We start from the raw sequence: 57,671 nt of genomic DNA, 5'->3' as shown, positions 1-57,671 counted from the left end.
GGCCGGCTGCGCTTACAATCACGGCTTACTTTTTATCGCTGGTAGTAAGTCATGACAAAACAAGTTGATGTTGCCGTAATCGGCGCTGGTGCCGCAGGCATGATGTGTGCTGCAGTCGCCGGGCAACGTGGCAAAAGCGTGGTGCTGATTGATCACGCGGCCAAGCTCGCCGAAAAAATCCGCATCTCCGGCGGCGGTCGCTGTAATTTCACCAACATCGATGCGACACCGCAAAACTTCCTGTCGCAAAATCCGCATTTCTGCAAAAGTGCGTTGTCGCGCTACACGCCGCAGGATTTTCTCGCGCTGATGAAGCGCTATCGCATCGCTTATCACGAGAAGCACAAGGGGCAGTTGTTCTGCGACGATACGGCCGAAGACGTCATCAATATGCTGAAGGCAGAATGCGCGCTCGGCAATGTTGAGTGGCGTATGCCGTGTAACGTCAAGACGATCACTAAAGAAGGCGAGCTGTTCCGGATTGAAACAGATGCCGGAGATATCCTTGCCGGCAGTCTGGTGATTGCGACCGGCGGTTTGTCGATTCCTAAAATCGGCGCCACCGATTTTGCCTATCGCATAGCCAAACAGTTCGACTTGAAAATGGTCGAGCCGCGTCCTGCACTGGTGCCGCTTACCTTCGATGCCGATAGTTGGCAGCCTTTTGTGGCGCTGGCCGGCATTGCCTTGCCGGTAGAAGTGGAAACCGGCACCAAGAAGGCACGCGGCTATTTCAAGGAAGATTTGCTGTTTACACATCGCGGCCTGTCCGGTCCGGCGATTCTGCAGATTTCCAGCTTTTGGCAACCGGGTACGCCATTGATCATCAATCTGGCGCCGGATACCGACATCGCCGAAGTGCTGATAGAAGGCAAATCCAGCAGTAAGAAAAATCTCGGCAATCAATTGGCGCAATGGCTGCCGTCGCGCCTGGCTGACGAGTGGTTGGTCGTGAATGGCTTTAAAGGCGATGCGCGCGTCGCCGACATGCAGGACAAGCAGCTGCGCCAGTTGGGTGCTTCCATTAACCACTGGAGCATTATCCCCAATGGCTCGGAAGGCTATCGCAAGGCTGAAGTAACGCTGGGCGGCATCGATACGCGTGAGTTATCGCAACAGACGATGATGGTAAACAAGGTGCCGGGCTTGCATTTCATTGGCGAATCCGTTGATGTCACCGGCTGGCTGGGCGGTTATAACTTCCAGTGGGCCTGGGCGTCCGGTGTTGCGGCGGGGCAAGCGATTTGATGTGCGGGCGCCGGCAGCTATTTGCGTGACGCTTTTCTTCAATCTGAATGCAGGCGAATAAAGAGACTTCCATTTGCCGAACAAGACTGCTATACTCTTCGACTCACTACCCAACATTGGTTTACATTTAAATGACCACTATCCGCCTTAAAGAAAACGAGCCGTTCGAAGTCGCTATGCGTCGCTTCAAGCGCACCATTGAAAAAACTGGTTTGCTGACCGATTTGCGCGCGCGCGAGTTTTACGAGAAGCCAACTGCTGAGCGTAAGCGCAAGCTCGCTGCTGCTGTGAAACGCCATTACAAGCGTATCCGTAGCCAGCAATTGCCTAAAAAGCTGTACTAATTCCTGCAAGCTGCGCGCCATTGTGCGTGCAGTTCCAGAAATTGGTTGCAAACCCGCTCCGGTGTTGGTCCGCAGCGGGTTTTGGCGTTTTTAATAATCCCATTATTTACCAGATAGCGGAGTGCGTATGAGCCTGAAAGAACAGATCACTGAAGATATGAAATCGGCAATGCGCGCCAAGGAAGCAGGCAAGCTCGGTACGATTCGTCTGATTACCTCTGCGATCAAGCAAAAAGAGGTCGATGAGCGCATTGAGCTGAGCGATACGCAAGTGCTGGCAATCATTGAAAAAATGATCAAGCAGCGCAAGGATTCGATTTCGCAATTCCAGGCTGGCGGACGTCAGGATCTGGTCGATATTGAAGAGGCTGAACTTGCTGTCTTGACGACTTATATGCCTAGCGCATTGTCCGATGCTGAAGTGCAGGGCGAGGTTGCCGCTGCCGTGGCCGCATCCGGTGCCGCTGGCCCGCAGGATATGGGCAAAGTCATGGCAATCTTGAAGGCGAAGCTCGCCGGCCGTGCCGATATGACGGCTGTATCCGGCCTGGTTAAAGCTGCATTGACCAAAGGCTAAGTGCCTTTTTGTCGCCCATATTCAAACTCGCGATTAACTTGATACCGACGTGATTCCACAGTCGTTTATCCAGGATCTGCTCAACCGCGTCGATATCGTCGATGTGGTGGGCCGTTACGTGCAGTTGAAGAAGGGCGGCGCCAATTTCATGGGCTTGTGCCCGTTTCACAACGAAAAATCCCCCAGCTTTACGGTTAGTCCGACCAAGCAGTTTTATCACTGCTTTGGCTGCGGTGCGCATGGCACGGCGATCGGATTTTTGATCGAATATTCCGGCATGGGCTTCGTTGAAGCGGTCAAGGATCTGGCGCAAAACGTTGGCATGATCGTGCCGGAAGCCGAAGACCGTTTGCCGCCTGCACAACGTGCCGAGCAGCAGGCGAAGAGCATGGCATTGTCGGAAGCGATGAATCGCGCATGCGATTTTTATCGCCAGCAATTGCGGCATGCCGAAGGGGCAAAAAATTATTTGATTGGGCGTGGCCTGACGGGTGAAGTCGCCGCGCGTTACGGCATGGGCTATGCGCCTGACGGCTGGGACGGTTTGCGTGCAGTATTCCCCGATTACGAGCTGGATGCGCTGGTCGAATGCGGTCTGGTGATCGACAAGGCTGAAGAAGAAGGCGCGGATCATCGCCAGCGCAAACGCTACGACCGATTCCGTGATCGCATCATGTTCCCGATCCGTAATTCCAAGGGCCAGGTTATCGGTTTTGGTGGCCGCGTGATGGGCGACGGTGAGCCCAAATACTTGAATTCGCCGGAAACGCCCTTATTTCAGAAGGGTAGCGAACTGTATGGCTTGTTTGAAGCGCGGCAGGCGATACGCGAGGCCGGTTACGCTTTGGTAACAGAAGGTTATATGGATGTGGTCGCGCTGGCGCAACTTGGTTTTCCGCAAGCGGTGGCCACGCTGGGAACCGCCTGTACATCGATACACGTGCAAAAGCTGCTGCGCCAAACCGATCAGGTAATTTTCAGTTTCGATGGCGACAAAGCTGGCCGACGTGCAGCGAGACGCGCGCTGGAAGCCAGTTTGCCGTATGCAGGTGACAACAAGGTAATCAAATTCCTGTTCTTGCCTAGCGAGCATGACCCGGATAGTTATATCCGTGCAATGGGTACAGAGTCGTTCGAAAAGCAGGTGCAGGATGCAATGCCCTTGTCGCAATTCCTGTTGAAGGAAGCAGTAGGCGATAACGATCTCGGCACGCCGGAAGGCAGGGCGCGCACGCAATTCGATGCCAAACCCTTGTTGCAGGCATTGCCGCCATCGTCATTGCGTTTGCAGATCGTGCGTGGCCTGGCGCAGATTACGGAAAGTACGCCGGCAGAAATCGAAGCCCTGTTTGAATTGGTGCAACCGATTTCACGCGTGCGTGCGGCCCCGCCCAAAGGCAAGCGTACGGCGCCGGTCGGACTGGAACGCCAGATCATGCGTCTGTTGGTGGCGCACCCGGTTCTGGCAGCGGAACTCGATCAGGCCGCGCTGGATGTGGCGGCGCACTTTGCACCCGAGAGAGCCGATATGCTGGTGCAACTGGTAACGATGAGTCGCGAAATGGGTGTGCATGCGAATTTTGCAACGCTGGCTGAATTGTTGCGTTCTACCGGTTCGGATTTCGATACTCTGATTGCGGAGATCGCGGCAGAATCCGAATCGGATGTCGATGCCGCCCGCCTGGAGCTGGCCGGTGCGATCCGGCAGACCAAAATGAAGATGCTGGCGACTGAAATGGAAACGCTGATCGCCAGCGGTTTGAGCGGCGAGCAGGCGCAGGCGCGCTATCGCGAATTGACCTTGCAGCAGGAGCAATTACGACGCCAGGCGCAGGCAGAAATGGCGCAAAGGGGCTGATTTTGCTCTTGTGTGGGGAGGGAGTGCTCCCCCATATGCTATAATTAAAGGCTTTCGATTCAACGCCTTAGAGTTGTAGGTAATGTAGTGATCGAAAAGAAAATCAATTAACTTGCGCGGGCGGAAGCCGGAAGTGAATGCGCACATCTGCTCATTGAGCGCGGCTTCAGCTGCGTTTCAGAGCATAACCCAGTTGGTAGTTGATCCAATGGCGAATGCAATGAAGAAACCCGCGAAAAATCAGATACTTGCTGCGAGCAAAGCCAAAACGGCTGCGGCGAAATCGACTAAACCTGTGGCAAAAAAAGTGGCCAGTCAGTCTGCTGGCAAAGCTGTATCGTCCTCCAATGTAAAGGCAGTAAAGTCGCCAACCAAGGCACCAACGAAAACCGCTACTCCGGTAGCGAAATCTGCGGCGGCCAAACCTTCATCCAAAGTTGCTGCAAAGCCGGTATCAGTGCAATCGAAAGCCCCTGTGACAAATAAGAAATCTGAAGTGAAGTCCACTAGCAAATCAGCTAAAGTCGAACCAAAAGTCGAGTCGCGTCCTGGCATCAATGTCATGATCACACCGACCGTCAGTCAAACTACTGATGCGGCCACACTAGCTGCAATTGATACGTCCGGCTATATCCTGCCGTCGATCAAGGTACCTGGTCGTCGCGGTCGCAAGCCAAAAGAATTCCAGCCTGAGAACGACGAAGTTGCAGCATTGAATGCCGTCGAACGCGCAGAATTGAAAGCTGTCGACAAGGCCAAGGCCAAAGACCGCAAAGCCAAAGAAAAAGCATTGCTGAAAGATGCGTTCTCGAACGACACCGAAGCCAGCGAAGAAGAACTCGAAGCGCGCCGTCAAAAGCTGAAAACGCTGATCAAGTTCGGCAAGGAACGCGGCTTCCTCACGTACGCAGAAATCAACGATCATCTGCCGGAAAACATCATCGATCCGGAAGCGATCGAAGGCATCATCGGTACCTTCAATGACATGGGTATCGCCGTCTACGAACAGGCACCGGATGCCGAGACATTGCTGTTGTCCGACAACGTGGCAACGGTTGCCAGTGACGATGAGGCTGAAGCTGCGGCTGAAGCTGCACTGTCTACCGTCGATTCCGATTTCGGTCGCACCACCGATCCGGTCCGCATGTACATGCGTGAAATGGGTTCGGTTGAGCTGCTGACACGCGAAGGCGAAATCGATATTGCGAAGCGTATCGAAGACGGCTTGTGCGACATGATCCAGGCCATCTCGGCGTGTCCGACCACGATTGCTGAAATCATGGCTGCCGCCGAACGCATTTCCAAAGATGAAGCCAAGATTGACGAAATCGTTGACGGCTTGGTCGATATGAATGCATCCGAGCCGGTCATTGCACCGCCTGCACCTGCTGCCGCTTCCGATGAGGAAGAAGAGGAAGAGGAAGAGCAAGAGGAAGAAGCAGAGGAAGAAGAAACGCCAGCAGCTTCGGGTGCGGCCGGCTTCTCCTCCGAGCAACTGGAACAACTGAAGCGTGATTCGCTCGCCAAGTTCTCCACGATCGCCATGCAATTCGACAAGATGCGCAAGGCTTTCGAGAAGGAAGGCTACAACTCCAAGCCTTACGTGAAGGCGCAGGAAATTATTTCCAACGAGTTGCTGGGCATACGCTTTACCGCAAAAGTTGTTGAAAAACTGTGCGATACCTTGCGTGGCCAGGTAGATGAAGTGCGCCAAATCGAAAAACAGATTCTCGACATTACCGTGAATCGTTGTGAAATGCCTCGCAATCATTTCATCAAGGTTTTTCCAGGCAATGAAACCAATCTGGACTGGGTTGATGGCGAGGTCGAAGGCAATCATCCGTACAGCGTCGTACTTGCGCGTAACGTGCCGGCCGTCAAAGAGCTGCAGCAAAAACTAATCGATTTGCAGGCACGAGTCGTATTGCCATTGCCAGACTTGCGTGCGATTAACCGCAAGATGGCTGCCGGTGAAATGAAGGCACGCAAAGCAAAACGCGAAATGACCGAGGCTAACTTGCGTCTGGTGATTTCGATCGCAAAAAAATACACCAACCGCGGTTTGCAATTCCTGGATTTGATCCAGGAAGGCAATATCGGTTTGATGAAGGCAGTCGACAAGTTTGAATATCGTCGCGGCTTTAAATTCTCGACCTACGCAACATGGTGGATTCGTCAGGCTATTACCCGCTCGATCGCCGATCAGGCGCGCACGATTCGTATTCCTGTGCACATGATCGAAACGATCAACAAGATGAACCGTATCTCGCGTCAGATTTTGCAGGAAACTGGTGCGGAACCGGATCCGGCAACCTTGGCGATCAAGATGGAAATGCCGGAAGACAAAATCCGCAAGATCATGAAGATCGCGAAAGAACCGATTTCGATGGAAACACCGATCGGCGACGACGACGATTCGCATCTGGGCGATTTCATCGAAGACAACAACACATTGGCGCCGGCCGATGCAGCGTTGCACGCTTCGATGCGCGGCGTGGTCAAGGATGTACTCGATTCCCTGACGCCACGCGAAGCCAAGGTCTTGCGCATGCGTTTCGGTATTGAAATGTCGACGGACCACACGCTGGAAGAAGTTGGTAAGCAGTTCGACGTAACACGCGAACGCATCCGCCAAATTGAAGCAAAAGCGTTGCGGAAATTGCGTCATCCTTCACGTTCGGATAAACTGAAAAGCTTCCTGGAAGGTAATTAATTTCTGATCAGGTTACGGGCCTCTAGCTCATGCTTGGTTAGAGCAGCGGACTCATAATCCGTTGGTGCCGTGTTCGACTCACGGGAGGCCCACCATTAAAATCAAGGGGTTACGAGAAATCGTAGCCCCTTTGTCATTTCCGGACGTGACAGATGTCCGCTTTCCCCGACTTTCAGCCTCCGTGATTTCTATGGGAATGTTTATTCAGGGTATTTTTTTGACGAATCGGGTTAATATCATCCACTCGATGAAGCCGTCGAAATAGGCAAACCTGCAACGTCAATTAATCAGCCAGCATCAATTGAATGACCGGACAACAATAACGCGAGCACGCATATGTTGAAACAAATCAATGTGGAACAGCTCCGTATTGGCATGTTTATTCAAAAATTCTGCAGCACCTGGGATGAATCGCCGTTTTGGCGGACCTCACTATTGCTCGACAATCTCAAGGATTTGTACGCGATTCAAGCCAGTGATGTGGCCGAAGTGTGGATCGATACTTCCAAAGGGCTGGATGTCGAGAAACCTGTCGTTGAAAATGAAGTCGCGACACAAAAAATTGCACCACCCCCAACAATAGTGCCGCGTCGCGCATTCTTCGACGACGAGATGACACGCGCCAAAAAAATATGCGCTGATGGCAAGATCGCTGTCACCACCATGTTTCAGGAAGCCAGGATGGGCAATGCCTTGAACACGGCGCAGGCACATACGCTGGTAGAAGAAATTTCCTCTTCCGTCATGCGCAATCCCGATGCCCTCATCAGTCTGGCTCGTCTAAAAAACAAGGACGATTACACTTACATGCATTCAGTCGCGGTGTGCGCGCTGATGATTGCACTCGCCAGAAAAATGAAACTGGACGACAGGAAAATCCGGGATGCAGGGTTGGCGGGACTGTTGCACGATGTAGGGAAAATGATGGTTTCGCAGTCGATACTGGATAAACCGGGCCAGTTGACGGACGAGGAGTTCGTCGCAGTCAAGGAGCATCCGGTCGAAGGTCACAAAATTTTGTCAGTGTCACCTGATGTGAGCGAAGCGGCTCTCGATGTATGTTTGCATCATCACGAACGCTTTGATGGCACTGGTTATCCGCATCGTCTGGCAGGTGAAGACATCAGCCTGTTCGCACGCATGGGCGCTGTCTGCGATGTGTACGACGCCATCACATCGAACCGCGCCTATAAAGCCGGTTGGGAACCGTCAGAGTCCTTGCGGCGTATGGCAGAGTGGAAAGGCCATTTTGATCCTGCTGTTTTCCAGGCATTTGTGAAATGCATAGGTATTTATCCTACCGGCGCACTGGTCAAATTAAAGACAGGGCGTATAGGCGTAGTGGTAGAGCAGTCCGAAAATTCCTTGCTAACTCCCAAAGTCAAAGTTTTCTTTTCGGTCAAATCGAATGCATACATTCCACCCGAGCTCGTCGATCTGGCGAAACTGGAGGGGTACGACAGGATCATCGGCCTGGAAGATGCACAAAAACTGGGACTCAAGAATGTTCATGTGATCTGGGAAGGGGCGGCATAGCTTTAAAATCGCTCGTGTTTTTTACGATCGTATTGAGCTGGCCAGACTATGCGCCTTTATCCATCGGCCATGGCGGCATATGAGGTGTGATGACATACTGCGAGCAGTCGTCCGCAGCCAAGGCCGGGGTTCTGTTACAAGGGAAAAGGGCTTGCGTTTGTGACGCAAGCCCTTTTCTTTGTGCACAGCCATTGTTCAATCCAATACATTGAATTGAACGTCCGTTTATAACGTCAGCTGCCTAACTCAAAACTCATCAAATCCGTTCGCGGTGATACCCGTCGGGTACTCCTTCCTTGGATAGCACCCATTGCCACAACTGAATATCGCGTGCGCGGAAGGCGCCGGCGCAGGACAACAGGTAATAGCGCCACATGCGATAAAAGCGTGTGCCTAATTGATTTTCAAAACGCGGCCATGCCGCATCGAAATTCCTGAACCAGGCCATCAGCGTCTTGTCGTAATCGGCACCGAAGTTGTGCATGTCTTCAATGATAAATAAATTGTCTGCCGCGTCGCCGATTTGACCTGCCGACGGCAGGTCGCCGTTGGGGAAAATGTATTTATCTATCCATGGATCGGGTGCGGATTTGCGCATGTTCTTGCCTATGGTGTGCAGCAGAAACACACCGTTCTTTTTCAGGCATTGATGCGCGACTTTCATGTAGGTCCGGTAATTCTTTCGGCCTACATGTTCAAACATGCCAATGCTGGCGATCGCATCGAACTCTTCATTCAGTTCACGGTAATCCTGCAGGCGGAATTCCAGCGGCAGATGCGCATAGCGTTGCTGCGCCCATGCAACCTGTTCCTTTGAAATACTCACGCCTACGCATTCCACGCCATAGTTTTCAGCAGCGTACGCCATGAAGCTGCCCCAGCCACAACCGATATCCAGTACACGCATGCCGGGTTTGAGTCGCAGTTTGCGGCAGACCATGTCCAATTTGGCTTGCTGCGCCTGTTCCAGACTGGTGGCATTTTCCCAGTAGCCGCAGGTATAGGTCATGCGGGCATCGAGCATTGCGGCATAAAAATCATTGCCCAGGTCATAGTGCACTTCGCCTACCTGTCTGGCGCGTTTCATGTCTTGCCGGTTCAGCAATTTTGCAGATAGCGCATGCCCCAGCAGGCGTAAGGGTTGAATCTGATCGGTCAGTCTGGTGCCTAAAAGACGCGCAAAAAATTCATCCAATTCTTCTGCATCCCATGCGCCATCCATATATGCTTCACCTAATCCCAGGTTGCCCTGGGAAAACGCGCGCTCTGGAACGCCGGCTGATTTGAGTTGCATGTCCCACGGACTGGAGCCGTTGATCTGGATGGACGCCTTGCCAAGGAGCTCTACCGTTGCACGATGCAGGCGAGAATTCTTGGGAGTGAACGACGTTGTACCCCGGGGTAAGAATTGAGCGGACATTCAGGAAACTCCTTTCGATTTGAGGACCAAAGGTTTGTTGTGTAAATACGCTTGTTTTTTTGTAATGCATGCGCCGAGCAGATTATTCGATCGCGTGGATCTCTTGGCGTTAAAATATGCACAGATTATGCATATTTATGGCGTCATGTAAAAATGAAATTTCCCCACATTTATTATCAGGAATGTTGCACTAAAGGATAAACATGGATATTGAGCTCGCCCGGACCTTTCTTTATATCGTACGTTCAGGCAGTTTTATTGCCGCCGCGACACGCCTTCATGTCACGCAAACCACCGTGACGGCAAGGGTGCAAAATCTGGAGTCGCAATTGGGTTGTTCGCTGTTTGTGCGCAATCGGGCCGGTGCGCGTTTAACCGACGATGGTGAGCGTTTCGTAGGATATGCCAGCCAGTTGGTGCAAACTTGGGACGCGGCGCGGCGTGATTTGCCTTTGCCGGACGGTTATGGCGATTCGCTTGCACTGGGTAGCGAGGTGAGCTTGTGCAATCCATTGATGTTGCAATGGACGATGCAACTCCGACGCGCCTTGCCCTCGCACGCGATCCGTGTGGAGGTTGGCGATGGCAGCAGCTTGCAGTCCAAGCTTGAGCATGGTTTGCTGGATGCTGCGCTGGTTTATCGGCCGGAATACTGGACCGGCATGCAGGTAGAGCAGATATTAGAAGAAAAATTGGTGCAGATTGCATCGACCAAAAATCCTGAGCCCTATGTGTATGTTGATTGGGGGCTGGATTTCAGAAAGCAGCACGACGCTGCCTTGCCGGACAAGGCAAAAAATGTCCTGTCTTTCAACCTGGGGCCGTTGGCCCTGCAATATATCTTGCAATGCGGCGGCAGCGGCTATTTTCGTACGCGCGTTGTGCGGCGTGCACTGGCCATGGGTCTGCTGGAAAAAGTGAAAAGTACGCCCGAGTTTTCGTATCCGGTTTACCTGGTTTATTCGCGCGAAAAAGAATCCGAGGTGATGCAAAAAGCCTTTGAGCTTTTACGCACTGTAGCGACGGAGGAAGTGGACTGGTCCGAGCACTGGGAGTTCACGCCGTGATGTCTGTATGGCAACTATAATTCTGGCGAAACAGGCAAGATGGTCTAGTCATTCTGGGGAATTGATTTCTCACAAAAATTGATCTATCGCAATACTCTGATTCCCCAATGGCAATATGGTATACACATGTATCCATACCGGCAACTGCAATAAGCTTGCCTTTCAAACCATAGCAGGGGACGTTAGATGCGCACCAATTTACCGGTTACGAATGCCGAATTCATCTTGCGGGATGACATGTCTTTGGTATCAAAAACCGATACCAAAGGCCGAATTTCCTATGTAAATCCAGCCTTTATCGAAGCCAGTGGCTTTACGGAAGAAGAGTTGCTCGGCAAGCCGCATAACCTGATTCGCCATCCTGACATGCCTGAGCAGGCATTCGCAGATATGTGGCAGACCTTGCAGCAGGGTTTACCGTGGACTGGCATGGTCAAAAATCGACGTAAAAACGGCGATTTTTACTGGGTCAACGCGAATGTCACGCCAGTACGGGAAGAGCAGAAAATCGTCGCATACATGTCGGTGCGCAGCAAACCGAGTCGGGCACAGGTAGATGCCGCGGCAAAAATTTATGAGCGTTTCAAGGCTGGTACGGCCAAGGGCTTGATGATCAAGCGTGGCGAAGTCGTGGCGTCGGGATTATTCGGCAAGCTGGCATCGTTGAAAAATATCGGCTTGGGTTCGCGCATAGGCATCAGTATGAGCGCGCTGACAGCGCTGATTCTGACGCTGGGATTTGCCGCTGCCACGGCAGTTGAAAATGCCGCCTGGACGTACTGGTATGGCGCGGCAACGATAGTCGGCGCCGCGATTGCCATCCTTACCTGGGTGGGCCTGTATTTCTCCATCATGCGGCCGCTGAACAGCTTGATCAGCAAGACGCGTGTGATAGCTGGCGGCGATTTCACGGCGAATTTCGATGTCGATCGTCATGATGACATGGGGCAATTGCAGCAAGCTCTGCAGCAGATGAATGTGAATTTGCGTTCCGTGATGGGCGATATCCGTCAGAACGTCGATTCGATCACGATTGCAACGCACGAAATTGCCGAAGGCAATATGGATTTGTCGCGCCGCACTGAATCGCAGGCGTCCAGTCTGGAAGAAACCGCCTCCAGCATGCAGCAATTCGCTTCCACCGTGAAGCAGAATGCAGACAATGCGCAGCAGGCGAATCGTCTGGTGCTGTCGGCATCCGAGGTGGCTGGCAAAGGAGGCGCGGTGGTGGAAAAAGTGGGGGCGACGATGAATGAAATCAGCGCTTCTGCCAAACGGATTGTCGATATCATCAGTTTGATCGACGGCATTGCGTTTCAGACGAATATTCTGGCATTGAATGCTGCCGTGGAAGCGGCGCGTGCCGGCGAACAGGGCAAGGGTTTCGCGGTGGTAGCGGGAGAGGTGCGTAGCCTGGCGCAACGCTCTGCCAACGCAGCCAGGGAAATCAAGCACTTGATCGACGACTCGGTGGACAAGGTGGGTGTCGGCAATCGTCTGGTCGGCGATGCGATGGCAACCATGGAAGGCATAGTCAATTCAGTGAAAAGCGTGACCGACATCATGAATGAAATCACGCAGGCGAGCCGCGAACAAAGTGACGGGATTGAGCAAGTCAATCTGGCCATTTCGCACATGGATCAGGTGACGCAGCAAAATGCCGCGCTGGTTGAGGAAGCAGCAGCTGCAGCCGCGAGTCTGGAAGAACAGACCGAGCATTTATCGCAATCGATTTCGATTTTTAAAACTACCGGTGGTGCAACCATGGTGCCGGGCGTAGTCCGCAAGCAGCCGGGCTCCTCTGCACAACTAGCCATCGGACATAGAACCATGGCATCGATGTCGTAATGTGTCATTAATGAGGACATGCGCTGCAATATCGTCATTCTGCAGCGCATGCGCGTAAAACGCGATCCTTCCTCCCTTTATGCTGGCCGACGCCCTTCGGCAGCGTTCATCCCGCCAGTCTTGCCATTTATTTACTACAAGCCATTGATAAATCACGTGTTTCTGCCTTACGGCGTATAATGCATCTGGTTTTGTCAAGGCGGTGACGGTAGTCGAGAAGGTCCAGAATTTCTACAGCGCTTCGCGCCTGCTCATTTCAGCCTTGTTTCATCAAGTAATCATTCAATTATCGAAAGAGTCAGGTCTTTTCCGGATTCGTCACGGGTTTGCATTATTTGCATGCTCTAATTGCATTAACGTCCCAGGAACCTGCTGCACACAATGTCTGACAATCAGTCTGCTTTGCCTACCGAAACGCCCATCGTGATCCCTGATGCCGCGCCTGCCATTCGTTTTCAGGATTTCGGCCTCGCGCCGGAAATTCTCAAGGCGCTGAACGATCAGGGTTATGTCCACCCGACGCCTATCCAGGCCGAGGCGATCCCGGTTGTGCTCAAAGGCATGGACGTTATGGGGGCTGCGCAAACCGGTACCGGTAAAACGGCGGGTTTCTCATTACCTATCATCCAGTTGCTGATGGCGCATGCCAATTCCAGCGCCTCGCCTGCACGTCATCCAGTGCGCGCATTGATCCTGACGCCGACGCGTGAGCTGGCCGATCAGGTCGCCGCCAACGTCAAAGCCTATTCGCGTCACACGCCTTTGCGTTCGCTGGTTGTCTTCGGCGGTATGGATATGACGCCGCAAACCGCTGCCTTGCGCGGCGGGGTGGAAATCGTTATTGCGACGCCGGGTCGTCTGCTCGATCACGTACAGCAAAAAACCATCAACCTGTCGCAAACGCAAATCCTGGTCATGGATGAAGCGGATCGTATGCTGGACATGGGCTTCCTGCCTGACCTGCAGCGCATTATCAATTTGTTGCCAAAACAGCGGCAGAATCTGATGTTCTCGGCGACGTTTTCGCCGGAGATCAAGAAACTTGCAGCAACTTTCCTGAAAGATCCGGTCACGATCGAAGTCGCGCGCAGCAATGCAACGGCAGAAAACGTCACGCAGATCATCTACAAAGTGGAAGAAGAAGCCAAGCGCGACGCGGTGTCCTTCATCATCCGCGAGCGCGGCCTGAAGCAGGTCATCGTTTTCTCGAATACAAAAATCGGCGCATCGCGCCTGGCACGCCAACTGGAAAGCGAAGGCGTCAAGGCTTCCGCGATTCACGGCGACAAATCGCAGTCGGAGCGCATGCAGGCACTGGAGCAATTCAAAAACGGCACGATAGAAGTGCTGGTGGCGACCGACGTCGCCGCGCGTGGCCTCGATATTGCCGAACTGCCTTGTGTGATCAACTTCGACTTGCCGTACAACGCAGAAGATTATGTGCATCGTATCGGCCGTACCGGCCGTGCAGGTGCATCGGGCGATGCGATTTCACTGTTCTCGGACAAGGATGCGCGTTTGCTGGTTGATATCGAGAAGATGATCAAGCACAAGTTTGTGCCGGCCGAGCTGATCGGGTTTACACCTTCATCCGGGCGCACTGCCGAACGCAGTCATGACCGCCGCGCACACGAGCGCAGTCCGCGCAACAAAGATGAGTCTTCCCCTCGCCCGTCGCGTGCACCGGAACGCAGTGCCGGCGTGCCATCGAATGGCAGTCGCAGTGCGTATGCTGCCGCGCCACGCAAGGAAAAAATCGACCCGTTCTTTACCAAGCCGTATGAGCCTGAGCCATCGACGATGATCAGTGACGACAAGCTGGCGGATCAGGTGCCAGCCAAACCGCAGAAACACAGGATGGCGGCTTTGCTGGGCGGCGCGCCCAAGCGTTGAGTTTCAGCAGCACAATAAAAAGGGACGCCCAGGCGTCCTTTTTTATTGTGCGCCAAATCGATGTGCCCATTCGGCAATTGCGCTTTGCCAGAATGATTCAATCGAATCGATACGGCCAGGCTGTAATTCCAGAAAGCGTGCTGCATGCAGTAATTCATTTAATGGATGTGCCAGATCGAGTGCTCGCGCGCCGGTTTGTTTTGACAGCTTTTCTCCCGCGTCATTGAGCACGACCGGCACGTGCATATAAGAGGGCGTAGCTAATCCGAGTATGTGCTGCAGATAGATTTGTCTTGCGGTGGATTCCAGCAAATCTGCGCCGCGCACGATGTGGGTGACACCTTGTTCTGCATCATCGACAACCACCCCCAGTTGATAGGCCCAGTATCCATCGGCGCGTTTTAACACGAAGTCGCCGACTTCAGTCGCCAGATGTTGCGTCAGCGGGCCGAGCCAGCGATCGTTGAAGGTGATGGATTCATCTTCCTGACCAATGTCGGGTACGCGTAGGCGCAAGGTGCGCGAGACTTTTCCTGCAGTCAAACCGTTGCGACAGGTGCCTGGATAAATCGCTGCGCCATCGGGTGCAATGCCGAGTCGCGAGTCGGCAATTTCCTTGCGTGTGCAGCCGCATGGATAGGCATGCGCAGCCAGCTTGTCGAATGCGGCTTGATATACATCCTTGCGCTGACTTTGCACCAGTACTTCGCCATCGTGCTGCATGCCAAAAATTGCCAGCGCCTGCATGATCGCCGCAGTCGCGCCGGGGACGGTGCGTGTTTCGTCTATGTCTTCTATGCGCAGCAGCCACAGTCCCTGATGGGCCTTGGCATCCAGGTAGCTGGCCATCGCTGCGACCAGCGAGCCGGCATGCAGGGGGCCGCTGGGTGAAGGGGCAAAGCGCCCTGTGTAAGAGTTGATTGGATTGCTCATATTCATTTGCTCAGCAACATGTCTTGCACGACGGGATCGGCCAGTTTGGCCAGAAACCATTTCAGGCATTTGCCACGCCCATCTGTGCGCCAAGCATATTGTGGTATGCCGGCAGATTTTTTTTCGCTGGTCTGTTTTTCGATCAATGCGCCGGACGCCAGATGCGGCTCGGCCCATTTGCGCGGCAGGTAGCCGCAACCCAATCCAGCCAGTTGCGCCGCCAGTTTGTCATGCACGGTCGGCACTGTCAGCGTTGCCTGTCCGGTCAGCAATCCTGCGGTGACGCTGGGCAGCATGCGACCGCTGTCGCCGGTTACCACTGCGCGATAGCGCTGTATATCTGTGACTGAAAGCGGTTCTTCCATTATCGCCAGTGGGTGATGGGGAGCGATCGCAAACACCCAATCGAGATCGCCCAGAGGCTTGACGCGAAAACCGCCTGAGCCGCGTATCAGATCCGGTCCTTCGTAAGCTACACCGATTGCCAGGTCCGCATCGCCGCTGATCAATCTTTCCCAGGTGCCGGATAATACTTCGGTGGAAAAGCGTAGGCGCGTACCGGAATCCTGCAGGTCGAATTCGCGGATCAGCGGCAGCATTTTTTCAAATGGAATAATGGCGTCGAGCACGATACGCAATTCGACTTCCCAGCCGGTCGCCGTCCGTTTGACGCGCTGCTCCAGTTCGGCAGCCGCGCGCAGCAGATGACGGCCTTCGGTCAGCAATTCCTGGCCGGCCGGTGTCAGCTTGGCACGATGGCCGCGGCGATCGAACAGCAATACATCGAGGTCTTCCTCCAGCTTGCGCACACTATAGGTTAGCGCAGAGGGGACGCGATCGAGAGCAACTGCCGCCGCGCCGAAGCTGCCTTTACGGTCTATTGTGTCGAGAATACGGATTGCTTCCAGCGTCAGACTCATGGCCGAATCAAATAGTCAAAATATTTGTACAACTTGTACGTAATTATGGCCTTATTTAATGATCTTTTGGAGGCTATAGTTATACCAAGTTGCACAATAAAATTCACCGAAAGGAAGACATCATGCTTGAAATTAGAAAAAGTGAAGATCGCGGTCATGCAAACCACGGCTGGCTGGATTCGTATCACAGCTTCTCGTTCGCCGAATACTATGATGAAAAGCATATGGGTTTCGGCCCCTTGCGCGTGATCAATGAAGATCGTGTTCATGCCGGTGGCGGCTTCGGGACCCACGGCCACCGCGACATGGAAATCATCAGCTATGTGCTGGAAGGCGAGCTGGCGCATAAAGACAGCATGGGCACCGGCAGTGTAATTCGTCCCGGCGATGTGCAAAGAATGAGTGCGGGCACCGGTGTGCGCCATTCGGAATTCAATCATGCGAAAGATCAGACCACGCATTTCCTGCAAATCTGGATCCAGCCTAATGTGACTGGCATTCCACCGAGCTATGAAGAGAAAAATTTCTCGACGGAAGAAAAACGCGGTCGCTTGCGCCTGATTGCCAGCCCGGATGGTGAAGATGGTTCTGTATTGATCCATCAGGATGCGAAGCTGTATGCCGGTTTGTTCGATGGTGCTGAAGCTGCTTCGCTGACTATCGCTGCTGGACGGCTTGCCTATGTGCACGTTGCACGCGGGACTGTGACAGTGAATGGTGTTGAGCTAAAAGCGGGTGATGCGCTGAAACTGTCGGATGTGGCTACTGTTGATATTAGTGCGGGGCAGCAGGCTGAAGTGTTGGTGTTTGATCTGGTTCGTTAGACTTATTTTTGATGCTCGGTTGCCGGGAGTGGCCCGGCGGCCAGTTACCTTTTTTGCTTCGCCAAAAAAGGTAACCCAAAAAAGGCGACCGCACAGCCGCGGGCCCTGCGGGCTCCCCAGTGCTGCGCCGCCAAAAATGGGAAGTGAACGAAACTCGCCTACGGCTCAGACAACGTTCACTTCTTGATCCATTTTCGGCAACGAATCACTGGCAGCGTCACAGCGGGACGACACGCTTCCTCGCCTGCGGCATCGGGTGCTTGATGCACGGGTGCTGAATCGTTATCCAGTATTTTTGGTTTATACCCATTACATCCTGCTTAATTTCAAGTCATCACCATCACGGTTCGGGTTCGGCAATGCCGAAGGCGAGCCGGACCTGCCCTCCGCTGTGACGCTGCCGTTTGTGACGTGCAGAAAATGGAAAGAGGAATGGGCGTTGTCTGAGCCGCAGGCGAGTTTCGCCCGTTTCCCATTTTTTGCGCGGCATAAACGGGAACCCGAAGGGCAGCGGCTGTGCGGTCGCCTTCTTTTGCTTACTTTTCTTGGCGATGCAGGAAAAGTGAGTAGCCGCCGGGCTACCCCCGGCAACCCAAGCAACAACGAAGCACCTGTCAAATCAGCAACAGCAACATGTAATTAAAAAAGCGCGCCATCCAAAAGATGCCGCGCTTTTTATTTAAACCAAGCCAACTAAAAACTACGCTTCAATATCCAATGGTGCAAACGACTTCACCAAATCATCCAACTGCTTCAACTGCGCCAAAAACGGCTCCAGTTTATCCAGCGGTAAAGCACTAGGCCCATCGCATTTTGCAGATTTCGGATCCGGATGCGCTTCCAGGAACAAGCCGGCGAGGCCCACGCCCATGCCCGCACGCGCCAGATCGGCTACTTGTTCGCGGCGACCGCCGGAGGCAGCGCCGCCCGGATCGCGTTGCTGCAATGCATGCGTCACGTCAAAAATAATCGGCAGGTTATTGCACACTTTTTTCATTACGCCGAAACCCAGCATGTCGACGACCAGATTGTCGTAGCCGAAGCAGGTACCGCGGTCACACAGGATTAATTGTTCGTTGCCGGCTTCCTTGAATTTTTCAACGATGTTCAGCATTTGCGACGGACTCAAGAACTGCGGCTTCTTGATATTGATGACGCGGCCTGTTTTTGCCAGCGCAACGACCAGGTCTGTCTGGCGTGCGAGGAAGGCCGGCAGTTGCAACACGTCGGCTACTTCGGCCACGATCGCGGCTTGATGCACTTCATGCACATCGGTGATGACAGGCACGTTGAAGGTTTTTTTGATTTCTTCAAAAATGCGCATGCCTTCTTCCAGGCCAGGGCCGCGATAGGAGTGGATCGATGAGCGATTGGCCTTGTCGAACGATGCCTTGAAAACGTAAGGGATGCCGAGTTTTTGCGTAACACGTACGTATTCTTCGCAAGACTTCATCGCGAGGTCGCGTGATTCGAGCACGTTGATGCCGCCGAACAGGACGAAGGGCAGTGCGTTATCGACCTTGATGTCACCGATTTTGATCATGATTATTGTCTCGTTAGATGGAAGGCAATTGCTTCTGTTTAATGTGATGCAGCTTGTGTGATGCAATGCGGGCAGGATACGCCTTCGACGAATTCCGGCGCCAGCTGTTCGCGTGGCGATACGCTTGCATTGCATGCGGTGCATGTCGTTGCCAATGTTGGTTCCAGGCGCGGATTGAGCGCGGTGCGGTGGTCGAACACGAAGCAGTCGCCACTGTAATGATCGCCGCCGACTTCTTCAAAGTACTTGAGAATGCCGCCGTCCAGTTGATACACGCTGTCGTAACCGACATTCTTCATATAGATGGCGGCTTTTTCGCAGCGGATGCCGCCAGTGCAGAAGGTGACGACGGTCTTGTCGTTCAGGTCGTCCTTGTTCCTGGCGACGATGTCGGGGAATTCGCTGAATTTTTCTATGCGGTAATCGATGGTGTTGTCGAAGGTGCCGACATCGACTTCAAACGCATTGCGCGTATCCATCATGACGACCGGCTTGCCGTCGTCGTCATGACCCTGATCCAGCCAGCGCTTGAGCGTGGTCGCGTCGACTGAGGGCGCGCGGCCTTCTTCCGGCTTGATCAGCGGATGCTTCATTGTGATGATTTCGCGCTTGAGCTTGACCAGCATGTATTTGAATGGCTGATCGTCTGAATAACTTTCTTTCACTTCCAGATCGGCGAAGCGCACATCGGCCCGTATCCATGCCAGAAAACTGTCTATGTCCGCACGGGTTCCTGCCAGAAAAAGGTTGATCCCTTCCGGGCTGAGCAGAATGGTGCCTTTTAAGGACAATTGAGCGCACTTGGCGATAAATTCCGGGCGCTTTTCGACGGTGTCGTCGAAGCTGATGAATTTGTAGGCGGCAATGTTGACGAAAGATGGTGTGGATTGCATGTTGGTGCGCTTCTTGATGGTGATTGCTCTTGCAAAGAGGACAATGTTGTTTGCTGATGCCGGACAAGAAAGGCAGCAACAAGGCGACATTATAAACTTCGCATTCCGGAATGCTGAAATGTCTGTTGAAAGGGGTGGTCGCGGTAGAATACGGCCATGATTTCTCCGCAATTTACTCACCTCCGCCTGCATTCCGAATATTCTATCGTCGACGGCCTGGTCCGTATCGATGACGTGATCGCCGCCGCTGCTGCCGATGCGCAGCCTTCGCTCGCGATCACCGATCTGGCCAATCTGTTCGGGATGGTCAAATTTTATAAAGAAGCCCGTTCCAAAGGCATCAAGCCTATCGTCGGTTGCGACGTCTGGATCAGTAACGATAACGACAAGGACAAGCCGTCGCGCCTGCTGTTGCTGGTCAAGAACAAGACCGGTTATCTGCAATTATGCGAACTATTGTCGAAAGCGTGGCTGACCAACCTGCATCGCGGTCGTGCCGAAATCCGTCCCGAATGGCTGGAGCAGCTTGCCGCAGAGGGCGGAGCGAATGGCTTGATTGTTTTGTCCGGCGCGCATTTCGGCGATGTCGGCATGGCAATCGATAACGGCAATCTTGCCACCGCCGAACGTCATGCCAAACGCTGGGCAGATATGTTCCCCGGTCATTTTTATATAGAAGTGCAGCGCGCCGAGCAGCCGAATATGGATGTGCATGTGCGCCAGGCGTCTGTGCTGGCAGCTAAATTGAATTTGCCTTTGGTGGCGACGCATCCGGTACAGTTCCTGGATCAGGATGAATTCACCGCGCATGAAGCGCGTACCTGTATTTCTGAAGGCGAGATACTCGCGAATCCGCGTCGCATCAAGCGTTTCAACGAACGTCAGCGCTTTACCACGCAGGCTGAAATGGCGGAATTGTTCGCCGATATGCCGAACGCCTTGCAGAACTCGGTGGAAATCGCCAAGCGCTGCAATCTGATGCTGGAATTGGGCAAGCCGAAGCTGCCTAACTTCCCGACACCTGACGGTTCATCCATCGATGAATTTCTGGTCAAGGAAGCGCAGCGCGGTCTGGAAGGACGTCTGCAGCATTTGTATCCTGATCCTGAACTGCGCGAAAAAAATCGCGAGCGTTATCAGGCACGACTGAAATTCGAGACCGACACCATCATCCACATGGGTTTCCCCGGTTACTTCCTGATCGTGGCGGACTTTATCAAGTGGGCGAAAAATAACGGTGTGCCGGTGGGGCCGGGCCGTGGTTCGGGCGCGGGTTCGCTGGTTGCGTATTCGCTGCTGATTACCGATCTCGATCCGCTGCAATACAACCTGCTGTTCGAACGCTTTCTGAATCCTGAGCGGGTTTCCATGCCCGATTTCGATATCGACTTTTGCCAGGAAGGGCGCGACCGCGTCATTCAATACGTGAAGGATCAGTACGGCAAGGATGCGGTTTCGCAGATTGCGACTTTCGGCACGATGGCGGCCAAAGGTGCGGTGCGCGACGTTGGCCGTGTGCTGGATTTCGGCTACAACTTTTGCGACGGCATTTCCAAACTGATTCCATTCAAGCCGGGCAAGCTGGTCACGATTGCTGACGCCATCAAGGAAGAACCGCTGCTGGCCGAGCGTCTGGAAAATGAGGAAGAAGTAAAACAGTTGCTGGAGCTGGCGCAAAAAGTTGAAGGCATCGCCCGTAACATCGGCATGCATGCCGGCGGTGTATTGATCGCACCGGGCAAGCTGACGGATTTTTGCCCTTTGTACACGCAAGGCGGCGACGCCGGCGTGGTGTCGCAATACGATAAAGACGACGTCGAAGCCGTCGGCCTGGTGAAGTTCGACTTTTTGGGTTTGACTACGCTGACGATCCTCGATCGCGCCGTGCGCTACATCAAGGATCTTGATCCGGCGATGGCGGATTTCTCCCTGGAGAAATTACCACTCAATGACAGGCCTTCCTATGATTTGCTGACCAAGGCGAAAACCGTCGCCGTGTTCCAGCTGGAAAGCCGCGGCATGCAAGGCATGCTGAAGGACGCGCGGCCTGATCGCTTCGAAGACATTATTGCGCTGGTCGCCTTGTACCGTCCGGGTCCTATGGATCTGATTCCGGATTTCTGCCGCCGCAAGCACGGTGAACGTTTCGAATATCCGGATCCGCGTACCGAAGCCATCTTGTCTGAAACCTACGGCATCATGGTGTATCAGGAACAGGTTATGCAGATGGCGCAGGTCATCGGCGGTTACTCGCTGGGCGGCGCGGATTTGCTGCGCCGTGCGATGGGTAAAAAGAAAGCGGAAGAAATGGCGCAGCATCGCGAGCTGTTCCGCGCCGGTGCTGCGAAGAACGATCTGTCCGCTGAAAAAGCCGACGAGATTTTCGATTTGATGGAAAAGTTTGCCGGTTACGGTTTCAATAAATCGCACGCCGCTGCTTATGCCTTGCTGTCGTATCACACCGCTTATCTGAAAGCGCATCATCCGGCTGCGTTCATGGCTGCCAACTTGTCGCTGGCGATGGACGATACCGACAAGATCAAGATTCTGGTCGAAGATACGCTGGATGTATGCGGCCTGACCTTGCTGCCGCCGGATATCAATCAATCCGATTATCGTTTTACGCCAGTCGGTGTGCCGGGCAAGAAAGCGACGCAGATCCGTTACGGTCTGGGCGCAGTCAAAGGCTCAGGCAAAGGCGCAATCGATGCAATCGTGAGTGCACGTCAGGGAAAACCTTTTATCGATCTGTTCGACTTTTGCAAACGCGTCGACAAACGCCAGATCAATCGCCGTACCATCGATTCGCTGATTCGTGCCGGTGCTTTCGATTGTTTCAACATCGATCGCGCAATTCTGTTGGCATCAGTCGGTTTCGCGATGGAGTGTGCGGAACAAGCCGAAGCATCAGCAAATCAGGTCAGCCTGTTCGGTGGCGACGATAGCGATATGGAAACGCCGCCCGAATACGTCAAGGCATCGCCGTGGAGCGATAAACAAAAGCTGACGGAAGAGAAAGCTGCATTGGGTTTTTATCTGTCTGGCCATTTGTTCGATGCCTATGCAGAGGAAGTACGCCGTTTTGCACGCACCAAACTGAGTAACCTGGAGCCATCGCGCGAACCAAGAACGATAGCCGGCGTGATTTCCGGCGTACGTACGCAAATGACGCAACGCGGTCGCATGATCATCGTGACACTGGACGACGGTAGCGCGACAGTCGATGTGACCGTGTACAACGAAGTGTTCGACGCCAATCGCAATCTGATCAAGGAAGATGAATTCCTCGCAGTATCCGGGAAAATATCGGAAGACCGTTTCTCCGGCGGCTTGCGAATTACGGCCGAGAAAGTGATGGATATCGCAGCGGTACGGATTCAATACGCCAAGTGCATCTATTTGTCCTTGCAGGCATCGGCCGACGTCAGCACCTTGATGGCGACCCTGCAGGCATCAGCGCGTGCCGACGGTAGTCCGGTTGTGATTCAGTACCAGAATCAGAAGGGTGTATCGGAATTGCGTTTTGCGGAGCAATGGCGGATTAATCCGGATGACAACACAAAACAAAAACTAATCGATTTATATTCGGAAAAAAATGTACAGATTGCCTATGACTGATCGGATGAATTTGTTCAATACAAACGAAACGAAAGCGCAATTCATCCTCTCGCTGTTGCCTATTACCCTGTTTTTCCCGATCGGGATTGGTTATGCCGGTATCGTGCTGTTCCTTGTGGCGCTGCTGCTGGGTGGGCATTATCGCGACAGATGGCAGGCGGTCAAGGATAGTCCGATGTTCCTCCCGATCATGGCCTTGCTGGCAGTGACTTGCGGCGCCGGTTTGTTGCTGGAACGCCCGGAAGGATTCTGGAAGGCCTTCATGCATTACCAGATTTATCTGGTGCTGCTGGTGTTCATCAGCGTGGGGGGCGGACGCTGGCAACAGCGTGCGCTGAAGGTTTTTTTTGCAGGTGCGCTGGTCGCTGCGACTTTGCTCTACCTGAATTTTTTCCAGTTGCTGCCCGACTGGACCTTGTTCCAGAATTACCGTATGTATGCCGGCAACAAATCGATACTGATAGGTATTTTGCTGGGGATTGCGGGCGGCTGGATGCTGAATGAAATTTTTGCCTTTCGCGAGCACAAGTGGCAGCGCATGGCAGCCTTGTTGTACATCGCCGTTGCTCTGCTGTTCCTGGCCAAAACGCGTACCGGCAGCCTGATTTTCATTTTTGGCTGCGTGCTGGTGTTGTTGCGTTACCTGGCATTTTCATGGCGCAGCGTATTGCTGGTGCTGGGTACGGTTGTTGTACTCGCTGTGGCGTGGCAAACCGCGACTGGTTTTCGTGAGCGGATGGTTGGCACGGTGAATGATATCAAGGCCTTTGTTGATGGCGGCAAGATCAGTACGGAGGGCGTACGTCTCGAGATGTATCAAATCACGATGGGGATCATCAAGGAACGGCCGATAGGCGGTAATGGAATCGGTACCTGGGCCATTAAATATCCGGAGCGGGCACAAGGTTTGATGAGCGCCTCCATGGCGACGCCGCATAACGACTATCTGCTATATGCCGCAGAAATAGGCATCATCGGATTGTGTGCATTGTTATGGATATGGCTGGCGCAGTTGATGGTCGCCGCCAGGATAGGAGGCGCAATGGGTATGCGCCTGTTAACCATAGGCGTTGCCATCATGTTCGGCGGCTTGGTAAACGCCATTTTGCGCGATGCATTGTTCGGCATTGCATTCATGGTATTACTGGCGATTCCGCTGGCCGGTATCAATCGGCACGCATATAAAAACAATAGCAATCAGTATGGAGATGCAGGCAGATGACAATTTCTCCGCATTTGAAACGCCTGTACGGCATGTTGGGGCCGTACAAAAAACGTCTGGCAGTGGCATTTATCGGAATGATACTGACTGCACTGACTGAACCGATGTTCCCCGCCGTGATGCGCCTGCTGCTGGACAAGGGATTCGGCGGCAAGCCGACTTTTTCGCTGTGGCTGGTGCCGCTGGCCATCATCGGTATTTTTGTCTTGCGCGGGATTTCGACTTTTACAACGACGTATACGATGACCTGGGTGTCGTCGCGTTTGTTGAGCACGCTGCGCAAGAAAATGTTCGAACGCATACTCGATGTGCCGCTGGGTTTTTATGGCACGCATTCGGTAGGGCGCGTGATCAATTCCATGATGTTTGAAGTGCAGCAAATCATTGAAATGATCACCAAGGTTTACACGTCCATCATTCGCGATTCGCTGACGGTGATTGTGCTGTTGGCATTCTTGTTCTGGCTGAACTGGCGCCTGACGCTGGTCGCGCTGGTGTTGCTGCCATTGATTGCAGTCGTAGTGCGCTTTACAGGCAAGCGTGTACGCAGGTTGACGCGCGAGTATCAGGCCGTCAATGCCGAGATGACGCAAGTGATTGAAGAGTCCACACGCGCCAATCAGGTCATCAAGATTTTCGGCGGTCACCAGTACGAAAACGATCGCTTTGAAGTTCGTGCTGACAAGTTGCGCAGCTATACGATGCGTATGGCGAGTACGCTGGCGGCGACTACGCCGGTCACACAAATCATGGCATCGTGCGCGGTAGCGATCGTGATCGTGATTGCACTGATACAGTCTGAACAAAACCAGACCACGGTAGGCGGTTTTGTTTCCTTCATTACGGCCATGCTGATGCTGCTGGCGCCCTTGAAAAATATTGCTGAAGTAAACGGCCCCTTGCAAAAGGGTCTGACTGCAGCGGAAGCGGTATTCGGTTTGATCGATGCCAAACCGGAACGCACCTCAGGTAAAACTCTGGAGGCGCGCGCTGCCGGTAGGCTCGATTTCATCAATCTGGGTTTTTCCTATCCCGGGCATAAGACGATGGCGCTGGAAGATATCAACCTGAGTGTACTGCCGGGCGAGACAATCGCTTTTGTCGGTATGTCGGGCGGCGGGAAATCGACGCTGGTGAATCTGGTGCCGGGTTTTTATCCCGCTACCGTGGGTGAAATCCGGCTGGATGACGTTCCGATAGAAGAGATTGCCTTGAGCAGCCTGCGCAAGCAAATTGCGATGGTCAGCCAGCACGTCGTCTTGTTCGATGACACGATTGCCGCGAATATTGCATATGGCGATGCGACACCGGATCGCGCACGCATTCTGGCTGCGGCTACGGCGGCACATCTGGACGATGTGATTGCCGGCTTGCCGCAGGGCCTGGAAACCATGATAGGCGACAATGGTTCGCGCCTGTCCGGCGGTCAGCGTCAGCGTCTGGCGATCGCCCGCGCGATCTACAAGGATGCGCCCATTCTGATTCTGGATGAAGCTACGTCGGCGCTGGATTCAGAATCCGAACGTGCCGTGCAGGCAGCACTGGATGCATTGATGAAAGGCCGCACGACGCTGGTCATTGCGCATCGTTTGTCGACCATAGAGCGCGCAGACCGGATTGCAGTGTTAGCCGAAGGTCGTATTGTGGAACTGGGATCGCATCAGGAGCTGCTGGAGAAAAATGCCGTGTATGCCAACCTCTATCATTTGCAGTTTGCAAAAGAAGTGCCGGGCGCAGCCTGAATTGATACGGATGCGTGTCGTATCAGGGTTTGTACTGGAAGAGGCCGCAGATGCGGCCGAGCAGACGCGCCAGATAGCGTGGAAATGGCAGCAGCAGGCGCGGCAATAAATTGAGCAGCGCCAATCCCATGGTTTTCCAGCGCAGTGCGGCAACATGTTCGACGCCGAAATGCTTGCGCGTAAAAATCAGTTTTGATTGTGCATGATGATAGCCGCGACCGAACTCGGCGCGCCACGGACTGGGCCCTTTGACCGAGCCGCGTGACAGATGCGTGACGCTGACCTGCGGTGCAACGATGATTTGTTTTTTCTGCATGAAGACGCGCTGACATAAATCCTCGTCTTCGTAATACAGGAAAAAAGTTTCATCGAAGAAGCCGATTTCGCGCATGACCGGCATATTCAGCAGCATCACTGCACCACAGACGAATCCGACGCAGCATGGTGCACCTGCTGCCGGTCCGGCCGAAGTCCAGTGCGTGACGGGCCAGCGATAACTGACTTCCACTTCGCCGCCGCGACGGATCAAATGTGGCGCAATGATGGCGGCGTCCGGGTATTGATCTGCAACTGCCAATAGATCGCCTAAAAAATTTGGTGCAGGGAGGCAATCCGGATTGAGCAATAGTGCATAGGCAGTTTGCGCCTGTAGCAAGGCGCGATTATTGGCGGCGCCGAAACCGAGATTGCGCTCGTTGCGGATGATTTTGGCATTCGGCATATGAATGGCAACTTGCGCGATCGTGTCGTCGTCGCTGGCATTGTCGACGATGGTCACATGCGGCAGCACCGACAAGGCGCTGGCCAGGCCAGCCATGCAATGTGCGCTGTTGTAGGTGACGACAACGACGGTGACATCAGCGCTCGAGATGTTCATTTGCTATCCACAGCCTTTTTAGTCGCAGAAAATTCCCACACCAGATGCGATTGCTGGCCGCTGATGCGCTCGCCGATCGCGCGCAGGCGATGGCCGAAACCCGGGTGGGTCGGCTCGTAAGCGCCGCGCGGATGTACCCAGCATTGACGTATTAGGCGAAATTCGCCGGCAAAGCCATACATGCGCGCCATCACTTCGGGCGCGGTGAAGTAGCGATGCGTTTTAGCGGTGATGATATTGACGTGAGTGGGATCGCGCAGTGCTTTTTCGTGCGGAAAAGCGGGCGTCACAGCGTACAGTACGCCGTCCGGTTTCAGTACGCGCCAGATTTCATTCATCAATTCGATGAATGGAAAGCGCGAGGTCTGACTTGTATGGTCGACTGCCACGCGCGGAATATGCTCAAAGAAGTCATAGGCCGAAACCGAATCGAAGGAGTTATCCTCATATGGAATCGGGCCCACGCTGAGATTGGCAGTGGCGATGGTGGCATTGGATAAGGTTGCTGAATCGGCGCGAATATCGACGCCATGCAGATCCGGGTGTCCGAATGGATTCTTTGGGCGTGTACCGCAGCCCAGATCGAGATGTTTTAGAGGCATGGTCTGCGTCTGAAATAATTAAATTAGTATCTCAGGAGTGGCGCTACGCACGCTGGCTGGTGGCGCGACTCCATCCTTGATGTCCGGAAAAAACCATGATGTTTGATCTAGCGCTGGAAAGCGGCATTGATTCACTTTACTATGCCGGTTATCGCACGTTTTACGGCGCAGGCAGCGACCAGACATCCCGGTTCAATTCTTGTTTGATTTGTACGGCATTATATGTCCTAACGGCATGATTTCGATATCATCCTGACGCATAGGCAGGAACGTTAGTCGAAAAAGGCCGCGCCGCAGACTTACCTTGAAGTGGGCATCGTGCCTATAGCTGGAGAAATGAATGACAGAGAGTGTGAATGCAGTGAGTGCCGCCGGAAGCAATGAGCGCGTCATCCTGTGCATGAAATGGGGCACCAAGTACGGCCCGGAATATGTGAATCGCCTGTATGCAATGGTGCGTCGCAATTTGAAAGGTGACTTTCGTTTCGTCTGCCTGACCGATGACGGTGCCGGCATTCGTTCGGAAGTGGAATGTTTTCCGATTCCCGATTTGAAACTGCCGAATGGTCTGCCCGAACGGGGCTGGAAAAAGCTCACGACTTTCGAGTCTGATCTGTATGGCTTGCAAGGTACGGCGCTGTTTCTCGATGTGGATGTGGTGATTACCGACAGCATCGATGCTTTCTTTGAGCAGCCGGGTGAATTCCTGATCATTCACGACTGGAAGCGCCCTTGGCGTGTGACGGGCAACTCGTCTGTCTATCGTTTCAAGCTGGGCGCGCATGCAGACGTTCTGGAAAAATTCCGTACCACGGGTGCGGAAGCACGCCAGGCTTTCCGTAATGAGCAGGCATTTTTATCAGATGTATTGCACAAACAAGGCAAGCTCACTTACTGGCCTGCATCCTGGTGCTGCAGCTATAAATATCACTGCATCCCATCATGGCCGACCAATTACTGGCGTGAACCGTTTGTGCCGGACGGCACCAAGATCGTGATTTTCCACGGCGAAGTGAATCCGCCGGATGCACTGGAAGGACGGCGCAATCGCGCCTTGCGTTTTGTACGCAAGGCGCCGTGGATTGCTGATTACTGGAAGGAGTAATTCCTTCTGCGGGATCAGGTTGCCGGCATGTTGGCAGCGCAAAAAAACGGAATCATGTGGAATACATGATTCCGTTTTTGCCTTTAAATAACTGGAGTTTGCGTACTTGTGACATAACTTCGCGAAATATATTCGTACGTCGGGAAATGTCTTTCGAGATTGGAGAGGTGTTTAATCTTTCCTGAATGCGAAGTTGGCACTTCAGAGCACTCAATTACAACAAGCCTTACTTTTTTCTAAATACCCCATAAATATGGGGCGTGTTTTCATTGCATTTTAGATATCGTCATTCTATTTGATAATGTCCGGGTGATCTTCAACGCCCGCAATAACAATGCAAAAGCAAGCCGGTGCAAATCCTTTCTTCCGCAAGTCGTTTGTTCCTTCCATGACTTTGGTGATCAGTGGGCTCTTCTTTTCACCTTCGGTATGTGCGCAAAGTTTCGCTGCCGATGAGCTGTTAAGACAGCAGGAACGTGAACGGCAATTACGTTTGCAGCAGGAACAAACGCCGGATGTTCGCTTGCAAGCACCTGTGACGTCGACAACGACTCTCTTGCCCGCAAATGAATCACCCTGTTTTCGCATCGATCACATTGCGTTAATTGGTGATGCGGTGGATCACTTTCAATTCGGTTTGCAAAGCGTGATTGACGGAGAAGATACTCCCATCGGTAGATGTCTTGGCGTCAATGGCATCAATCTGGTTGTGAACCGTATACAGAACGCGATCGTCGACAAGGGGTTTGTGACAACGCGCGTGCTGGTTTCTCCGCAAGACCTCAAGACAGGTCATTTAACGCTGACCGTCATTCCAGGACGCGTGCGTGACATTCGTTTTGCAACAGATGCCGATCCACGCGGTACTCAATGGAATGCCATTCCGATTCGATCCGGTGATATTTTGAATCTGCGCGACATCGAACAAGGCTTGGAGAACTTCAAGCGTGTTCCTACCGCTGCTGCAGATATCAAGATAGAAGCAGCGGAAGGCGAAGGCGCACAGCCAGGACAAAGTGATCTTGTCATTGCCTATCAACAGAGCTTTCCATTCCGGGCATCTGTCTCCCTGGATGATTCAGGTTCCAAAGCGACCGGTAAATACCAGGGTGCCTTGACACTGTCTTATGACAACTGGTGGACGCTGAATGATTTGTTCTATATCAGTGTCAATCATGATCTGGGCGGAGGTGAGTCCGGTGCACGCGGCACGCGCGGCGGAACGGTTCACTATTCGATACCGTTCGGGTATTGGGCGCTGAGTACAACGGCCACGAGCAATCGATATTTCCAAAGTATTGCCGGCTTGAACCAGAACTACGTCTATTCCGGCACCAGTAGCAGTAATGATCTCAAACTCTCGCGCGTCGTTTACCGGGATGCACAACGTAAAACGACGATGGCTTTGCGTGCCTATCTCAAAGAGTCGGATAACTTCATTGATGACACTGAAGTACAAACACAACGCAGACGAACTGCAGGATGGGAGCTCAGTATTGGGCACCGCGAGTTCATGGGAGCCAATACGCTGGATGTGAATCTTGCCTATCGCCATGGAACAGGCGCGTTTCGGGCGCTTCAGGCGCCAGAGGATGTCTTCGGAGAAGGTGCCTCCCATCCCCAAGTCTGGAATGCCGATGTTTCCTTATCTGTTCCCTTTCAAGTTGCGCAGCAAAACCTGCGCTATCTCGGCGCATTCCGTGGGCAGTGGAACGATACGCCCTTGGTGCCGCAAGATCGCTTTGCCATTGGAGGTCGCTACTCGGTGCGTGGGTTTGATGGCGACATGATGCTCTCCGCCGACCGCGGTTGGACTCTGCGCAATGACATCGGCCTCGTCCTGGGATCCAGCGGGCAGGAGCTGTACCTCGGCCTGGATTACGGCGAAGTCGGTGGCCAGTCCAGTCGCTACCTGATCGGTACGCGTCTGGCGGGTATGGCAATCGGCCTGCGCGGTAATGTGCTGGGCGGCGCATACGACATCTTCGTCGGTCAACCACTAAAAAAACCAGATGGATTCAGAACAGCCAATACCACGGCTGGTTTCAATCTGAATTGGAGTTATTAGCACAGTTGCAGCAATTCACATCGTTACGGTTCTCACATTAAACAAGAACAAGCAGGGGAGCAGACATGAACAAGCATTTATATCGCATTGTCTTTAATCAAGCGCGTGGCATCTTGATGGTGGTGGCAGAGAACACGGCTACACAAGGCAAGGGCGATGCTGCTCCGGTCGCGTCCGGTGTTAAACAGGTTGCAGACTTGCCGTGCATGCAGATGAGGACGATTTCCTTTGCAGCGAAGCTTGCTGCCGGCGTCATGAGCTTGAGCATGCCATTGGCCTATGCGCAAATCGTTGCCGATCCGAATGCACCCGGTAATCAACGTCCTACCATCGTGCAAACAGCAAATGGCCTGCCTCAAGTCAATATTCAGACGCCGTCTGCTGCCGGTGTGTCTCGCAACACATATAGCCAGTTCGATGTGCAAAGTAATGGCGCCATTCTCAATAACAGCCGCACCAATACCGCAACACAAACAGGCGGCTGGATACAAGGCAACCCGTGGCTGGTAGGTGGGGCTGCACGCGTGATTCTGAATGAGGTGAACTCCAGCAATCCCAGTCAGCTACGCGGCTACGTCGAAGTAGCAGGACAAAAAGCGGAAGTGATCATTGCCAACCCGGCAGGCATCCAGGTCAATGGCGGCGGCTTCATCAATGCCGATCGCGTGACGCTGACGACCGGTACGGCGGTCATGAATCCGCTCCATGGCGGCTCGCTCGAGAACTACCGCATTACGCAAGGCACGATCAGTATCGACGGTCTGGGATTAGATACGCGCACGGCAAGCTACACCGATATTCTGGCCAGATCCGTTCAAGTGAATGCAGGGATATGGGCGAATCGCCTGAAGGTCGTCACCGGTGCGAATGAGGTTAGTACTACCAGTGCAGACTATCCCGGCAATGCGGCTCAGGGTGTTACGCCGATTACAGCAACGGGTCCGGCTCCGCAATTCAGTCTAGACGTTGCCGCGATAGGCGGCATGTACGCAGGTCATATCTATCTGGTTGGCAGCGAAAGTGGGTTAGGGGTACGTAATCAGGGCGCCATCAATGCTACGGGCGGCGATCTGGTTCTTCTATCGAACGGTTTTTTAACGAACGAAGGAGCGATCCAGGCTGCATCGTCGAATGGCAGTGGCGGCCACCTCAGGATTGAGACAAGCGGTACGATCAATAACGTCGGTGCGCAGGCAGTCATCAGCGCACAAGATCATGCTGCGGTTGTGACAACGGCGGATCTGACCAATGCGGGCAAGATCGACGCTGGTAACGTACTTACCCTAAGTGCGAAGAATATCGACAATACGGTCACGGGCGAGATCGCGGCTGTTACGTCCAGGATCTCAGCCACTGACCAGCTCTCTAATCGCGGGCTGATCGATGGCAGCGAGGCCTTGCTTCAGGCCGGCACGCTCGACAATATCGGCACCGGTCGCATCTATGGTGATCACCTTGCCATTGAGGCAAATACTCTGAACAACGATACGGAAACGATCAACAGTCTTCGGTCAGATGCCGTGATTGCTGCACGTGAACGATTGGATATCAGTGCAGGTGTGCTGAACAATAAAAATGGTGCGTTGATTTTTAGTGCGGGTACGGGAGCCAACGCCCTCAACATCGGTGGCAGTCTGGACGCGGAAGGTCATGCTACAGGCACGGCTGGCACGATCAACAATGAAGCTGCCACCGTCGAATCGCTGGGTGGAATAAATATTTCGGCACAGCAGCTCAACAACCTGAATCCGGATTTCAGTATTCGGACGGATACGACGAACGAATCTACCTACGTGCATTACATTCGGTTGGGTGGGACGCGCTACCTGGAGAGTGCATTGGGCCGCTGTTTCAAGTGTGCCTCGGATCGATATGATGACGGCGATCCCGGTCTGCCGCGTTTGGAGTACGTTGCTCCTAGCACTCAATATCCGTTCGAGGCTGGTTATTCGCGCGTTCCCTATCAGCTCGACACCTACGAGTACGATGAAGCACGTGATATGAGCTTTACCGTTCCTTATCTCTACCCTGAAAACAACCCCGTCTGGGCACTCTTTAATGTGCCGGTGGGGAATCAAGCGGCGCTGAGAAACCAGCTTATTAACTATAACCAGAGCATGATTTATCGTGCGTACCGGGACTTCTACCAGATTTGGGTGACGAGTACACAGACTGTACAGACTGTGGTGGACAACCCTGGCACACCAGGACGTATTGTCTCTGGCAAAGGTATGACGCTCTCGGGTGGCGCTATTGTCAACGACAACAGCCAGATTCTGGCTGGAGGTAATCTGGATATTACTGGCAGTAACCTGACTAATACTGAAACCTCGGGTCAGCGCGTCGTCACCGATTTCGGCTCATTCCGGGGTGATAGCGTGAAATACAAAGGGTATGGGCTGCACGCTGGCTACTACGGTAGCGGAGCGTACGTCGAAGTGACCGAAAGCGTTACAACGAAACTCGATACCTCGGTTGCCAGTAGCAACACCAGTGTGTCCGGAAGCGGTACGCAAGTGGCGAGCCGTACAGCACCCGGCAGCAGCCTGATGATTCTCAATCCTGACCCGACGGCCAGCTATCTCTACGAGGTTGATCCGCGTTTCGCTAACCAGCAGCAATGGCTCTCCAGCGACTACATGCTGCAGGAATTGGCCACTGATCCGAACACGATACAAAAGCGTCTGGGTGATGGCTTCTACGAACAGAGGCTCGTACGAGAACAGATTGCGGAACTCACCGGACGCCGATTCCTTGACGGCTATGCTAGCGACGAAGCCCAGTATCAGGCGCTGATGCAAGTGGGAGCAGCTTATGCCAAGGAGTGGGAATTGGTGCCTGGGGTGAGTCTGACTGCTGCGCAGATGGCGCAACTGACCAGCGATATCGTCTGGCTCGTAGCGCAAGAAATTGTGCTGCCGGATGGCACCACAACAACGGCGTTGGTGCCTCAGGTCTACGTCATGCCAAGACAGGGCGACCTTGTCGCCAATGGTTCCTTGTTAGCTGGGCAGAACGTCAATATCCAACTCTCCGGCGATCTTAAGAACTCCGGCACTATCGCCGGACGCAACGTTACGCAGATTACTGCAAACAATGTACAGAACCTGGGGGATATCGCCGGCAAGGCAGTCAGCGTGGCTGCGCAGCAGGACCTGACGAATCTTGGCGGTCGCATAATGGCCGAGGATAGTCTTGTTGCTACGGCGGGAAGAGACCTCACCGTACAGAGCACGACCAGCACAGGAGCGGCATCTGCAGGTCGTTCCAGCAGCAGTCTCACGCAGGTGGATCGCGTGGCGGGTCTCTACGTCACGGGAGAGAAGGGCATCCTTGTGGCCAGCGCTGGCAATGACTTTAGTGTATTGGCGGGCGTGCTTTCCAGCGCAGGTGATATTCAAGTTACGGCTGGCAACAACGTGAACCTCGGCACGGTCGAGACAGGATACAAGAGCGACCTCACGGCGAATGATCGCAACTACATGCGGGCGTCTGGTACGCAGGAAGTTGGTAGTCAGATTGTTTCTGGCGGTAGCACCAACATTATGGTCGGCAACGACTTCAATGCCCGGGCTGTCACCGTTGATGCCGCGGGGGATCTGGCAATCGGTGCCGGCGGGAATGTTGCGATTACGGAAGGTCGCGCCACCAGTCAAAGCGACGATGCGCGTTATGCGAAGAGCAAAGGTTTCCTCTCCTCATCCAGTACCGAAAGCCGCGAGCAAAGCCTAAGCGATAGTGCCATTGGCAGCAGCATTGGCGGCAAGACCGTCACGATCGCGTCGGGGGGAGATACGCTCATTCGTGGTTCGAATGTAGTCGGCGATAGTGACACCACCGTAGTAGCGGGTAGAGATCTCAGCATCCAGGCTGCGACCAACACTAGTCAGGCTAGTAGTTTCAATGAGACAAAAAAAAGCGGCCTCTTTAGTAATGGAGGCTTGAGCATTACCTACGGCAAGCAGGAACAAAGTGCCGATCAAAAGAATACACGAACAACCTCTGTCGGCAGTACAGTTGGCAGTATCGGCGGAGATGTTCTGCTAGTAGCAGGCAATCAATACAATCAGATAGCGAGCGATGTGCTCGCTCCGGCAGGTGACATTAGCATTGTCGCGAAGAAGGTCGATATCGTTGCTGCTTCCAATACTTATACCAATAGCACGGAACAGCACTTCAAACAAAGTGGCCTGACGCTCGCCATCACCAGCCCGATCATTAGCGCCATCCAGACTGTGCAGCAAATGGCAGATGCTGCGAGTAAAACACAAGATGGACGTATGCAGGTGCTGGCTGGCGCAACGGCCGGGCTCGCTGCCAAAGACGGTTATAAGGCGATCCAGGCTGGACAAGGTATCACCATAAATGGAGAAGAGAATCAGATCGCAACCGGCAGCGATACACAAGGCAACCCAACCAGCCGCGATGCCACCGCCGCCGATCAGGTAGGTGGTGTTAACCTCAGCATCAGCATTGGTGCCTCCAGCAGTGAAAGCAAAACGACCCAAACCGGCAGCCATGCTGTTGGTTCCGCGGTAGTCGCAGGCGGGAACGTCACTATCGTCGCTAGTGGTGCAGGTAAGGATTCCGACGTCATTGTGCAGGGTTCTGACATCAGTGCAGGTAACAACGTTGTCATCAACGCGGAAGATGAAATTAAATTACTTGCGGCTCGAAACACCGATGAGCAACACAGTACCAACAAGAGCAGCAGTGGCAGTATCGGTATCAGCATTGGCACCAGCGGCTTCGGCATTACGGCATCGGCCAGTGCAGGACGCGGCAACGCTGATGGTAGTGATGTCAGTTGGAGCAATACCCACATCAACGCAGGCAATCAGGTAGCGATGCAATCCGGCGGCGACACCGCGCTCAAGGGTGCGACAGTGGAAGGCAAACAGGTCGTGGCCGAGGTAGGGGGCGATCTTCGCATCGAAAGTTTGCAGGATACAAGCGAATACGACAGCAAGCAGAAAAACATGGGCGGCAGCGTCACCATCGGAGCCAGCATGTCTGGAAGTATTAATTACAGCAAGAGCAGTATCAACAGCGACTACGCCAGCGTGACGGAGCAATCCGGCATCAGAGCTGGAGATGATGGATTTCAGCTCAAGGTAGATGGCAATACCGATCTGAAAGGCGCTGTTATTGCCAGTACAGCGCGAGCTATAAGGGATGATAAAAATATTCTTGTTACAGCCAGTCTTACTACTAGCGACATTGCTAATCATGCCGAGGCTAGTGCTAAAAGTAGTGGAATTAATCTTTCCAGTGATATGTTCACACAAGGCAAATACGGTATTGCTAAAGGCATTATCGGAACATCTCTTAACAACGGAGAGTCGTCAGGTTCTTCAGACGAAGTTACCCGTAGCGCAGTAGAGTCCAGCATTATTGTGCTTACCGACGACACTGCACAATTGGCATTAACTGGTAAGACAAGCAACGAATTAATAGCTAGCTTAAATCGTAATACTACTAATGCTCATAATGCTGCGCAGAAGCAGGATGTCGATGCCATGAGACAGAGCGCAGAGGCTGAGAAAATAATCAAGTACACCATATTTGTTGAGACGGCAAAATTTACTGATGAGGCATATCGAACAATATTTATCAAACAGCATCCAATGTTTGAAATTGAGAAGGATGCGGATGGTAATACATTAATTGATGAGAAAAATGGTAAGCCAATCTTGCATGAGTTGTCAGAGCAAGAGAAAACCAATATTCGACCAGGTCCAGATGGCAAGGTACGCATTGCCGTCAACGGAATATTTAACGATCAGGATGCGGCTGGAAGTTACGCGAATCAGCATAGCGACCAAAAAGGGCCGCAGTACCTTATCCATTTTCCAGAGGCGGAGGGAGCCGTTCCAGAATTATTGGTCGCAGCCTATCAGAATTTCTTGGAAAATGATTTTTGGGGCCTGAGTAATTCAACTACCCAAGTCAAATATTTTATGAATCAATATGGTGAGAGTGGACTTCAGCTTGATGGACATAGTCGTGGTGCCATGACAATTGGTAATGCATTGGAGTCGCAAGCTACAAATAGAAATTCGTTGGGTAGCTTGAGCGAGACAATTATTAATTTTTATGGCCCTGCTTATAATGCGGCAAAGGCGGATACTTTGCTTAGTACATTGCAAAACAGGGATAGTGTGACAAATTTAGATCAAATTAATGCAATGGTTTTACAGTTGCAGAATCATATCGCTGATCCTGTCGGTGGATTGATAGGGAATAATCCAAGTACAGGAGGAACTATCCCTATCGGCAGCAGCAGTTTTTTGGAAGCTATTAAGGCTGTGACAGGCGGGGCCGTGACTGCGCATAATTGTTATGGTGCATCTAGCAATCCGGATTGTGCAATTTTCTGGAATGGAGGATTGCCTGTATTACGTCCGATCAGAGTTTACTCAGAGAGTCAAAGGTAAGCATAAGAATGTTTTTGAAATTAATTAGAATTGTCGTCGTTCTTTCATTGGTCGCTTGTTCGGGAACGAAACCATTTCAACCACCACCGCATCCTGCAATGCTTTGGGAAAAAAATGCATTAACATTTACAGATGCTCTAAGCGAGATGAAAAAATGTGGTTGGATTGAGCCTAAAAATAATCTCGACTCTAGTGGGAAAATTAATATGAATATATATGCGGAAGTTGATAAGTGCATGCTAAGAAAAGGGTTTTCGTATGTTGGTCGTACGCCATTGTTATGCGAACAATTGACCTATCAAAATCTCTCTTCATGTAAATGAGCTATTTTTTCTATACATATATTTTCATAGCTATGAATACCAGCACGCCAGGATAGGGAAAACTCTGATTTCTTACTGTGATTTCTGTAGCTTTGTTAAGTTTAAGAGTGATGCGAAAATTACTTGATTCCGCTTCCTGTAGATCAGGGCTGGTAAGAGTTTCTTGAGAATGAAGCATATACAGCCGCGCTATTTTTCACCTCTTATGTGCTTGGGAGAGATTGGTGTTGCACTTCTTTTCGTAACAATATTATAGGGATGTACAACCTCATCTAGTGTACAAACTGAATTTGCCCCCAAGACGCAAGCTCGAATTCGTGTATTCCACGGAACTGCGGCGTATCTTTATCTTGGTAACATTTGTGATGGCAATACCTATCCGGTTATTCATGCTGCTGCAGGCGGATTTTCCTATTTCGAACGTAATAAGAAAATAGGAATGCCAGTTACTGACGATATGTCGTTCTCTTATCATGAGTATGCGATTCCAGCCAATGAACCTCTCACAGTAAAAATGTACTGGCAATCGCAGAATGCGAATGGGATATGGGAGCATTGCGGTCCGCTGTATACAATATTTACTCCTGATGCCGGGCAGGATTACGACACTTTTATGCCGTTTTATCGCGGGGTTTGTCAGGGAGTGAAGGTACGTAAATTTGTACCGAATGAGAGTGGTAAGGTTACTACTGTGGCAGCACGATTGAGCGGCCTTCCATTTCGGCAATGTCGTAATTAAAGGATAGCTTCGTTTTCATTTCGCGAATAACCGGTATTGCCCCGCACTTTGTATAACGAGGTGTCAATCGCAAGTCATCAGAGGGCTATTGTTGATATTCTAACTGGCGCCAGGAAGCCGCAATTGATTGGTGGTGCTGTGTTTCAGTTGCGGTAATCTTCCGTCTAAATATGCCGGCAGCTGAATTAACTCACATTAGAATGACATCGTACTGTTCCTGGTGATACACGGCTTCCACCTGCAGGGAAATCGGCTTACCGAGGAAGTCGCCCAGCATGGCCAGATGTTGCGATTCTTCTTCCAGGAACATGTCGATTACGACTTGCGAGGCGAGGATGCGGAATTCGCGTGGATTGAACTGCTTGGCTTCCCGCGTCAGTTCGCGCAGGATTTCATAGCAGATCGTTCGTGCGGTTTTCACCTGGCCTTTGCCGCCGCAGGCGGGGCAGGGTTCGCACAGGATGTGCGCCAGCGATTCGCGCGTGCGTTTGCGCGTCATCTCGACCAATCCGAGAGCGGAAAAACCGGAAACCGAAACCTTGGTGCGATCGCGCGCCAGTGCCCGGTTGAGTTCGCTTAATACGGCATTCCTGTGCTCGACATTTTCCATGTCGATGAAATCGAGAATCATCATGCCGCCCAGATTGCGCAAACGCAATTGGCGGGCAATCGCATGCGACGCTTCCAGATTCGTTTTGAAGATCGTATCGTCGAAATTGCGTCCGTTGACGAAGCTGCCGGTATTGACGTCTATGGTGGTCATTGCTTCGGTCTGATCGACGATCAGATAGCCGCCGGATTTCAGATCGACGCGGCGGCCCAGTGCGCGCTGGATTTCTTCTTCGACGCCATACAAATCGAAGAGCGGACGTTCGCCCGGATAGTGCGCCAGCTTGGTCAGTACCGAAGGCGTGTACAGTTCGCCGAATTGCTGCAGCTTCTGAAAGTTTTCGCGCGAATCGACCTGGATGCTGGCGGTTTCATCATTCACAAAATCGCGCATCACGCGCTGTGCCAGATCCAGATCCTGATACAGCAGCGATGGCGCCGGCTTGGTCTTGGCGAGCTGGGTAATATTGCTCCAGGTTTTGCGCAGATAATCAACGTCCATCTGCAAGTCGTGATCCGATGCGTCTTCTGCCATGGTGCGAATAATGAAGCCGCCTTTTTCACCTTCCTGCATCAGCTTCTGTACTTTTTCGCGCAACAGTTCACGTTCGACTTCGTTTTCAATCCGTTGCGAAATGCCGATATGCGATTCCTGCGGCAGATAGACCAGCATGCGTCCGGCAATCGAAATCTGCGTCGACAGGCGCGCACCCTTGGTGCCGATGGGGTCCTTGATGACTTGTACCGTGATCGATTGGCCGTCGAACAGCATGCGTTCGATCGGTATCGGTGTGGTCGGCAGGCCGTCGTGTGAACGGGCATCCCAGATGTCGGCCACGTGCAGGAAGGCGGCGCGCTCCAGGCCGATATCGATGAAGGCCGATTGCATGCCCGGCAGGACGCGCACGACCTTGCCGAGATAGATGTTGCCGGCCATGCCGCGCGACAGTGTGCGTTCGATGTGCAATTCCTGCACGGCGCCCTGCAATACCAGTGCGACCCGGGTTTCCTGCGGTGTGACGTTGACGAGAATATCTTCGCTCATAGGATGTGCAAGCCTGCCTGCTCCAGTAATTTTCCGGTTTCGAATAAGGGCAGGCCCATGATGCCTGAATAACTGCCCGCAATATCTTGTATGAACAATGCCGCCTGTCCTTGTATGCCGTAGCCGCCTGCCTTGTCGTAGGGTTCGGCGGTAGCGCAGTAGGCGCGTATCACTTCGTCGGAGAGTTTGGTAAACGTCACGTCCGAGCGTTGCGTTATTTGAAAGGTTTGCTCGCCGTGGAGTATGGCGACGTGGGTCAGCACCTGATGCGTATGGCCGGACAGCGCCTGCATCATCTCTATCGCTTCGGCATTATTGGCCGGCTTGCCGAGTATGCGACCATCGAGCACGACGGTGGTGTCGGCGGCAAGTATCGGACGCAGCGGTAACTTGCGCCACCACATGGTTTTTTGCGCGAAGGCGGCTTTTTCCAGTGTGACGCGGGCCACGTAATCTTCTGCGCGTTCATTGGGCTGGACGATTTCGCTGACTTCCGGGCCGCGCGGCGTATGGTCGCGCAATAACAAGAGTTCAAACTCGACGCCGATTTGCCGCAGCAGTTCGCGGCGACGGGGACTTTTGGAGGCCAGGTAGATTTTTTTCGGCAGCGGTTTCATCAAAAATTACACCCGATGATAGGGATGGTTTTGCGTAATCGACCATGCACGATACAACTGTTCCGCCAGCATGACACGCACCATGCCGTGCGGTAGCGTCAGGCTGGAAATACGAATCAGCATATCGGCATTTTTCTTGAAATCCGGATCGAGCCCGTCGGCACCGCCGATGACGAAGGTTACATCGCGTCCATCCTGCTGCCACTGCGTCAGCAATTGCGCCAATTGCACGGACGTTACATCCTTGCCGTGCTCATCGAGGGCGATGATGCGTGCACCTTTCGGCACTGCAGCTTCGATTTTCGTGCGTTCCAGCGCCATCGCAGTCTCGGCAGTCTTGCTGCCTGAACGTTCGACCGGCTTGATTTCCTTCAGATGGATGCGGCAGTCCGGCGGCATGCGTTTCGCATATTCGCCGAACCCGTTCTCTATCCATGCGGGCATTTTGTGCCCGACTGCAGCGATGACGAGCTGCATGCTTGTGTCCGTTGAATCCGCTTATTCAGCAGATTTTGCTTTGGGCTTCGCCGGTGCACGCGTCTTGCTTGCAACTTTCTTGGCAGGTGCTTTTTTAGCAGGCGCCTTTTTGTAGGCAGCGGCTGTTTTAGTGGCGGCGACCTTGATGGTTTTGCCGACAGCTTTTTTGGCCGTTGTTTTTTTCGCCGGCGTTTTGTCGGTAGCCGTTTTTACTGCCGTTTTACGCGCCGGTTTTTTCGGTTCGTCGTCCAACGTAGTCTGGCTGGCGCTCAAGTGGCGGCCGACAGCTTTTTTCGGCGCTTCTTCATCATCGGCCGATTTTTTGGCTGTGCGTTTGGCCGCGCCGAACTTGACTTCCTTCTCGCCCCAGATTTCTTCCAGGCGATAGTAGGCGCGGATCGCCGGTTGCATGATGTGGACGATCATGTCGCCCAGATCGACCAGTACCCATTCGCCGGTATCTTCACCTTCGATGCTGAGAACGTTGCCGCCGTTTGCCTTGACCTTGTCGCGCACGGATGCCGCCAGTGCCTTGGTTTGGCGGTTGGAGGTGCCGGATGCAACCGCAATGCGGTCAAACAGGCTCGTCAGGTGGACAGTGTCGAATACCTGGATGTCTTGCGCTTTGACGTCTTCCAGTGCATCGATGACCAGAGCTTGCAGTTTTTTGATGTCCATTAGCTTTTATATAGGTGATGTTGTTCAATATAGTCTAGCACCCCGAGAGGTAGCTGCGAAGTCGGGTGTTCTCCGCGCTGCAAGGCGGCGCGGATGGCGGTGGCAGAGATATCGACCGCCAGATTGGGTGCAAGGTAAGCCAGGCCTTGCGGGGTAGTGCGAATTTGCTCCGGCGTGCCAGTGCGACGGGCGAATTCCTGTGCTACTTCAGTCGGTATATGGGCTGCGTCCATTGCAAAACCAGGCCGAGACGCTGCACAGATATGTGCATAGTCGAACATCTGTTGCCATTTCTGCCAGGTATTCAAATGCTGCAACTGGTCGGCGCCCATCAGGAAGACGATAGAGGCATGCGGTCCCAGTTCCTGCCGGATCGCGCGCAAGGTATCGATAGTATAAGTCGCGCTGGGCCGCAGGATTTCCTGCTGATCGATGTTGACGGCGACTTTTTGCGTGCTGAATGCGCTACGCACCATCGCCATGCGATCCTGACCGGAAGCTTGCAAACCATGCTTTTGCCACGGATTGCCGGCCGGGATGACGCGTAATTCATCGGGTTTCAGCAATGCAACGAAATAATCCGCCAATGCGACATGGCCATTATGCACAGGATCGAAGCTGCCACCGAGCAATGTAATGCAAGGGGTAACGCTCTTCACTTCAGATCCATTCGCGGTGAATCAGGAAATCGGAATACAGTCTTGCTTCTGCACTGCCGGCTTCCGGATGCCAGTTGTAGCGCCATGTTACCACTGGTGGCATCGACATCAGAATAGATTCGGTGCGCCCGCCCGATTGCAGGCCAAACAGAGTGCCGCGATCGAAAACCAGGTTGAACTCGACATAGCGGCCGCGTCTATAGGTCTGGAAATCGCGTTCGCGCTCGCCATATGGCATATCCTTGCGCAGTTTCAGGATAGGCACATAGGCTTCAACGAAATGATTGCCTACGCTTTGCTGCAGCGCGAAACAGCGCTCGAAACCGCCTTCATTCAAATCATCGAAGAAAATTCCGCCGACGCCGCGCGGTTCCTGCCTGTGTTTCAGGTAAAAATAATCGTCGCACCATTTCTTGTAGTGCGGATGTACCTTGTCGCCGAAGGCGTGCAGTGCATCGTGGCAAACTTGATGGAAATGCCGCGCATCGTCTTCAAAGCCGTAATACGGCGTCAGATCCATGCCGCCGCCGAACCACCAGATCGGCTCCGCACCTTCAGCCGATGCAATGAAGAAGCGCACATTCATGTGCACGGTAGGGACATAGGGATTGCGCGGATGCAGCACCAGCGAGACGCCCATCGCTTCCCAGTTGCGACCGGCGAGTTCCGGGCGATTGGCCGCTGCAGAAGGTGGCAGGTTCTTGCCCATCACGTGCGAAAAGCCAACGCCGCCGCGTTCGAAGACATTGCCGTTTTCGATAATGCGGGAAATACCACCACCGCCTTCGGGTCGTTCCCAGCTATCGGTGCCAAATGCCTGGCCGTCTACTTCTTCCAGAGCGGAGACGATGCGCTGTTGCAGAGCAAGCAGATAATTTTTAACGGCGTGGGGAGCGATGGAGGAGGAAGTCACGATGCACATGGTAAAAATGGTTTAGGGCGGATTGTACCTTGCGCACGATAGATGTGGTTTGCCGGCAGCGGTCCGGCTCTGCAACAAGCATAAATGAAGAAAATGCCACTCCGGCTCGGGCTGGAGTGGCAAGTCTGGGCTTGTTTGCGGCAGACGCCGGTCAACACAAGTTGTGAATCAAGAGCGTTTCAATGCACGCCAGCCGATATCGTGGCGGTATTGCGCGCCATCGAAATGAATGTGGTCTATCACTTCATAGGCCTTCTTTTGCGCCATCTTGACGCTGTCGCCCAAACCGACTACGCACAAGACGCGGCCGCCGCTGGTGGTCAATTGCTTGTCGTTCAATGCAGTGCCGGCGTGAAAAGTCACGCTGTTTGCATCTTCTGCCGGAATGCCACTGATGATATCGCCTTTGCGCGGTGCGTCCGGGTAACCGGCTGCTGCCATCACAACGCCCAGCGCGGTGCGTCTATCCCATTCCAGTTCTATGGTATCCAGCGTGCCGTTGACCGCATGCTCCATCACACCGACCAGATCGGTTTTCAGGCGCGCCATGATAGGTTGCGTTTCCGGATCGCCCATGCGGCAGTTGAATTCCAGTGTTTTTGGGTTGGCCTTGTCGTCTATCATCAGGCCGGCATACAGGAAGCCGCTGAATGGAATGCCGTCTTTTGCCATTCCTTGCACGGTAGGCTGGATGATTTCCCGCATTACGCGCGCGTGCAGCGCCGGCGTGACGATAGGGGCGGGCGAATATGCACCCATGCCACCGGTGTTCGGGCCTTCGTCATGATCGAGCAGGCGTTTGTGATCCTGGCTGGTCGCCAGCGCCAGAATGTTTTTGCCATCGACCATGACGATGAAGCTGGCTTCTTCGCCAGCGAGGAATTCTTCGATCACGACGCGTGCGCCGGCATCGCCCAATTTGTTATCCGACAGCATCATGTCGACTGCGGCATGCGCTTCTTCCAGCGACATCGCCACTACCACGCCTTTGCCGGCGGCCAGGCCGTCGGCCTTGATCACGATAGGTGCACCCTTGCTGTCGATGTAGGCGTGCGCCGGCGCGACATCGGAGAAAGTCTGATATTCGGCAGTCGGGATTGCATGGCGCTGCATGAAGGATTTGGCAAAATCCTTGGAGCTTTCGAGCTGTGCTGCTTCCCTGGTCGGGCCGAAAATCTTCAGGCCCTGCGCGCGGAAAATATTGACGATGCCGGCGGCCAGCGGTGTTTCAGGGCCAACCACGGTTAATGCAATATTTTCCTGCTGGACAAATTGCGCCAGTTCTTGCGGATCTGTGATGGCAATATTTTGCAGGCGCTCATCCAGCGCCGTACCGCCATTGCCGGGCGCGACAAAGACCGTTTGTATCCGTTCGGATTGCGCCAGTTTCCAAGCCAGGGCGTGTTCGCGGCCGCCTGAGCCGACTACCAGAATTTTCATGAGTCGTAATTGCTTTTACTAAAATTGCCGCATCGTGGTCTGCCGGATGGATGGACTGCGATGCAACTGGTTATCTTCAATTGCTGATCGTTTTAAAACTATTATTAAAAGCGAAGCTGCTCCGCTTTTTAATACACGTCTTATGCTTGTTCGATGACTGCGTTGGTATATACCTCTTGCACGTCGTCGAGATTTTCCAGAGCATCGAGCAGTTTCTGCATCTTGACGGCATCGTCGCCCTCGAACACGGTTTCGGTTGCAGGTTTCATCACTACCTCTGCCAGTTCGGCCTTGAAGCCGGCCGCTGCGAGTGCATCCTTGACGACGGAAAAATCGTGCGGCGGGCAGATGACTTCAATCCCGCCTTCGTCGTCGGTCGTCACATCTTCAGCGCCGGCTTCCAGCGCCGCTTCCATCAATTTATCTTCATCGGTGCCTGGTGCGAAGAAGAACTGGCCACAATGCTTGAACAGAAAAGCGACCGAACCTTCGGTTCCCATATTGCCGCCGAATTTGGAAAATGCATGGCGTACTTCCGCCACCGTGCGCACGCGATTGTCGGTCATGCAGTCGACCAGAATGGCTGCGCCGTTGATGCCGTAACCTTCGTAACGGATTTCTTCGTAGTTGACGCCTTCCAAGCCGCCGCTGCCACGTTGCACTGCGCGTGTGACATTATCTTTCGGCATGTTGGCATCGGCTGCCTTGTCCACGGCCAGGCGCAGACGCGGATTGGCAGCGATATCGCCGCCGCCCATGCGTGCCGCTACCGTGATTTCCTTGATCAGGCGGGTCCAGATTTTGCCGCGTTTTTCGTCTTGACGGCCTTTGCGATGCTGGATATTGGCCCATTTACTGTGTCCTGCCATGACGAATCTTTCCAGATGAGTTAGCTATAATGAAGCGCGGATTTTACCATATCGCCTGCACGCCAACCCCTAGCCCTTGTGGACAAAAACATGCCAAATCCCCTGCTGATCGCAAAAAACAAAGATCATGAACTTAGCCTGCTGCCGGAACTTGCCAATCGGCACGGCTGTATTACGGGCGCTACCGGCACCGGCAAAACCGTTACCTTGCAAACATTCGCGCAAGCCTTGTCGGATATCGGTGTACCGGTCTTCATGGCGGACGTTAAAGGCGATTTGTCCGGCATCGCCAAGGCAGGTTCGTTCAGCGGCAAGGTCAAGGAGCGTTATACGATGCTGGAAGTGCCTGAACCGGCCTGGGCTGGCGCGCCGGTGACGTTCTGGGATGTGTTTGGTGAAAAAGGCCATCCGGTGCGCGCCACGATTTCCGATCTCGGTCCCTTGCTGCTGGCGCGCATGCTGAACCTGAACGATACCCAGCAAGGCGTGTTGCAACTGGTATTCAAGATTGCAGACGACAACGGCCTGCTCTTGCTGGACACCAAGGATTTGCGGGCGATGCTGCAACATGTCGGCGATAACGCGGCAACTTTCCAGACTGAATACGGTAATATTTCAGCGGCCAGCATCGGTGCGATTCAGCGCGGCCTGATTGGTATCGAAGAGCAGGGCGGCGACCAGTTTTTCGGTGAGCCGATGTTGAATATCGAAGATTTGATGCAGACCGATGCCAAAGGCAAAGGTGTGATCAACATTCTTGCCGCCGACAAGTTAATGAATGCACCGCGTTTGTATTCGATTTTTTTGCTCTGGATGCTGTCCGAATTGTTTGAGCATTTGCCGGAAGTCGGTGATCTGGACAAGCCGAAACTGGCATTCTTTTTCGACGAAGCGCATCTGCTGTTTGCCGAAGCGCCCAAGCCCCTGCTGCAAAAAATCGAACAGGTGGTGCGCCTGATACGCTCCAAAGGCGTGGGCGTGTATTTCGTGACGCAGAATCCGCTGGATATTCCGGACACCGTGCTGGGGCAATTAGGCAATCGCGTCCAGCATGCCTTGCGCGCCTATACGCCGCGCGATCAAAAAGCAGTACAGGCCGCTGCAGAAACCTTCCGTCCGAATCCTGCGCTGAATATCGTGCAGGTGATTACCGAGCTGGGCGTGGGCGAAGCGCTGGTGTCGTTTCTGGATGAAAAGGGCAGGCCTAACATTGTCGAACGCGGCTTCGTTTTGCCGCCGGCTTCGCAAATCGGCCCGATTACCGATGCAGAGCGCGCGGCATTAATGGCGAATTCCGTGGTGGCTGGCGTTTATGAAAAAACCGTAGACCGCGAATCCGCCTACGAAAAAATCAAGGGCCGTGTAGAACAGCAGGCGCAGGAAACGGCTGCGACCAAAGCAGCGGAAGCAGACAGTGGTGGCGGATTTTCCGATGTGCTGGGTGGCATTTTCGGCAATGGCAACGGCAAAAAAACTGCCGGTCGTCGCAGCGACACCATAGTGGAAGCAATGATGAAATCGGCCGTGCGTACGATGGGTTCGACTGTCGGCCGTGAAATCATCCGCGGCGTTCTGGGTTCCATCATGAAAAGGAAATAGTGGACATGACTATCGGGCGTTGCGCCGGATAGTCTTCCATACTGGCTGCGTACGATGGCGCTCGTTCAAGGACGAGCGCCATTTTCATGTGAAGAGGCCGCTGCTTTGTCGGCCAGAGTCGGAAAACTTGAAAGTGCCGGTTAAGAATCCTGTTGAAAACACTTTACGACTGTGGAACGTGGTCGAGTAGATACTGCATCAGCCAGCGGCCGGCCTGACCCGGCGCTTCATCGAGACGATTGATCATGTGCAGCGTATATTCCCCGCTGATCATATGCGCCAGCTTCAGTTGCACCAGCCGTCCGGTGTCCAGATCCTCGCGTATCATTTCTTCCGGCATCGAGCCCCAACCCAGCCCCGCACGCAACAGCATATGCTTGGCGCCCAGATCGCCGAGGCGCCAGTCGCGCAGTGCAATCACGCCGAAATTTTGTCCGGCAGTCAGTTCGCTGCGATCAGTCAATACCAGTTGCGTGTAATCGCGCGCAACTTCGGTCGGAACTATGCCTTTTATTTGCGCCAGCGGATGCGTGGGCGCAGCGACTGGCAGCATCGTGATGGAACCGGCTGGCTGGCTTTGGAAGGTGTCGGCGAAATCGAGCATGGGGCCGGCAATGCCGATCTGGCAGATGCGCTGGCCGACCAGATTCATTACTGCACCCAGCGCTTCTATGCGCAGGCGCAAGGCCACGGTCGGAAATTGCTGCTGGAATGCCTGCAAGGCGGCAACCAGCCGGCAATTGGGGAACATCACATCGATTGCGATGGAGACTTCCGCTTCCAGACCCTGTGCCAGCGTTTTTGCGCGCGCCCGCATCGCGTCGACCTTCAGGCTGACAGTGCGTGCATCGGCCAGCAAGGCTTTCCCCGCTTCAGTCAACGTTGGTTTGCGCTTGCTACGGTCGAACAGCGCGACATTCAACTGTGCTTCCAGATTGGCAATGGTGTAACTAATCACCGACTGTGTACGGTGCAATTCACGGGCAGCTTTGGAAAAGCTGCCGCAATCGATGACCGCGACAAATACGCGTAATTGGTCCAGTGTTGGTGTTCCGGGATCTCTCATATCTAAAAAATCGATGCTAATAAGTTAAACAATGTGGGTTTTCTTGATGCTAATCTTGTTCTACGATGGTTGCAACAACACGACACGTGTTTTTTAAGCAGATGCAGGTTGAAGAACCGCGCTGCCCATCATCTGACAAGAAAGCGAGTTTTCTCATGACCAAGATCCTTAACATTAACAGCAGCGTCCGTAACGGCGATTCGATTTCGCGCAAAGTAACGACCGAATTCATCAATAAATGGAAAGCAAAGGACGCCAATGCGATCGTCGTTGAACGCGATCTGGCAGCGCAACCCTTGCCGCATATCGACGGCAGCACGCTGGGTGCGTTTTTTACGCCAGCCGAGCAGCGTACGCCTGAGCAGACGCAAATCGCCAAATTATCGGAAGTGCTGGTGCAGGAATTGTTCGACACCGATGTGATCGTGATCGGCGCGCCTATGTACAACTTTTCCATTAGCTCTGGTTTGAAAGCATGGATAGACCACGTGGCGCGCGCCGGGGTAACGTTCAAGTACACTGATAAAGGTCCGGTAGGGCTGTTGACGGGAAAAAAAGTGTATATCTTCACTGCCAGCGGCGGTGTTTACAGCGAAGGCCCGGCACAAGTTATGGACTTCAATGCGACCTATTTGCGGGCCGTGCTGGGCTTTATCGGCTTGACCGATGTGACGATTATCAACAGCGAAGGTGTGGCGATGGGCGAGGAAGGTGTCAATAAAGCATTGGCAAAAACCAGTAACACCATCAACGAATTGCTGCCAGCCTGATATCCTTCGTCTTTCGTGCAAAAAAGCAGCCGATGCCGATAAGCGGTAACGGCTGCTTGAGCTGTTAGATGAAGACTGATCAATGACTACTAGCCTTACTTCCATTCCTGCAACAGCGGCGGTTCTTCCTGCCGTTGAGCTGGATTATGTCGCCTCCTGCGAATTGCCCATGCCGTGGGCAAAGTTTCGCCTGCATGCTTTTACCGAACCGGCAACCGGCAAGGAACATGTCGCCATTACGCTGGGCGACGTTGCCAATGGCGAACCGGTATTGGCGCGCATACACTCCGAATGCCTGACTGGCGACGCCTTGTTCAGCCTGCGCTGCGATTGCGGCCCGCAACTGGAAGCGGCATTACAAAAAATCGCCGAAGAAGGCCGCGGCGCCTTGTTTTATTTGCGTCAGGAAGGGCGCGGCATTGGTCTGGTGAATAAGATTCGTGCCTATCAATTGCAGGATGCTGGCGCAGACACGGTGGAAGCGAACGAAGCGCTGGGTTTCAAGCCGGATCAGCGCAATTACCGCTTGTGCCTGCCGATGCTGCAACACTTGAAAATTTCCAGCCTGCGCCTGATGACCAATAATCCGCGCAAAATTACGGCGATGGAGCAGTTGGGCCTGAAAGTAGTGGAGCGTGTACCGCTGGTCATTACGCACAATCCGTTCAATGAGCGTTATCTGAGCACGAAGGCAAACAAGCTCGGCCATTTGTTTTAAGTGCCGTCATTCAAGCTCCTCGTTCATTGAACGCATACGGCCGGCATTTCCGGCGCAGATTGTCAGCAGCATGCAAGTCTTCGTCCGTACAATCCATATATGAGTTCCCTTCCTTCCCCTGATGACGCGTTGACGGCTCGCAAACTGTTTCTGATCGGTTTGCTCATCGGGATTACTGGCGCCGTACTTTTCTCCACCAAGGCGATTGTCGCCAAACTGATTTACCGCTATGACGTCGATGCAGTGACACTGATTGCCTTTCGCATGATGTTTTCGCTGCCGTTTTTCATCGTCATCGGCATCTGGAAATCGCGCAATGCGATGCCTCTGAGCGGCAAGGAAAAATGGCAGATCGTATTGCTGGGGTTGATCGGATATTACCTGTCCAGTTTTCTCGATTTTCTCGGGCTGCAATATATTTCCGCCGGCCTTGAACGCCTGATCCTGTTTTTGACGCCATCTTTTGTATTGCTGATTTCAGTTTTTCTGATGAAGAAGAAAATCAGCGTTATCGAATGGGCGGCGCTCGGTACTTCCTATCTCGGTACCATACTGGTGTTCATGCATGATGTGCGGGTAGGCGGCAATGGCGTGGTTCTGGGCAGCGTGCTGGTGCTCTGCAGCGCAGTGTCTTATGCGATTTATCTGGTCGGCACCGGTGAGTTGGTGCGCCGCGTTGGCGCCTTGCGCCTGGTTGCCTATGCGATGTGCGTCTCCAGCGTGGCGTGTATTGGACAATTCTTTTTGCTGCGCCCGACCTCAATGCTGATCCAGCCGATGGCGGTCTACAATCTGTCGATGATCAATGCTTTTTTCTGCACGGTCTTGCCAGTCTTCCTGACCATGATTGCAGTCGATCGCATCGGTGCTGCGACTGCTTCGCAAGCCGGTATGATAGGCCCGGTTTCCACCCTGTTCCTGGCGGCGTGGATATTGGGCGAGCCGATTACCGGCATACAGCTGGGCGGTACCGCGCTGGTCTTGTGCGGCATTTATCTTTTATCCAAAAAACGCGCGTAGGAGCTTGCGATGGATCTGGGAATTAAAGGAAAAACAGCAATGGTATGCGGCGCCAGCCGGGGTTTGGGGCGGGGTTGCGCCGAAGCGCTGGCGGCTGAGGGCGTCCATGTCACGCTGGTCGCACGCAATCTCGAGGTGCTGGAAGCGACGGCGATGGATATTCGCTGCTCTGCGAGCGGCGTCATCACGATCGTTGCCTGCGACATTACGACGGCGGAGGGGCGTGCGCAGGCTTTGCATATATGTCCGCAACCCGACATTCTGGTCACCAATGCAGGCGGCCCGCCAACCGGCGATTTTCACGACTGGACGCGCGACGACTGGATTGCCGCGCTGGACGCGAACATGCTGACCCCGATCGAATTGATCAAGGCAACCGTGGATGGGATGATGGCGCGTGGTTTCGGGCGCATCATCAATATCACCTCGAGTGCGGTGAAAGCGCCGATCAGCGCCCTGGGTTTGTCGAACGGTGCACGTTCCGGCCTGACCGGCTTTGTTGCCGGCCTGGCGCGCAAGACGGTGGCGCAGAATGTGACGATCAATAATCTGTTGCCCGGCCCATTCGAGACAGATCGCTTACACTCGATCTTTAGCGAGGCAGCCAAGTCCAGTGGCAAGTCGCTGGATGAAATCAGCGCAGTGAGGAAACTATCCAATCCGGCCCAGCGTTTTGGCACGCGGCAGGAATTCGGTGCGACCTGCGCATTTCTGTGCAGTCAGCATGCAGGTTACATTACAGGACAAAATATCTTGCTCGACGGCGGTGCCTATCCGGGCACTTTTTAAAATGCGGCAGTTTCTGCCCATTAGTTTCTATTCATTCACAAGCGAGAATTCATGACCAAAGCAATCAGGATCAACAAAACTGGCGGACCGGAAGTGATGGAGTATCTGGATGTCGAACTTGCTGCACCCGGTCCGGGCGAGGCCTTGATTCATCAAATGGCGTGCGGCTTGAACTACATCGATGTGTATTTCCGCACGGGTTTATACCCGCAGACTTTGCCGGCCGGGCTCGGCATGGAAGGCGCCGGTGTAGTGGCGGCGGTCGGTGAGGGTGTGACGCACGTCAAGCCGGGCGATCGTGTTGCCTATGCAGGCGGCCCGCCCGGTGCGTACGCAGAATCGCGCGTATTGCCGGCCAAGGTACTGGTGAAATTGCCGGCCTCGATTGATTTCGAGACGGGCGCCGCCATGATGTTGCAGGGATTGACGGCACAGTACCTGTTGCGCCGCACGTTCCGGCTGCAAGGCGGGGAAACTATACTGTTTCATGCTGCCGCTGGCGGAGTTGGTCTGATCGCCTGCCAATGGGCACGCGCGCTCGGCGTCACGATGATAGGAACCGTCGGTTCGGATGAAAAAGCGGCGCTGGCCAAGGCACATGGCTGCACCCACACGATCAATTACAACACGGAAAATTTTGTCGAACGCGTGAAAGAAATCACCAATGGCGCCGGTGTGCCGGTGGTGTATGACTCGATCGGCAAAGATACGTTTATCGGTTCGCTCGACTGTCTGTCGCCGATGGGGATGCTGGTCAGCTACGGCAATGCATCCGGCCCGGTGCCGCCTTTCAGTCTGACGGAACTGGCTTCGCGCGGCTCGCTGTTTGTCACCCGCCCGTCGATATTCACCTATACTGCCAAGCGCGACGATTTGGAACAAATGTCGGCTGAATTATTCGGCATGATCGAAAGCGGAAAGATAAAACTCAGTATCAATCAGCGTTATGCCTTGAAAGATGTGGCGCAGGCGCATATCGATCTGGAGTCGCGGAAAACCACCGGTTCCACAATTTTGATTCCTTGAGGCGAGGCAATGCAAGAGTTAGATACAGACAATAAGACGCCGACGGAAGTGCAGTCGCCCGTCCAGGACGGCTCGCCCAAATTCGGGCGCCTGCTGTTGTTGCTGGCATGCGCTGTCGCCTTGATCGTGGCAATTACTCTCGGTTCGCAGGCGTATTACACGCCTTGAGCTGAACGGCACAATAGTTTTTTCTGGTAAAAAAATGGCGACTTGCATTAGCAAGTCGCCATTTTCAATTGATCCGCTACCTTGCCGCATGCGCAGCTGGGCGAAAAATTCTATTCCTTGTCCTTGATCTCCAGATTCACGCGACGCGGCACGCCGCTGCGACCCGGGAAATCGCTGAATGCGCTACGCACCATATACGGCATGGCAAATGCCATCGAACCATTGTTGCCATCGCTGTTTACCGTGACGTCGTACAGTTTTTTTCCATCCTTGCTGCGTGTAATCAAGATATTGAGCTGACGCTGGAATATCTGATACTGGACTTCGCGATATTGCGTGACCGGACCGGGATACCAGAATGGATCGTAGTACGGACCGTAATAGCCGCGCCATCTTGGGCCGTAATAAGGGTAGCCGTACCAGTATGGGTCGACGAGCACCGGTTCCATGGCGGTTACATCGCGCGCATCGATCCGGTACTGCAGCGCAACCTTCAGATTGGCGCCACGCGGATCTTGCGCTTCGGCAAAGCCGAGGCGACCCAGTTCCGTGCGCACCAGATTTTCATAGCTGCGATATTCGAGATCGTTGGCCTGCTCGGTCTTGCGGTCAAAAACATAGGTTTTATTCTGCAAATCGGCCGGCCATTCATGAAATGCGACGACATCGCTTCTAATGAATGAAGCGCAACCGCTCAATAAAGCACTAATTACAGCAATGAACACCCATAAACTGCGACGCATTTTTTATTCTCCTTGATGCTATACACACAGGATAACGGCATCGGTGAAAAGAACCGTTACATTTTGTAAGCCCTCATGCGTTTTTCTTTGTTGCCTGTCTGGCTACCTCTATAAACGGAATGCCTGTTTGCTGCGCCTTTACTATAGACACGCTGCAGACAAGCAGATTCCATTTTCAATCCCATGATTGGTAAAATGGGTCTTTGCTTCACTCCCACCGAATCCTATTCCTATGCGCACTGACACCTCCCCCGCGATTTATCGCAAAGATTACACGCCACCAAGTTATTGGGTCCGCACTGTCCAGATGGGGTTTGACCTCGATCCTGCAGCCACCACAGTGGCAACGCGGATGACGCTGGAGCGTAATCCGGCCAGCAGGGAGCAGGCGCTGGTTTTGTTTGGCGAAGAGCTGGAGCTGGTGCAAATTCGCTTGAATGGCAACACCTTGTCCAGGCGCGATTATGTGCTGAAAGAAGGCGTGTTGCGCATTCCAGTCAAGTTGGATCAGGTCACTCTGGAAATAGAAACACTGATCCGGCCGGACAAAAATACCTCGCTGATGGGTTTGTACGTATCGAACGGTAATTTTTTCACGCAATGCGAAGCGGAAGGTTTCCGTAAAATCACCTATTTCCCCGATCGACCTGATGTGATGGCGCAATACACGGTCATGTTGCGCGCGGACAAGAAGACATATCCGGTCTTACTGTCAAACGGTAATCTGATCGAAGAGGGCGATCTCGGCGATGGCCGTCACTACGCCTTGTGGGAAGATCCGTTCAAGAAGCCGTCCTATCTGTTCGCGCTGGTGGCTGGCCAACTGGTGTGCCAGGAAGAGAAAATCAAGCTGCAATCCGGCCGCGAGGCCTTGCTGCAGGTATGGGTAGAAGACGGCAATCTGGACAAGACGCAGCACGCGATGGATTCGCTGATCAACAGCATACGCTGGGATGAGCGTCGTTTCGGTCTGGAACTGGATCTGGATAGATTCATGATCGTGGCCGTCGGCGACTTCAATATGGGCGCGATGGAAAACAAGGGTCTGAATATTTTCAATACCAAGTACGTGCTGGCCAATCCGCGCATTGCGACCGATGTTGATTATGCCAATATCGAAGCGGTGGTCGGGCATGAATACTTTCATAACTGGACCGGTAACCGTGTGACTTGCCGCGACTGGTTCCAGTTATCGTTGAAAGAAGGTCTGACCGTTTTCCGCGATCAGGAATTTTCCGCCGACATGGTCGGCACCGACAGCGGTCGTGCCGTCAAGCGTATTGACGATGTACGCGTGCTGCGCCAGGCGCAGTTTCCGGAAGATGCCGGCCCTATGGCGCATCCGGTGCGTCCCGACTCGTTTGTCGAGATCAGCAACTTCTACACCGTCACGATTTATGAAAAAGGCGCCGAAGTGGTGCGCATGTACCAAACGCTGCTGGGACGCGACGGTTTTCGCAAGGGTATGGATCTGTATTTCAAGCGGCATGACGGACAAGCGGTCGAATGCGACGATTTCCGCGCCGCGATGTCGGTGGCCAATGGGCGTGATCTGACCCAGTTCGAGCGCTGGTACAGTCAGGCAGGCACGCCGAGGGTGAAGGCGAAGACTTCCTACGACCCCGTGCAAAAGACGTATGACATCACTTTGTCGCAGTTTTGCGCGCCGACTCCAGGGCAGGACAGGAAGCAGTCGTTTCATATCCCCGTTGCATTGGGTTTGCTCGATAGCAGTGGCAAGGACATGCCATTGAAACTCGACGGCGAGGTCGTCGCGATTGGCACCGTGGTGCTGGAATTGACTTCGGCGCAGCAGACTTTCCGCTTTACCGATGTGAGTGAAAAACCGGTGCCGTCCATGCTGCGCAATTTTTCTGCGCCTGTGGTGCTGGAATGCGACTACAGCGAAGAGGAGCTGGCTTTCCTGATGGCGCACGATAGCGATGCCTTCAATCGCTGGGAGGCCGGGCAGCGCCTGGCGACACGCCGCCTGCTTGCATTGACGGCCGTTGTGCAAAAGTCGGATGCTCTGACTATTGATCTTGCGTTAAACGATAGCCTGCGCGCAACCTTGAATGACACGCAACTCGACCCCGCTTTCCGCGAGACGGTGCTGACCTTGCCGGCTGAAACGGTCATTGCCGAACAAATGGACGTTATTGATCCACAGGCAATACATACGGCGCGCCGTTTTTTGCGTCAGTCGCTGGCGCAAGCCTTGCAGTCGGATTTTGTCCGCGCATATCAATCCAATCAAACCGACGGACCTTACAGCCCCGATGCCGGTTCGTCCGGTAAACGTGCATTGAAGAATCTGGCGCTGTCTTATATAGCGGAGCTGGACGACGCTGATGCGCATACGCTGGCTCAGGCGCAATACGATGCCGCCGACAATATGACCGATCGCATGGCCGCTTTGTCGGCCCTGGCGAATAGCCATGCGCCGGGCAAGGCTGCGGCACTGGCCAGGTTCTATAGCGATTTCGAGCAGGAACCGCTGGTGATCGACAAATGGTTCAGCCTGCAAGCCATGGCGCGTACGGCTGATGTCGCTGCCGTGCGTACATTAATGCAGCACCCGGCGTTTTCAATCAAGAATCCAAATCGTGCCCGCAGCCTGATATTCAGTTTCTGCAACGGCAATCCATCGCGTTTTCATGCCGCTGATGGCAGCGGCTATGTGTTTTGGGCAGAACAGGTGATTGCACTTGACGCCATCAATCCGCAAATGGGGGCCCGTTTGGCGCGCAGTCTGGATCGCTGGCGCAAATATGCGCCTGACCTGCAGGAGAAAATGCATGCGGCACTAAAACATGTGGCGGCAGCCAAACTTTCCAAGGATACGAAGGAAGTGGTCACGAAATCGCTTGCGGCCGCCTAGTTCTCTTGTCTGATTAATAGAGAAGCATACAATTGCCGGTCAAAACGGCAGTCAATGTAGTTTGATTAAAGAATAAAGGACGCTATGAAACGCATCAGCCTCACGCAATACCTGATAGAAGAGCAACGCCTGCATAACAACATCCCGGCGGAATTGCGCCTGTTGATCGAAGTCGTCGCCCGCGCCTGCAAAACCATTAGCCATGCTGTCGGCAAGGGAGCCCTCGGTGAAGTGCTGGGCAGTGCGCAGAGCGAAAACGTGCAAGGCGAAGTGCAAAAGAAGCTCGACATCATTTCCAACGATATCCTGCTGGAAGCGAATGAATGGGGCGGTCATCTGGCAGCCATGGCATCGGAAGAGATGGAAACCATCCATCCGATCCCGAATCGCTATCCGATGGGCGAGTACCTGTTGCTGTTCGATCCGCTCGATGGCTCCAGCAACATCGACGTGAATGTATCCATCGGTACGATTTTCTCGGTATTGAAGGCGGCAGACGGCATGCATACTGCAAAAGAAGCTGATTTCCTGCAGGCAGGCAGCAAGCAGGTTGTTGCCGGCTATGCAGTATATGGGCCGCAAACCGTGCTGGTGCTGACAACAGGTAACGGTGTGCAGTGCTTCACGCTGGATCGCGAAATGGGTTCGTGGGTAATGACGCAGAAGAATATGCAAATCCCTGCGGATACCAAGGAATTTGCCATTAATGCGTCGAATGCGCGCCATTGGCATGCGCCGGTTAAGCGTTATGTCGATGAAATGCTGGCAGGGACGACAGGACCGCGCGGCAAGGATTTCAATATGCGCTGGATTGCTTCGATGGTGGCAGATGTGCATCGCATTCTTAATCGCGGCGGTGTATTTATGTATCCGGCCGATGCGCGTGAACCGGACAAGCCAGGCAAGCTGCGCCTTATGTATGAAGCGAACCCAATGGCATTTCTTGTGGAGCAGGCAGGCGGGGCGGCAACCGATGGTCAGCAACGTATATTAGATATCCAGCCAGAAAAACTGCATCAGCGTGTGCCGGTGTTCCTTGGTTCAAAGAATGAAGTTGATCTGGTAACGAGTTATCACAAGACAAAGTAGTGCTTCTATATAGAAGCAAATCCTTTTGAATTAAAGCGTTCTTAAAAAGAATTGAAGTATTTTCCCGAAAGGGGTTGCAAAGGGTTTGGGTGCTTGCTATAGTTCGGCTCCCGTCGCAGAACAAGCAGCGCAACGC

Annotated in this window: 45 protein-coding genes and 1 tRNA gene; 28 read left to right on the top strand and 18 right to left on the bottom strand. The window is 53.5% G+C overall.

Going from position 1 to position 57,671, the window contains the following annotated elements; translation table 11 throughout:
* Nucleotides 1-51: 51 nt before the first annotated feature.
* The 4 genes from ACIQW9_RS13725 (at nt 52) to dnaG (ending at nt 4,027) form a co-directional block, all read left to right on the top strand.
* Nucleotides 52-1,248, top strand: coding sequence for an NAD(P)/FAD-dependent oxidoreductase (locus tag ACIQW9_RS13725; RefSeq protein WP_402338172.1), 1,197 nt, complete (start codon nt 52-54; stop codon nt 1,246-1,248).
* A 131-nt stretch (nt 1,249-1,379) separates the two neighbouring features.
* A complete protein-coding gene (gene rpsU / locus ACIQW9_RS13720) occupies nt 1,380-1,592 on the top strand; it encodes a 30S ribosomal protein S21 (RefSeq protein ID WP_011870001.1) in 213 nt (70 codons plus the stop codon).
* Between the two features lie 127 nt (nt 1,593-1,719).
* Nucleotides 1,720-2,169 (top strand): GatB/YqeY domain-containing protein, encoded by a 450-nt coding sequence (locus tag ACIQW9_RS13715; RefSeq protein ID WP_402338169.1) that lies wholly within the window; start codon nt 1,720-1,722, stop codon nt 2,167-2,169.
* 49 nt (nt 2,170-2,218) lie between these two features.
* Nucleotides 2,219-4,027, top strand: a complete 1,809-nt coding sequence (dnaG, locus tag ACIQW9_RS13710) for a DNA primase (protein ID WP_402338166.1) — start codon at nt 2,219-2,221, stop codon at nt 4,025-4,027.
* A gap of 315 nt (nt 4,028-4,342) precedes the next feature.
* On the opposite strand, the gene ACIQW9_RS13705 is transcribed toward dnaG, so the two are convergent.
* Nucleotides 4,343-4,591: a hypothetical protein gene (locus tag ACIQW9_RS13705; RefSeq protein WP_402338631.1), complete on the bottom strand. Its 249-nt coding sequence runs from the start codon at nt 4,589-4,591 to the stop codon at nt 4,343-4,345.
* Here ACIQW9_RS13705 and rpoD point away from each other — a divergent pair.
* The 3 genes from rpoD (at nt 4,503) to ACIQW9_RS13690 (ending at nt 8,276) form a co-directional block, all read left to right on the top strand.
* Nucleotides 4,503-6,740 carry an RNA polymerase sigma factor RpoD gene (rpoD, locus tag ACIQW9_RS13700; RefSeq protein ID WP_402338611.1) on the top strand — a complete coding sequence of 746 codons (2,238 nt, stop codon included), beginning with the start codon at nt 4,503-4,505 and terminating at the stop codon, nt 6,738-6,740. The genes ACIQW9_RS13705 and rpoD overlap by 89 nt on opposite strands.
* Nucleotides 6,741-6,756: 16 nt before the next feature.
* Nucleotides 6,757-6,835, top strand: a tRNA-Ile gene (locus ACIQW9_RS13695).
* Between the two features lie 241 nt (nt 6,836-7,076).
* A complete protein-coding gene (locus ACIQW9_RS13690) occupies nt 7,077-8,276 on the top strand; it encodes an HD-GYP domain-containing protein (RefSeq protein ID WP_402338163.1) in 1,200 nt (399 codons plus the stop codon).
* Nucleotides 8,277-8,532: 256 nt separating this feature from the next.
* Here ACIQW9_RS13690 and cfa read toward each other — a convergent pair whose 3' ends face one another.
* Entirely contained in the window at nt 8,533-9,696 is a 1,164-nt protein-coding gene (gene cfa, locus ACIQW9_RS13685) for a cyclopropane fatty acyl phospholipid synthase (protein ID WP_402338160.1), read from the bottom strand.
* A gap of 203 nt (nt 9,697-9,899) precedes the next feature.
* Between cfa and ACIQW9_RS13680 the strand changes: the two genes are divergently transcribed.
* The 3 genes from ACIQW9_RS13680 to ACIQW9_RS13670 all read left to right on the top strand — a co-directional run bounded on the left by ACIQW9_RS13680 (nt 9,900) and on the right by ACIQW9_RS13670 (nt 14,504).
* Nucleotides 9,900-10,763 carry a LysR family transcriptional regulator gene (locus ACIQW9_RS13680; RefSeq protein ID WP_402338157.1) on the top strand — a complete coding sequence of 288 codons (864 nt, stop codon included), beginning with the start codon at nt 9,900-9,902 and terminating at the stop codon, nt 10,761-10,763.
* Between the two features lie 186 nt (nt 10,764-10,949).
* A complete protein-coding gene (locus ACIQW9_RS13675) occupies nt 10,950-12,611 on the top strand; it encodes a methyl-accepting chemotaxis protein (protein ID WP_402338154.1) in 1,662 nt (553 codons plus the stop codon).
* A 381-nt stretch (nt 12,612-12,992) separates the two neighbouring features.
* Nucleotides 12,993-14,504, top strand: coding sequence for a DEAD/DEAH box helicase (locus tag ACIQW9_RS13670; RefSeq protein WP_402338152.1), 1,512 nt, complete (start codon nt 12,993-12,995; stop codon nt 14,502-14,504).
* A 42-nt stretch (nt 14,505-14,546) separates the two neighbouring features.
* Here the strand turns inward: ACIQW9_RS13670 and gluQRS are convergent, their stop codons facing one another.
* Both gluQRS and ACIQW9_RS13660 read right to left on the bottom strand, forming a co-directional pair.
* Complete coding sequence (gene gluQRS, locus ACIQW9_RS13665; RefSeq protein ID WP_402338149.1) at nt 14,547-15,437, bottom strand: tRNA glutamyl-Q(34) synthetase GluQRS; 891 nt, start codon at nt 15,435-15,437, stop codon at nt 14,547-14,549.
* Nucleotides 15,438-15,439: 2 nt separating this feature from the next.
* Complete coding sequence (locus tag ACIQW9_RS13660) at nt 15,440-16,357, bottom strand: LysR family transcriptional regulator (protein ID WP_402338146.1); 918 nt, start codon at nt 16,355-16,357, stop codon at nt 15,440-15,442.
* A gap of 122 nt (nt 16,358-16,479) precedes the next feature.
* Between ACIQW9_RS13660 and ACIQW9_RS13655 the strand changes: the two genes are divergently transcribed.
* Together ACIQW9_RS13655 and ACIQW9_RS13650 are read left to right on the top strand one after the other, a co-directional pair.
* Nucleotides 16,480-17,181 carry a pirin family protein gene (locus ACIQW9_RS13655; RefSeq protein WP_402338143.1) on the top strand — a complete coding sequence of 234 codons (702 nt, stop codon included), beginning with the start codon at nt 16,480-16,482 and terminating at the stop codon, nt 17,179-17,181.
* Between the two features lie 271 nt (nt 17,182-17,452).
* The gene (locus ACIQW9_RS13650) at nt 17,453-17,824 is read left to right on the top strand and encodes a hypothetical protein (RefSeq protein WP_402338141.1); all 372 of its coding nucleotides are present in this window, start codon (nt 17,453-17,455) and stop codon (nt 17,822-17,824) included.
* Between the two features lie 57 nt (nt 17,825-17,881).
* On the opposite strand, the gene kdsA is transcribed toward ACIQW9_RS13650, so the two are convergent.
* A complete protein-coding gene (gene kdsA, locus ACIQW9_RS13645) occupies nt 17,882-18,724 on the bottom strand; it encodes a 3-deoxy-8-phosphooctulonate synthase (RefSeq protein ID WP_402338138.1) in 843 nt (280 codons plus the stop codon).
* A gap of 38 nt (nt 18,725-18,762) precedes the next feature.
* Complete coding sequence (locus ACIQW9_RS13640; protein ID WP_402338135.1) at nt 18,763-19,617, bottom strand: sulfurtransferase; 855 nt, start codon at nt 19,615-19,617, stop codon at nt 18,763-18,765.
* A gap of 156 nt (nt 19,618-19,773) precedes the next feature.
* Here ACIQW9_RS13640 and dnaE point away from each other — a divergent pair, with 156 nt between their 5' ends.
* The 3 genes from dnaE to msbA are packed head-to-tail and all read left to right on the top strand — an operon-like array spanning nt 19,774 to nt 26,199.
* Entirely contained in the window at nt 19,774-23,235 is a 3,462-nt protein-coding gene (gene dnaE / locus ACIQW9_RS13635) for a DNA polymerase III subunit alpha (RefSeq protein ID WP_402338132.1), read from the top strand.
* 4 nt (nt 23,236-23,239) lie between these two features.
* Complete coding sequence (locus ACIQW9_RS13630) at nt 23,240-24,457, top strand: O-antigen ligase family protein (RefSeq protein ID WP_402338129.1); 1,218 nt, start codon at nt 23,240-23,242, stop codon at nt 24,455-24,457.
* Nucleotides 24,454-26,199 carry a lipid A export permease/ATP-binding protein MsbA gene (msbA, locus tag ACIQW9_RS13625; protein ID WP_402338126.1) on the top strand — a complete coding sequence of 582 codons (1,746 nt, stop codon included), beginning with the start codon at nt 24,454-24,456 and terminating at the stop codon, nt 26,197-26,199. Before ACIQW9_RS13630 ends, msbA begins: the two co-directional genes overlap by 4 nt.
* A gap of 22 nt (nt 26,200-26,221) precedes the next feature.
* Here the strand turns inward: msbA and ACIQW9_RS13620 are convergent, their stop codons facing one another.
* Both ACIQW9_RS13620 and ACIQW9_RS13615 read right to left on the bottom strand, forming a co-directional pair.
* On the bottom strand, nt 26,222-27,076 hold the full coding sequence (locus tag ACIQW9_RS13620; RefSeq protein WP_402338123.1) for a glycosyltransferase family 2 protein: 855 nt from the start codon (nt 27,074-27,076) through the stop codon (nt 26,222-26,224).
* The gene (locus tag ACIQW9_RS13615; RefSeq protein WP_402338120.1) at nt 27,073-27,678 is read right to left on the bottom strand and encodes a methyltransferase domain-containing protein; all 606 of its coding nucleotides are present in this window, start codon (nt 27,676-27,678) and stop codon (nt 27,073-27,075) included. Before ACIQW9_RS13615 ends, ACIQW9_RS13620 begins: the two co-directional genes overlap by 4 nt.
* Nucleotides 27,679-28,018: 340 nt before the next feature.
* On the opposite strand from ACIQW9_RS13615, the gene ACIQW9_RS13610 reads away from it, so the two are divergent.
* From ACIQW9_RS13610 to ACIQW9_RS13595, 4 genes are all read left to right on the top strand, one after another.
* A complete protein-coding gene (locus ACIQW9_RS13610; protein ID WP_402338117.1) occupies nt 28,019-28,783 on the top strand; it encodes a glycosyltransferase in 765 nt (254 codons plus the stop codon).
* A gap of 388 nt (nt 28,784-29,171) precedes the next feature.
* On the top strand, nt 29,172-30,851 hold the full coding sequence (locus ACIQW9_RS13605; RefSeq protein ID WP_402338609.1) for a ShlB/FhaC/HecB family hemolysin secretion/activation protein: 1,680 nt from the start codon (nt 29,172-29,174) through the stop codon (nt 30,849-30,851).
* Between the two features lie 65 nt (nt 30,852-30,916).
* Entirely contained in the window at nt 30,917-37,288 is a 6,372-nt protein-coding gene (locus tag ACIQW9_RS13600; protein ID WP_402338114.1) for a hemagglutinin repeat-containing protein, read from the top strand.
* 14 nt (nt 37,289-37,302) lie between these two features.
* Nucleotides 37,303-37,611 carry a hypothetical protein gene (locus ACIQW9_RS13595; protein WP_402338111.1) on the top strand — a complete coding sequence of 103 codons (309 nt, stop codon included), beginning with the start codon at nt 37,303-37,305 and terminating at the stop codon, nt 37,609-37,611.
* 929 nt (nt 37,612-38,540) lie between these two features.
* Here ACIQW9_RS13595 and rng read toward each other — a convergent pair.
* The 8 genes from rng to ACIQW9_RS13555 all read right to left on the bottom strand — a co-directional run bounded on the left by rng (nt 38,541) and on the right by ACIQW9_RS13555 (nt 45,666).
* Nucleotides 38,541-40,004: a ribonuclease G gene (rng, locus tag ACIQW9_RS13590; RefSeq protein WP_402338109.1), complete on the bottom strand. Its 1,464-nt coding sequence runs from the start codon at nt 40,002-40,004 to the stop codon at nt 38,541-38,543.
* The gene (locus ACIQW9_RS13585; RefSeq protein ID WP_402338607.1) at nt 40,001-40,621 is read right to left on the bottom strand and encodes a Maf family protein; all 621 of its coding nucleotides are present in this window, start codon (nt 40,619-40,621) and stop codon (nt 40,001-40,003) included. Before ACIQW9_RS13585 ends, rng begins: the two co-directional genes overlap by 4 nt.
* A gap of 6 nt (nt 40,622-40,627) precedes the next feature.
* Nucleotides 40,628-41,098, bottom strand: a complete 471-nt coding sequence (gene rlmH, locus ACIQW9_RS13580) for a 23S rRNA (pseudouridine(1915)-N(3))-methyltransferase RlmH (RefSeq protein WP_402338106.1) — start codon at nt 41,096-41,098, stop codon at nt 40,628-40,630.
* 21 nt (nt 41,099-41,119) lie between these two features.
* Nucleotides 41,120-41,776 carry a ribosome silencing factor gene (gene rsfS, locus ACIQW9_RS13575; RefSeq protein ID WP_402338103.1) on the bottom strand — a complete coding sequence of 219 codons (657 nt, stop codon included), beginning with the start codon at nt 41,774-41,776 and terminating at the stop codon, nt 41,120-41,122.
* A complete protein-coding gene (locus ACIQW9_RS13570; RefSeq protein WP_402338100.1) occupies nt 41,776-42,435 on the bottom strand; it encodes a nicotinate-nucleotide adenylyltransferase in 660 nt (219 codons plus the stop codon). Before ACIQW9_RS13570 ends, rsfS begins: the two co-directional genes overlap by 1 nt.
* A gap of 1 nt (nt 42,436) precedes the next feature.
* Nucleotides 42,437-43,357, bottom strand: a complete 921-nt coding sequence (gene hemF / locus ACIQW9_RS13565) for an oxygen-dependent coproporphyrinogen oxidase (RefSeq protein ID WP_402338097.1) — start codon at nt 43,355-43,357, stop codon at nt 42,437-42,439.
* A gap of 168 nt (nt 43,358-43,525) precedes the next feature.
* Nucleotides 43,526-44,797 carry a phosphoribosylamine--glycine ligase gene (gene purD / locus ACIQW9_RS13560; protein ID WP_402338094.1) on the bottom strand — a complete coding sequence of 424 codons (1,272 nt, stop codon included), beginning with the start codon at nt 44,795-44,797 and terminating at the stop codon, nt 43,526-43,528.
* A gap of 140 nt (nt 44,798-44,937) precedes the next feature.
* A complete protein-coding gene (locus ACIQW9_RS13555) occupies nt 44,938-45,666 on the bottom strand; it encodes a YebC/PmpR family DNA-binding transcriptional regulator (RefSeq protein ID WP_402338092.1) in 729 nt (242 codons plus the stop codon).
* Between the two features lie 90 nt (nt 45,667-45,756).
* Here ACIQW9_RS13555 and ACIQW9_RS13550 point away from each other — a divergent pair, with 90 nt between their 5' ends.
* A complete protein-coding gene (locus ACIQW9_RS13550; protein ID WP_402338089.1) occupies nt 45,757-47,265 on the top strand; it encodes a helicase HerA-like C-terminal domain-containing protein in 1,509 nt (502 codons plus the stop codon).
* 163 nt (nt 47,266-47,428) lie between these two features.
* Here ACIQW9_RS13550 and ACIQW9_RS13545 read toward each other — a convergent pair whose 3' ends face one another.
* Entirely contained in the window at nt 47,429-48,331 is a 903-nt protein-coding gene (locus ACIQW9_RS13545) for a LysR family transcriptional regulator (RefSeq protein ID WP_402338086.1), read from the bottom strand.
* Between the two features lie 155 nt (nt 48,332-48,486).
* On the opposite strand from ACIQW9_RS13545, the gene ACIQW9_RS13540 reads away from it, so the two are divergent.
* From ACIQW9_RS13540 to ACIQW9_RS13515, 6 genes are all read left to right on the top strand, one after another.
* The gene (locus ACIQW9_RS13540; protein ID WP_402338083.1) at nt 48,487-49,101 is read left to right on the top strand and encodes an FMN-dependent NADH-azoreductase; all 615 of its coding nucleotides are present in this window, start codon (nt 48,487-48,489) and stop codon (nt 49,099-49,101) included.
* 82 nt (nt 49,102-49,183) lie between these two features.
* Nucleotides 49,184-49,819, top strand: coding sequence for a GTP cyclohydrolase II (ribA, locus tag ACIQW9_RS13535; RefSeq protein ID WP_402338081.1), 636 nt, complete (start codon nt 49,184-49,186; stop codon nt 49,817-49,819).
* A gap of 99 nt (nt 49,820-49,918) precedes the next feature.
* A complete protein-coding gene (locus tag ACIQW9_RS13530; protein ID WP_402338078.1) occupies nt 49,919-50,839 on the top strand; it encodes a DMT family transporter in 921 nt (306 codons plus the stop codon).
* Nucleotides 50,840-50,848: 9 nt separating this feature from the next.
* The gene (locus ACIQW9_RS13525) at nt 50,849-51,628 is read left to right on the top strand and encodes an SDR family oxidoreductase (RefSeq protein ID WP_402338076.1); all 780 of its coding nucleotides are present in this window, start codon (nt 50,849-50,851) and stop codon (nt 51,626-51,628) included.
* A gap of 51 nt (nt 51,629-51,679) precedes the next feature.
* The gene (locus tag ACIQW9_RS13520) at nt 51,680-52,654 is read left to right on the top strand and encodes a quinone oxidoreductase family protein (RefSeq protein ID WP_402338073.1); all 975 of its coding nucleotides are present in this window, start codon (nt 51,680-51,682) and stop codon (nt 52,652-52,654) included.
* Between the two features lie 9 nt (nt 52,655-52,663).
* The gene (locus tag ACIQW9_RS13515) at nt 52,664-52,822 is read left to right on the top strand and encodes a hypothetical protein (RefSeq protein ID WP_402338070.1); all 159 of its coding nucleotides are present in this window, start codon (nt 52,664-52,666) and stop codon (nt 52,820-52,822) included.
* Nucleotides 52,823-52,932: 110 nt separating this feature from the next.
* On the opposite strand, the gene ACIQW9_RS13510 is transcribed toward ACIQW9_RS13515, so the two are convergent.
* A complete protein-coding gene (locus tag ACIQW9_RS13510; RefSeq protein WP_402338067.1) occupies nt 52,933-53,565 on the bottom strand; it encodes a DUF4136 domain-containing protein in 633 nt (210 codons plus the stop codon).
* Between the two features lie 232 nt (nt 53,566-53,797).
* On the opposite strand from ACIQW9_RS13510, the gene pepN reads away from it, so the two are divergent.
* Both pepN and ACIQW9_RS13500 read left to right on the top strand, forming a co-directional pair.
* Nucleotides 53,798-56,446, top strand: a complete 2,649-nt coding sequence (gene pepN / locus ACIQW9_RS13505) for an aminopeptidase N (RefSeq protein ID WP_402338065.1) — start codon at nt 53,798-53,800, stop codon at nt 56,444-56,446.
* A gap of 84 nt (nt 56,447-56,530) precedes the next feature.
* Nucleotides 56,531-57,535, top strand: coding sequence for a class 1 fructose-bisphosphatase (locus ACIQW9_RS13500; RefSeq protein ID WP_353156416.1), 1,005 nt, complete (start codon nt 56,531-56,533; stop codon nt 57,533-57,535).
* Nucleotides 57,536-57,671 lie beyond the last annotated feature (136 nt).

Origin of the sequence: Herminiimonas sp. NPDC097707 (genome assembly GCF_044761395.1) — a bacterium.
Classification (GTDB): domain Bacteria; phylum Pseudomonadota; class Gammaproteobacteria; order Burkholderiales; family Burkholderiaceae_D; genus Oxalicibacterium.
Note: the sequence above shows the minus strand (reverse complement) of the source record. Positions and strands in the feature narration are given on the sequence as shown.

Coding starts and splice junctions, on each gene's coding strand:
- ACIQW9_RS13725 (WP_402338172.1), top strand. CDS start 52: ATGACAAAACAAGTTGATGTTGCCGTAATCGGCGCTGGTGCCGCAGGC.
- rpsU (WP_011870001.1), top strand. CDS start 1,380: ATGACCACTATCCGCCTTAAAGAAAACGAGCCGTTCGAAGTCGCTATG.
- ACIQW9_RS13715 (WP_402338169.1), top strand. CDS start 1,720: ATGAGCCTGAAAGAACAGATCACTGAAGATATGAAATCGGCAATGCGC.
- ACIQW9_RS13705 (WP_402338631.1), bottom strand. CDS start 4,591: ATGACATTGATGCCAGGACGCGACTCGACTTTTGGTTCGACTTTAGCT.
- ACIQW9_RS13690 (WP_402338163.1), top strand. CDS start 7,077: ATGTTGAAACAAATCAATGTGGAACAGCTCCGTATTGGCATGTTTATT.
- cfa (WP_402338160.1), bottom strand. CDS start 9,696: ATGTCCGCTCAATTCTTACCCCGGGGTACAACGTCGTTCACTCCCAAG.
- ACIQW9_RS13680 (WP_402338157.1), top strand. CDS start 9,900: ATGGATATTGAGCTCGCCCGGACCTTTCTTTATATCGTACGTTCAGGC.
- ACIQW9_RS13675 (WP_402338154.1), top strand. CDS start 10,950: ATGCGCACCAATTTACCGGTTACGAATGCCGAATTCATCTTGCGGGAT.
- ACIQW9_RS13670 (WP_402338152.1), top strand. CDS start 12,993: ATGTCTGACAATCAGTCTGCTTTGCCTACCGAAACGCCCATCGTGATC.
- gluQRS (WP_402338149.1), bottom strand. CDS start 15,437: ATGAGCAATCCAATCAACTCTTACACAGGGCGCTTTGCCCCTTCACCC.
- ACIQW9_RS13660 (WP_402338146.1), bottom strand. CDS start 16,357: ATGAGTCTGACGCTGGAAGCAATCCGTATTCTCGACACAATAGACCGT.
- ACIQW9_RS13655 (WP_402338143.1), top strand. CDS start 16,480: ATGCTTGAAATTAGAAAAAGTGAAGATCGCGGTCATGCAAACCACGGC.
- kdsA (WP_402338138.1), bottom strand. CDS start 18,724: ATGATCAAAATCGGTGACATCAAGGTCGATAACGCACTGCCCTTCGTC.
- ACIQW9_RS13640 (WP_402338135.1), bottom strand. CDS start 19,617: ATGCAATCCACACCATCTTTCGTCAACATTGCCGCCTACAAATTCATC.
- dnaE (WP_402338132.1), top strand. CDS start 19,774: ATGATTTCTCCGCAATTTACTCACCTCCGCCTGCATTCCGAATATTCT.
- ACIQW9_RS13630 (WP_402338129.1), top strand. CDS start 23,240: ATGAATTTGTTCAATACAAACGAAACGAAAGCGCAATTCATCCTCTCG.
- msbA (WP_402338126.1), top strand. CDS start 24,454: ATGACAATTTCTCCGCATTTGAAACGCCTGTACGGCATGTTGGGGCCG.
- ACIQW9_RS13620 (WP_402338123.1), bottom strand. CDS start 27,076: ATGAACATCTCGAGCGCTGATGTCACCGTCGTTGTCGTCACCTACAAC.
- ACIQW9_RS13615 (WP_402338120.1), bottom strand. CDS start 27,678: ATGCCTCTAAAACATCTCGATCTGGGCTGCGGTACACGCCCAAAGAAT.
- ACIQW9_RS13610 (WP_402338117.1), top strand. CDS start 28,019: ATGACAGAGAGTGTGAATGCAGTGAGTGCCGCCGGAAGCAATGAGCGC.
- ACIQW9_RS13605 (WP_402338609.1), top strand. CDS start 29,172: ATGACTTTGGTGATCAGTGGGCTCTTCTTTTCACCTTCGGTATGTGCG.
- ACIQW9_RS13600 (WP_402338114.1), top strand. CDS start 30,917: ATGAACAAGCATTTATATCGCATTGTCTTTAATCAAGCGCGTGGCATC.
- rng (WP_402338109.1), bottom strand. CDS start 40,004: ATGAGCGAAGATATTCTCGTCAACGTCACACCGCAGGAAACCCGGGTC.
- ACIQW9_RS13585 (WP_402338607.1), bottom strand. CDS start 40,621: ATGAAACCGCTGCCGAAAAAAATCTACCTGGCCTCCAAAAGTCCCCGT.
- rlmH (WP_402338106.1), bottom strand. CDS start 41,098: ATGCAGCTCGTCATCGCTGCAGTCGGGCACAAAATGCCCGCATGGATA.
- rsfS (WP_402338103.1), bottom strand. CDS start 41,776: ATGGACATCAAAAAACTGCAAGCTCTGGTCATCGATGCACTGGAAGAC.
- hemF (WP_402338097.1), bottom strand. CDS start 43,357: ATGTGCATCGTGACTTCCTCCTCCATCGCTCCCCACGCCGTTAAAAAT.
- purD (WP_402338094.1), bottom strand. CDS start 44,797: ATGAAAATTCTGGTAGTCGGCTCAGGCGGCCGCGAACACGCCCTGGCT.
- ACIQW9_RS13555 (WP_402338092.1), bottom strand. CDS start 45,666: ATGGCAGGACACAGTAAATGGGCCAATATCCAGCATCGCAAAGGCCGT.
- ACIQW9_RS13550 (WP_402338089.1), top strand. CDS start 45,757: ATGCCAAATCCCCTGCTGATCGCAAAAAACAAAGATCATGAACTTAGC.
- ACIQW9_RS13545 (WP_402338086.1), bottom strand. CDS start 48,331: ATGAGAGATCCCGGAACACCAACACTGGACCAATTACGCGTATTTGTC.
- ACIQW9_RS13540 (WP_402338083.1), top strand. CDS start 48,487: ATGACCAAGATCCTTAACATTAACAGCAGCGTCCGTAACGGCGATTCG.
- ribA (WP_402338081.1), top strand. CDS start 49,184: ATGACTACTAGCCTTACTTCCATTCCTGCAACAGCGGCGGTTCTTCCT.
- ACIQW9_RS13530 (WP_402338078.1), top strand. CDS start 49,919: ATGAGTTCCCTTCCTTCCCCTGATGACGCGTTGACGGCTCGCAAACTG.
- ACIQW9_RS13525 (WP_402338076.1), top strand. CDS start 50,849: ATGGATCTGGGAATTAAAGGAAAAACAGCAATGGTATGCGGCGCCAGC.
- ACIQW9_RS13520 (WP_402338073.1), top strand. CDS start 51,680: ATGACCAAAGCAATCAGGATCAACAAAACTGGCGGACCGGAAGTGATG.
- ACIQW9_RS13515 (WP_402338070.1), top strand. CDS start 52,664: ATGCAAGAGTTAGATACAGACAATAAGACGCCGACGGAAGTGCAGTCG.
- ACIQW9_RS13510 (WP_402338067.1), bottom strand. CDS start 53,565: ATGCGTCGCAGTTTATGGGTGTTCATTGCTGTAATTAGTGCTTTATTG.
- pepN (WP_402338065.1), top strand. CDS start 53,798: ATGCGCACTGACACCTCCCCCGCGATTTATCGCAAAGATTACACGCCA.
- ACIQW9_RS13500 (WP_353156416.1), top strand. CDS start 56,531: ATGAAACGCATCAGCCTCACGCAATACCTGATAGAAGAGCAACGCCTG.